This is a genomic window from Bacteroidales bacterium (genome assembly GCA_014860585.1).
Classification (GTDB): Bacteria; Bacteroidota; Bacteroidia; order Bacteroidales; family 4484-276; genus RZYY01.
Map to the genome: position 1 here is coordinate 1 of JACZJL010000093.1, position 55,650 is coordinate 55,650.

65 protein-coding genes, 1 tRNA gene, 1 other RNA gene and 2 pseudogenes (1 of these 69 only partly in view) are annotated in these 55,650 nt (G+C 43.2%); 32 read left to right on the top strand and 37 right to left on the bottom strand.

Annotated elements, in window-relative coordinates; translation table 11 throughout:
* Positions 1–539 (top strand): FAD:protein FMN transferase (locus IH598_09175; GenBank protein MBE0638681.1); only part of this gene is annotated, 539 nt, incomplete at its 5' end.
* Between the two features lie 103 nt (positions 540–642).
* Here the strand turns inward: IH598_09175 and IH598_09180 are convergent.
* Both IH598_09180 and IH598_09185 read right to left on the bottom strand, forming a co-directional pair.
* A complete protein-coding gene (locus IH598_09180) occupies positions 643–882 on the bottom strand; it encodes a membrane or secreted protein (GenBank protein ID MBE0638682.1) in 240 nt (79 codons plus the stop codon).
* 72 nt (positions 883–954) lie between these two features.
* On the bottom strand, positions 955–1,719 hold the full coding sequence (locus IH598_09185; GenBank protein MBE0638683.1) for an RNA methyltransferase: 765 nt from the start codon (positions 1,717–1,719) through the stop codon (positions 955–957).
* 150 nt (positions 1,720–1,869) lie between these two features.
* Here IH598_09185 and tpx point away from each other — a divergent pair, with 150 nt between their 5' ends.
* Entirely contained in the window at positions 1,870–2,367 is a 498-nt protein-coding gene (gene tpx, locus IH598_09190) for a thiol peroxidase (GenBank protein MBE0638684.1), read from the top strand.
* A 93-nt stretch (positions 2,368–2,460) separates the two neighbouring features.
* Here the strand turns inward: tpx and IH598_09195 are convergent, their stop codons facing one another.
* The 6 genes and pseudogenes from IH598_09195 to IH598_09220 form a co-directional block, all read right to left on the bottom strand.
* Positions 2,461–2,907, bottom strand: a complete 447-nt coding sequence (locus IH598_09195; protein MBE0638685.1) for a 50S ribosomal protein L9 — start codon at positions 2,905–2,907, stop codon at positions 2,461–2,463.
* 12 nt (positions 2,908–2,919) lie between these two features.
* Positions 2,920–3,189, bottom strand: coding sequence for a 30S ribosomal protein S18 (locus IH598_09200; protein MBE0638686.1), 270 nt, complete (start codon positions 3,187–3,189; stop codon positions 2,920–2,922).
* 27 nt (positions 3,190–3,216) lie between these two features.
* Positions 3,217–3,573: a 30S ribosomal protein S6 gene (locus tag IH598_09205; protein MBE0638687.1), complete on the bottom strand. Its 357-nt coding sequence runs from the start codon at positions 3,571–3,573 to the stop codon at positions 3,217–3,219.
* Positions 3,574–3,681: 108 nt separating this feature from the next.
* Complete coding sequence (locus tag IH598_09210) at positions 3,682–3,867, bottom strand: hypothetical protein (protein ID MBE0638688.1); 186 nt, start codon at positions 3,865–3,867, stop codon at positions 3,682–3,684.
* A gap of 36 nt (positions 3,868–3,903) precedes the next feature.
* Positions 3,904–4,143 (bottom strand): annotated as a pseudogene (locus IH598_09215) (DUF4342 domain-containing protein).
* A gap of 13 nt (positions 4,144–4,156) precedes the next feature.
* Positions 4,157–4,327, bottom strand: coding sequence for a type II toxin-antitoxin system HicB family antitoxin (locus IH598_09220; GenBank protein MBE0638689.1), 171 nt, complete (start codon positions 4,325–4,327; stop codon positions 4,157–4,159).
* Between the two features lie 223 nt (positions 4,328–4,550).
* On the opposite strand from IH598_09220, the gene IH598_09225 reads away from it, so the two are divergent.
* Positions 4,551–5,192, top strand: a complete 642-nt coding sequence (locus tag IH598_09225; protein ID MBE0638690.1) for a SagB/ThcOx family dehydrogenase — start codon at positions 4,551–4,553, stop codon at positions 5,190–5,192.
* A gap of 214 nt (positions 5,193–5,406) precedes the next feature.
* Here the strand turns inward: IH598_09225 and IH598_09230 are convergent, their stop codons facing one another.
* A complete protein-coding gene (locus tag IH598_09230) occupies positions 5,407–5,877 on the bottom strand; it encodes an aspartate carbamoyltransferase regulatory subunit (protein ID MBE0638691.1) in 471 nt (156 codons plus the stop codon).
* 31 nt (positions 5,878–5,908) lie between these two features.
* Complete coding sequence (gene pyrB, locus IH598_09235) at positions 5,909–6,820, bottom strand: aspartate carbamoyltransferase (protein ID MBE0638692.1); 912 nt, start codon at positions 6,818–6,820, stop codon at positions 5,909–5,911.
* A 272-nt stretch (positions 6,821–7,092) separates the two neighbouring features.
* Between pyrB and IH598_09240 the strand changes: the two genes are divergently transcribed.
* Positions 7,093–7,668 (top strand): DUF3109 family protein, encoded by a 576-nt coding sequence (locus IH598_09240; protein MBE0638693.1) that lies wholly within the window; start codon positions 7,093–7,095, stop codon positions 7,666–7,668.
* A gap of 286 nt (positions 7,669–7,954) precedes the next feature.
* Here the strand turns inward: IH598_09240 and IH598_09245 are convergent, their stop codons facing one another.
* The gene (locus IH598_09245) at positions 7,955–9,193 is read right to left on the bottom strand and encodes a M48 family metallopeptidase (protein MBE0638694.1); all 1,239 of its coding nucleotides are present in this window, start codon (positions 9,191–9,193) and stop codon (positions 7,955–7,957) included.
* Positions 9,194–9,344: 151 nt separating this feature from the next.
* Here IH598_09245 and IH598_09250 point away from each other — a divergent pair, with 151 nt between their 5' ends.
* Positions 9,345–10,133: a UDP-2,3-diacylglucosamine diphosphatase gene (locus IH598_09250; protein MBE0638695.1), complete on the top strand. Its 789-nt coding sequence runs from the start codon at positions 9,345–9,347 to the stop codon at positions 10,131–10,133.
* On the opposite strand, the gene IH598_09255 is transcribed toward IH598_09250, so the two are convergent.
* The 3 genes from IH598_09255 to IH598_09265 form a co-directional block, all read right to left on the bottom strand.
* Positions 10,127–10,915, bottom strand: coding sequence for an SDR family NAD(P)-dependent oxidoreductase (locus IH598_09255; protein MBE0638696.1), 789 nt, complete (start codon positions 10,913–10,915; stop codon positions 10,127–10,129). The two genes, IH598_09250 and IH598_09255, sit on opposite strands and share 7 nt — an antisense overlap.
* A gap of 122 nt (positions 10,916–11,037) precedes the next feature.
* Positions 11,038–13,206 carry a choice-of-anchor J domain-containing protein gene (locus tag IH598_09260; GenBank protein MBE0638697.1) on the bottom strand — a complete coding sequence of 723 codons (2,169 nt, stop codon included), beginning with the start codon at positions 13,204–13,206 and terminating at the stop codon, positions 11,038–11,040.
* 216 nt (positions 13,207–13,422) lie between these two features.
* Positions 13,423–14,523 carry a DUF2027 domain-containing protein gene (locus IH598_09265; protein MBE0638698.1) on the bottom strand — a complete coding sequence of 367 codons (1,101 nt, stop codon included), beginning with the start codon at positions 14,521–14,523 and terminating at the stop codon, positions 13,423–13,425.
* Positions 14,524–14,672: 149 nt separating this feature from the next.
* Here IH598_09265 and IH598_09270 point away from each other — a divergent pair, with 149 nt between their 5' ends.
* On the top strand, positions 14,673–17,039 hold the full coding sequence (locus IH598_09270; protein MBE0638699.1) for a TonB-dependent receptor: 2,367 nt from the start codon (positions 14,673–14,675) through the stop codon (positions 17,037–17,039).
* A 2-nt stretch (positions 17,040–17,041) separates the two neighbouring features.
* Positions 17,042–17,401, top strand: coding sequence for a hypothetical protein (locus IH598_09275; protein ID MBE0638700.1), 360 nt, complete (start codon positions 17,042–17,044; stop codon positions 17,399–17,401).
* A 142-nt stretch (positions 17,402–17,543) separates the two neighbouring features.
* Here the strand turns inward: IH598_09275 and IH598_09280 are convergent, their stop codons facing one another.
* Positions 17,544–17,792, bottom strand: a complete 249-nt coding sequence (locus IH598_09280) for a zf-TFIIB domain-containing protein (GenBank protein ID MBE0638701.1) — start codon at positions 17,790–17,792, stop codon at positions 17,544–17,546.
* 13 nt (positions 17,793–17,805) lie between these two features.
* Positions 17,806–18,108 (bottom strand): hypothetical protein, encoded by a 303-nt coding sequence (locus IH598_09285; protein ID MBE0638702.1) that lies wholly within the window; start codon positions 18,106–18,108, stop codon positions 17,806–17,808.
* 505 nt (positions 18,109–18,613) lie between these two features.
* Here IH598_09285 and IH598_09290 point away from each other — a divergent pair.
* The 4 genes from IH598_09290 (at position 18,614) to fusA (ending at position 25,025) form a co-directional block, all read left to right on the top strand.
* The gene (locus IH598_09290; GenBank protein MBE0638703.1) at positions 18,614–20,047 is read left to right on the top strand and encodes an aspartate aminotransferase family protein; all 1,434 of its coding nucleotides are present in this window, start codon (positions 18,614–18,616) and stop codon (positions 20,045–20,047) included.
* A gap of 556 nt (positions 20,048–20,603) precedes the next feature.
* Entirely contained in the window at positions 20,604–21,818 is a 1,215-nt protein-coding gene (locus tag IH598_09295; protein MBE0638704.1) for an FprA family A-type flavoprotein, read from the top strand.
* A gap of 115 nt (positions 21,819–21,933) precedes the next feature.
* Complete coding sequence (locus IH598_09300) at positions 21,934–22,773, top strand: hypothetical protein (protein ID MBE0638705.1); 840 nt, start codon at positions 21,934–21,936, stop codon at positions 22,771–22,773.
* Between the two features lie 170 nt (positions 22,774–22,943).
* Positions 22,944–25,025 (top strand): elongation factor G, encoded by a 2,082-nt coding sequence (gene fusA, locus IH598_09305; protein ID MBE0638706.1) that lies wholly within the window; start codon positions 22,944–22,946, stop codon positions 25,023–25,025.
* A gap of 42 nt (positions 25,026–25,067) precedes the next feature.
* Here fusA and IH598_09310 read toward each other — a convergent pair whose 3' ends face one another.
* Complete coding sequence (locus IH598_09310; GenBank protein MBE0638707.1) at positions 25,068–26,417, bottom strand: MATE family efflux transporter; 1,350 nt, start codon at positions 26,415–26,417, stop codon at positions 25,068–25,070.
* 65 nt (positions 26,418–26,482) lie between these two features.
* Here IH598_09310 and IH598_09315 point away from each other — a divergent pair, with 65 nt between their 5' ends.
* Positions 26,483–26,809 carry a hypothetical protein gene (locus IH598_09315; protein MBE0638708.1) on the top strand — a complete coding sequence of 109 codons (327 nt, stop codon included), beginning with the start codon at positions 26,483–26,485 and terminating at the stop codon, positions 26,807–26,809.
* Between the two features lie 8 nt (positions 26,810–26,817).
* Here the strand turns inward: IH598_09315 and IH598_09320 are convergent, their stop codons facing one another.
* The 4 genes from IH598_09320 to gnd are packed head-to-tail and all read right to left on the bottom strand — an operon-like array spanning position 26,818 to position 30,214.
* Entirely contained in the window at positions 26,818–27,039 is a 222-nt protein-coding gene (locus IH598_09320) for a hypothetical protein (protein ID MBE0638709.1), read from the bottom strand.
* A gap of 3 nt (positions 27,040–27,042) precedes the next feature.
* Positions 27,043–27,783: a 6-phosphogluconolactonase gene (gene pgl / locus IH598_09325; protein ID MBE0638710.1), complete on the bottom strand. Its 741-nt coding sequence runs from the start codon at positions 27,781–27,783 to the stop codon at positions 27,043–27,045.
* Entirely contained in the window at positions 27,780–29,315 is a 1,536-nt protein-coding gene (gene zwf / locus IH598_09330) for a glucose-6-phosphate dehydrogenase (protein ID MBE0638711.1), read from the bottom strand. Before zwf ends, pgl begins: the two co-directional genes overlap by 4 nt.
* Complete coding sequence (gnd, locus tag IH598_09335; GenBank protein MBE0638712.1) at positions 29,315–30,214, bottom strand: decarboxylating 6-phosphogluconate dehydrogenase; 900 nt, start codon at positions 30,212–30,214, stop codon at positions 29,315–29,317. Before gnd ends, zwf begins: the two co-directional genes overlap by 1 nt.
* Before the next feature lie 268 nt (positions 30,215–30,482).
* Here gnd and IH598_09340 point away from each other — a divergent pair, with 268 nt between their 5' ends.
* The 3 genes from IH598_09340 to IH598_09350 all read left to right on the top strand — a co-directional run bounded on the left by IH598_09340 (position 30,483) and on the right by IH598_09350 (position 31,430).
* Positions 30,483–30,842: a type II toxin-antitoxin system RelE/ParE family toxin gene (locus tag IH598_09340; GenBank protein ID MBE0638713.1), complete on the top strand. Its 360-nt coding sequence runs from the start codon at positions 30,483–30,485 to the stop codon at positions 30,840–30,842.
* Positions 30,839–31,153 (top strand): helix-turn-helix transcriptional regulator, encoded by a 315-nt coding sequence (locus IH598_09345; protein MBE0638714.1) that lies wholly within the window; start codon positions 30,839–30,841, stop codon positions 31,151–31,153. The genes IH598_09340 and IH598_09345 overlap by 4 nt, the downstream gene beginning before the upstream one ends.
* A gap of 73 nt (positions 31,154–31,226) precedes the next feature.
* Positions 31,227–31,430, top strand: coding sequence for an EamA family transporter (locus IH598_09350; protein MBE0638715.1), 204 nt, complete (start codon positions 31,227–31,229; stop codon positions 31,428–31,430).
* Here IH598_09350 and IH598_09355 read toward each other — a convergent pair.
* The 9 genes from IH598_09355 to IH598_09395 form a co-directional block, all read right to left on the bottom strand.
* Complete coding sequence (locus tag IH598_09355) at positions 31,419–31,607, bottom strand: hypothetical protein (GenBank protein ID MBE0638716.1); 189 nt, start codon at positions 31,605–31,607, stop codon at positions 31,419–31,421. The two genes, IH598_09350 and IH598_09355, sit on opposite strands and share 12 nt — an antisense overlap.
* A 13-nt stretch (positions 31,608–31,620) precedes the next feature.
* Complete coding sequence (locus IH598_09360) at positions 31,621–32,580, bottom strand: hypothetical protein (GenBank protein ID MBE0638717.1); 960 nt, start codon at positions 32,578–32,580, stop codon at positions 31,621–31,623.
* A complete protein-coding gene (locus tag IH598_09365) occupies positions 32,567–33,994 on the bottom strand; it encodes a glutamate decarboxylase (GenBank protein ID MBE0638718.1) in 1,428 nt (475 codons plus the stop codon). The genes IH598_09360 and IH598_09365 overlap by 14 nt, the downstream gene beginning before the upstream one ends.
* A 10-nt stretch (positions 33,995–34,004) precedes the next feature.
* Positions 34,005–34,712 carry a cysteine dioxygenase family protein gene (locus IH598_09370; protein MBE0638719.1) on the bottom strand — a complete coding sequence of 236 codons (708 nt, stop codon included), beginning with the start codon at positions 34,710–34,712 and terminating at the stop codon, positions 34,005–34,007.
* Positions 34,713–34,727: 15 nt separating this feature from the next.
* Positions 34,728–35,240 (bottom strand): DUF4833 domain-containing protein, encoded by a 513-nt coding sequence (locus IH598_09375; protein MBE0638720.1) that lies wholly within the window; start codon positions 35,238–35,240, stop codon positions 34,728–34,730.
* A gap of 3 nt (positions 35,241–35,243) precedes the next feature.
* Positions 35,244–35,804, bottom strand: coding sequence for a peroxidase-related enzyme (locus IH598_09380; protein ID MBE0638721.1), 561 nt, complete (start codon positions 35,802–35,804; stop codon positions 35,244–35,246).
* A 113-nt stretch (positions 35,805–35,917) separates the two neighbouring features.
* Positions 35,918–36,355, bottom strand: a complete 438-nt coding sequence (locus IH598_09385; protein ID MBE0638722.1) for a thioredoxin family protein — start codon at positions 36,353–36,355, stop codon at positions 35,918–35,920.
* Between the two features lie 9 nt (positions 36,356–36,364).
* Complete coding sequence (locus IH598_09390; protein ID MBE0638723.1) at positions 36,365–36,931, bottom strand: YceI family protein; 567 nt, start codon at positions 36,929–36,931, stop codon at positions 36,365–36,367.
* Between the two features lie 122 nt (positions 36,932–37,053).
* The gene (locus tag IH598_09395; GenBank protein MBE0638724.1) at positions 37,054–37,536 is read right to left on the bottom strand and encodes a hypothetical protein; all 483 of its coding nucleotides are present in this window, start codon (positions 37,534–37,536) and stop codon (positions 37,054–37,056) included.
* Positions 37,537–37,580: 44 nt separating this feature from the next.
* Here IH598_09395 and IH598_09400 point away from each other — a divergent pair, with 44 nt between their 5' ends.
* The 3 genes from IH598_09400 (at position 37,581) to IH598_09410 (ending at position 38,797) form a co-directional block, all read left to right on the top strand.
* Entirely contained in the window at positions 37,581–37,856 is a 276-nt protein-coding gene (locus IH598_09400) for a hypothetical protein (protein ID MBE0638725.1), read from the top strand.
* A 182-nt stretch (positions 37,857–38,038) separates the two neighbouring features.
* On the top strand, positions 38,039–38,266 hold the full coding sequence (locus tag IH598_09405) for a DUF433 domain-containing protein (protein ID MBE0638726.1): 228 nt from the start codon (positions 38,039–38,041) through the stop codon (positions 38,264–38,266).
* Between the two features lie 237 nt (positions 38,267–38,503).
* Positions 38,504–38,797, top strand: a complete 294-nt coding sequence (locus tag IH598_09410; protein MBE0638727.1) for a DUF5615 family PIN-like protein — start codon at positions 38,504–38,506, stop codon at positions 38,795–38,797.
* A 279-nt stretch (positions 38,798–39,076) separates the two neighbouring features.
* On the opposite strand, the gene IH598_09415 is transcribed toward IH598_09410, so the two are convergent.
* From IH598_09415 to IH598_09430, 4 genes are all read right to left on the bottom strand, one after another.
* Positions 39,077–40,396: a hypothetical protein gene (locus IH598_09415; GenBank protein MBE0638728.1), complete on the bottom strand. Its 1,320-nt coding sequence runs from the start codon at positions 40,394–40,396 to the stop codon at positions 39,077–39,079.
* Positions 40,393–41,139, bottom strand: coding sequence for a thioredoxin fold domain-containing protein (locus tag IH598_09420; GenBank protein ID MBE0638729.1), 747 nt, complete (start codon positions 41,137–41,139; stop codon positions 40,393–40,395). Before IH598_09420 ends, IH598_09415 begins: the two co-directional genes overlap by 4 nt.
* A gap of 126 nt (positions 41,140–41,265) precedes the next feature.
* On the bottom strand, positions 41,266–41,532 hold the full coding sequence (locus IH598_09425; GenBank protein MBE0638730.1) for a hypothetical protein: 267 nt from the start codon (positions 41,530–41,532) through the stop codon (positions 41,266–41,268).
* A 5-nt stretch (positions 41,533–41,537) separates the two neighbouring features.
* Positions 41,538–42,086: a sigma-70 family RNA polymerase sigma factor gene (locus IH598_09430; protein ID MBE0638731.1), complete on the bottom strand. Its 549-nt coding sequence runs from the start codon at positions 42,084–42,086 to the stop codon at positions 41,538–41,540.
* A gap of 314 nt (positions 42,087–42,400) precedes the next feature.
* Between IH598_09430 and IH598_09435 the strand changes: the two genes are divergently transcribed.
* The 11 genes and pseudogenes from IH598_09435 (at position 42,401) to IH598_09485 (ending at position 49,790) form a co-directional block, all read left to right on the top strand.
* Entirely contained in the window at positions 42,401–43,282 is an 882-nt protein-coding gene (locus IH598_09435; protein ID MBE0638732.1) for a hypothetical protein, read from the top strand.
* 370 nt (positions 43,283–43,652) lie between these two features.
* A pseudogene (locus tag IH598_09440) lies at positions 43,653–43,888 on the top strand (DUF4160 domain-containing protein).
* A complete protein-coding gene (locus IH598_09445) occupies positions 43,869–44,132 on the top strand; it encodes a DUF2442 domain-containing protein (GenBank protein ID MBE0638733.1) in 264 nt (87 codons plus the stop codon). Before IH598_09440 ends, IH598_09445 begins: the two are co-directional and overlap by 20 nt.
* 295 nt (positions 44,133–44,427) lie before the next feature.
* On the top strand, positions 44,428–45,372 hold the full coding sequence (locus IH598_09450) for a DMT family transporter (protein ID MBE0638734.1): 945 nt from the start codon (positions 44,428–44,430) through the stop codon (positions 45,370–45,372).
* Between the two features lie 13 nt (positions 45,373–45,385).
* Positions 45,386–45,798, top strand: an RNA gene (rnpB, locus tag IH598_09455) — RNase P RNA component class A.
* A gap of 341 nt (positions 45,799–46,139) precedes the next feature.
* On the top strand, positions 46,140–46,475 hold the full coding sequence (locus tag IH598_09460; protein ID MBE0638735.1) for a winged helix-turn-helix transcriptional regulator: 336 nt from the start codon (positions 46,140–46,142) through the stop codon (positions 46,473–46,475).
* Positions 46,476–46,586: 111 nt separating this feature from the next.
* Positions 46,587–46,820 (top strand): TM0996/MTH895 family glutaredoxin-like protein, encoded by a 234-nt coding sequence (locus IH598_09465; GenBank protein ID MBE0638736.1) that lies wholly within the window; start codon positions 46,587–46,589, stop codon positions 46,818–46,820.
* Positions 46,821–46,831: 11 nt separating this feature from the next.
* Positions 46,832–47,242: a hypothetical protein gene (locus IH598_09470; GenBank protein ID MBE0638737.1), complete on the top strand. Its 411-nt coding sequence runs from the start codon at positions 46,832–46,834 to the stop codon at positions 47,240–47,242.
* Positions 47,243–47,256: 14 nt separating this feature from the next.
* Positions 47,257–47,967: a sulfite exporter TauE/SafE family protein gene (locus tag IH598_09475; GenBank protein MBE0638738.1), complete on the top strand. Its 711-nt coding sequence runs from the start codon at positions 47,257–47,259 to the stop codon at positions 47,965–47,967.
* A 20-nt stretch (positions 47,968–47,987) separates the two neighbouring features.
* Positions 47,988–49,304, top strand: coding sequence for a permease (locus IH598_09480; GenBank protein MBE0638739.1), 1,317 nt, complete (start codon positions 47,988–47,990; stop codon positions 49,302–49,304).
* Positions 49,305–49,385: 81 nt separating this feature from the next.
* The gene (locus IH598_09485; GenBank protein MBE0638740.1) at positions 49,386–49,790 is read left to right on the top strand and encodes a hypothetical protein; all 405 of its coding nucleotides are present in this window, start codon (positions 49,386–49,388) and stop codon (positions 49,788–49,790) included.
* Between the two features lie 178 nt (positions 49,791–49,968).
* Here IH598_09485 and IH598_09490 read toward each other — a convergent pair.
* Both IH598_09490 and IH598_09495 read right to left on the bottom strand, forming a co-directional pair.
* A tRNA-Gly gene (locus IH598_09490) sits at positions 49,969–50,041 on the bottom strand.
* Positions 50,042–50,082: 41 nt separating this feature from the next.
* Positions 50,083–50,844, bottom strand: a complete 762-nt coding sequence (locus IH598_09495; protein MBE0638741.1) for an NAD-dependent deacylase — start codon at positions 50,842–50,844, stop codon at positions 50,083–50,085.
* A 436-nt stretch (positions 50,845–51,280) separates the two neighbouring features.
* On the opposite strand from IH598_09495, the gene IH598_09500 reads away from it, so the two are divergent.
* The 3 genes from IH598_09500 to IH598_09510 all read left to right on the top strand — a co-directional run bounded on the left by IH598_09500 (position 51,281) and on the right by IH598_09510 (position 54,844).
* On the top strand, positions 51,281–51,700 hold the full coding sequence (locus IH598_09500; protein MBE0638742.1) for a GxxExxY protein: 420 nt from the start codon (positions 51,281–51,283) through the stop codon (positions 51,698–51,700).
* Between the two features lie 363 nt (positions 51,701–52,063).
* A complete protein-coding gene (locus tag IH598_09505) occupies positions 52,064–53,092 on the top strand; it encodes an aldehyde reductase (GenBank protein ID MBE0638743.1) in 1,029 nt (342 codons plus the stop codon).
* Between the two features lie 546 nt (positions 53,093–53,638).
* Positions 53,639–54,844 carry an ATP-binding protein gene (locus tag IH598_09510; protein MBE0638744.1) on the top strand — a complete coding sequence of 402 codons (1,206 nt, stop codon included), beginning with the start codon at positions 53,639–53,641 and terminating at the stop codon, positions 54,842–54,844.
* Positions 54,845–54,896: 52 nt separating this feature from the next.
* On the opposite strand, the gene IH598_09515 is transcribed toward IH598_09510, so the two are convergent.
* Positions 54,897–55,650: the 3' portion of a T9SS type A sorting domain-containing protein gene (locus tag IH598_09515; protein MBE0638745.1), read on the bottom strand. The gene runs 3,857 nt beyond the window's last position; 754 of the gene's 4,611 nt are visible here — the last part of the coding sequence; its start codon lies off the right edge, out of view; it ends in the stop codon at positions 54,897–54,899.

Genomic DNA, 55,650 nt, shown 5'->3' on the forward strand with positions numbered 1-55,650 from the left:
ATCCCAACATGCAGATCGACTTTAACGCCATCGCCAAAGGGTATTCCATAGATGTCATCGGAGGATTCCTTGAATCATTTGGAATCAGGAATTACCTTGTGGATATCGGCGGCGAGGTGTTGGCCAGGGGGTCGAAACCAGATGGAGAAAAGTGGGTGATCGGGATCGAAAAACCCACAGATGAAGCCACAGCAGAACGAACGCTGAAAGCAACCATCAAAGTTGATGACATTGCTGTGGCTACTTCGGGTAATTACCGTAAATTTTACGTGGAGGATGGAATTAAGTATGCCCACACCATCGACCCTGCCACCGGTTATCCTGTAATCCATTCTTTACTTTCGGCTACGGTATTTTCCGACAGTACGGCCAGGGCCGATGCTTACGCCACTGCTTTTATGGTGATGGGATTGGAAAAAACCAAATCATTTCTCGAACAAAACAGCCACATCGACGCTTACCTGATTTTTTCGGATGAGACGGGGAAAATTCAAACTTTTGGTACAGATGGAGTGAAAAAAATGCTCAATGAGCTTTAATACCGATTGGAATACTGTAATAGTCCAATCTTCGCTGCACTTGATTGTCCAAAACAGTATTATCCTTCGGTATTAACCGCACTAAACTTCAAATAGTTTTGTACTATTTTGAAGTTAACTTTGGTAAAATCTCCTCGAATTCAACTTCATCGTGTCTGTGCTTGTTCTCGCAGCGCTCCTCTTCCGGTTTTCCGCAGGTGCAGGCTACCCGTTGTCCGGATGACGGATCAACACTTCCGCAGGATTTCTGAAACTCACCGCCTTTTTTGAAAAACATTTTTACAGCAATGCCGGCAACTGCCAGACCGATAAGAACAACTGTGATAACTAATAATTGAAGCATTTTTTTATGTGAAGTTTGTGAAAGGAACAAATGAAAATGGGGTTTGTTTATGGTAAAATATCAGAATTACTTCTATTTTAATCTCAATTCTTTTCGCCTGAACTCTGAACAAATCACTGCCGCAGCCACTGAAGCATTCAGCGATTCGGCGCCGTTAGCCATTGCAGGGATCATCAAAGGGTGATCAACCAATGACCTTACTTCCTGCGAAATGCCATGCGATTCATTGCCAATGATGATTACCGCTTTTCCCGGCAACGCTTTGGCATAAATGTTTTCACCATCCAGCAATGCTCCATATTTTGGTATGGTTTGGGCAAACGTTGAAAGTACTTTGGAAATATCTTCGTACACTACCTTTACTCTGAAGAGTGAACCCATGGTGGCCTGAACTACCTTGGGATTGTATAGCTCAACGGTGTCCTGCGAGCAGACCATGGTTTTTATTCCAAACCAGTCGGCAATCCGGAGAATGGTTCCCAGGTTCCCCGGGTCCGAAATCCGGTCGAGCATCAGAACCAGGTCATCGAAATCAGTCTTTTTTATAGTGTATTCAGCCATTTTTACAACAGCCAGCGCTTCATTGGGCGTCTTCAGGGTGCTGATCCGCCCCAGTTCAGATGGTGAAACAATGCTGAGATGTGGCGAACGGGCAAATTGCTTGCCCGGCATTTCCTTTAACCATGATTCGTAACCATAAATGCCATGAACCTGAAAATCAGATTTGAGCAACTCATTCACCATTTTTACCCCTTCCACCAAAAATAAACCTTTCTCATTCCGGTATTTTTGAAGATGAAGCGATCGGATTTCCTTAATTTGCGATGCTGAAAGCATGTAAATATTTTTTTAATCAATGGCAAAAGTAACCCAAGTTTACAGAATGAAAATTATCAGTTTCGGAATTATTATCCATATTGCTGAACACTTTAAAGCGAGTGGTGTTTTTTTACCAAATTTAGATTTATTCATTCAAAAAATTAAAGCATGGCAAAAATTACATTGCAGGGTAATCCTTGCAGTACTGTGGGTAATCTACCTGCACTTGGGACAAAATCACCGGCATTCAGCCTGGTAAAATCTGACCTCAGTTCACTTAGTCTTGAAGATTTGAAGGGGAAGAAAGTTGTTCTCAACATATTCCCAAGTCTTGAAACTGGCGTTTGCGCCGCTTCGATTCGCAGATTCAACGCTGAAGCAGCAAAATTGAAAAATACAGTAGTTGTTTGCGTTTCTAAAGATCTGCCATTTGCTCACAAACGTTTTTGTACCACCGAGGGCATCGAAAACGTGGTTACAGCCTCCAATTTCAGAGATGGTAGCTTTGGTAACGATTATGGCGTGACTATCCTTGATGGCCCGTTTGAAGGACTGAATGCAAGATCGGTCGTTGTTTTAGATGAAGAAGGCATAGTGAAATACACCGAACAAGTTCCTGAAATAGCCCAGGAGCCAGATTACGAAGCTGCATTGAAGGCAGTTTAAGAAAGTATTCAGTCGGCAGTTCCCAGTCGGCAGTAAAAAAAATGCCACCCGGTTTTTCCTGGTGGCATTTTTAATTTTTGATGGACAGAGGGACTATTCGGCAAGTACCTCAAAATTTACGATTGCTTTGATCTCTCTGAAGAGGTGAACTTTAGCAGTGTAGGTACCGGTCTCTTTAATGTTGTCGCCGTCAACGTCAATCTTTTTGCGGTCAATGTCATAGCCTTTTTCTTTGAGGGCTTCGGCAATCTGAATCGAGTTGACCGATCCGAAGATCTTTCCTGATGTTCCGGCTTTTGCTCCAATTTTCAACTCGAGTTTTTCGAGCAGCTTCTGTGTGGTTTCGGCATCTTTACGCAGCTTTTGTTCTTTGAACGATTTCTGACGCTGCACTTCGGCCAGTACTTTGCGGTTGGTTTCGGTGGCCAGAATTGCTAAACCCTGAGGAATAAGGTAATTCCTGGCGTAACCGTTTTTCACTTTTACGATCTCGTTTTGGTAGCCGAGATTATCTACATCTTGTTTCAAAATTACTTCCATGATTTTACCCTCCTATTTAAGTAAGTCAGCAACATAAGGCATTAAAGCAAGGTGGCGGGCACGTTTGATGGCCTGCGACACTTTTTTCTGGTACTTGGTGGATGTACCGGTAAGGCGGCGTGGCAAAATTTTGCCCTGCTCGTTAACAAATTTCAGCAGAAAGTCTGCGTCTTTGTAGTCAATGTATTTGATCCCTGATTTTTTGAAGCGGCAGTATTTTTTCTTTTTTACATCTACTGCAATCGGGGTTAAAAATTTAATATCTGAATTCGGTTGTGCCATGTGATTTAATGTTTAAAGGTTACTGATTTAGTTTGCTTCTTCCTTAACGGCTTCTTTTGATTTTGCCCGCTTCTTGTCGTTGTAGACAACAGCGTGTTTGTCAAGTCTAACGGTAAGGAAACGGATCACACGTTCATCGCGTTTGAGCGCCAGTTCTACTTCGGCGATCAACTCGCCGCCGGCTCTGTACTCGATAAGGTGATAAAATCCGGTGGACTTTTTCTGGATCGGGTAGGCCAGCTTGCGCATACCCCAGTGTTCCTCATGAACAACCTCAGCACCCTTGGATCTCAACATGTCCTGGTACTTCTTTACCGCTTCCTTCATCTGTTCTTCAGACAAAACGGGAGTTAAAATGAAAACGGTTTCATACTGGTTTAACATCTTGTTTTTGTTTAAGTTAGTAAAATGATCATTAAATTTTAAAAGTGGGCGCAAAATTAGTATTCTTTTTCTTATCTACCATATTGATGGTGTTTTTTTTACAAAAAATCATCCCCATTCCTTTTCCGCTTCACCCTGATATTTAATCCGGATGCTGGAATAACTGGTTAAAGCTGCGTTAATTAGATTGCAGGTATTGAGGATTTTGGCTGAAAAAATGGTGTTGAGATCATGTGAAGCGATGGGCAAAATATTCACCTGGCTTGCAAATCGGTGTGAGATTGAATTTGCCATTTAACGAAAAATATGACTTTGCCAAATCAATTTCTCTTACTCTTTCCTCACCACCTCCATCGTGTAGTTGGCTGCCATTGCTGACAGCGCTCCAATGGCTGCCAGCACGGGTAAAGTATTGTGCCAATTACTCCGATTGCAACCGGAATTTCAAGGTAGGTCTTGCTTTCCTCGCTTTTGATGATGATACGATTTACATTGCCCTCGTGAATGATTTCTTTGATTATTTTTCAGCAGGTCTTCGCCCTTTACGCTGAGTGTGGTGTTTTTGCTCATGTCAATTTTCTGTTTAATTCAATTCGCCATTTTCCATTAAATACAATTCAATTGCTTCCTTGACTCTATCCTGTAGTTTGTCAAAAGATTTTGCCTGAGTATGGCAACCAGGCAGTTCTGAAACACTTGCAACCAGGTAACCCTCCGAATCCTTTTCAATTATCACTTTGAACTCTCTTTTCATGGGTAATGTGAATTAATAATTCCATCGACAAATTATGCAATATTGATTAGATCAGCCAATTCGAATATCGAAAATCAATACTTCTCAGCCTTTTGCTCAAAGGACTATCTATCATTATCTCCTGAAGAACACCTTTTTTAAATTCTCAAACGTAATTTTCAATTAAATTTGCCGGATAAGAATCGAACATTAAAAGCAAATCTAATCATCAATTTTAATTTTTATGAACAAGATTACTTTACCTCTAATTGCATTTTTTATGGCATTTCAAACCATTTCGGCACAGCCTGCAGGCGAAATTCAACTTCCTCAGCCAAAAAAATCGGGGGGTATGCCTCTCTTTGAAGCATTAAACAACAGACATTCGTCAAGAGAATTTTCGGAAAAAGAACTTGACTTACAAACCCTTTCCACCCTTTTATGGTCGGCGCATGGATTTAACCGCATGGAAGATAAAAAGCGCACCACGCCAACATCGCGCAACAAGCAGGAAATGGAAGTTTATGTGGCCATGAAAAGCGGGCTATATCTCTATAATGCCTGGGAAAACAAGTTAGTGCTTAAAGTGGCTGAGGATATCCGCGCTGCAACCGGGTTGCAGGATTATGTGGCTTCTGCACCGGTCAACCTGATCTTCGTTGCCAACATGGAAAAGGTGGAAGACCCTGCATCAGAGCGGCAATTGATGGCGTCGCACATCAATACCGGATACATTGCCCAAAATGTTTACCTCTTTTGCGCTTCCGAAGGGCTGGTCACTGTTTCGCGCGCCTGGTTCGATTATGATACGCTGTCCGGCGCCATGAAAATCAATCCGCTGCAGAAAATTATTCTTTGCCAGACTGTCGGGTATGCCGCAGAATAAATTGTTGATTTCAACCATTTAACTGAATGTTTGCCTGACCTGAAAATGAAAGGATTACATATAACCACAATAGGCACAGTAGGTCACATTAGTATCCTTTGGTTGTGAAATCAATTTTTCAGATATTCTAATGTGTCCTAATGTGTCTAATGTGGTGATAAACAAACAGAAAAAGAAGGAAGCATTATTGATATTAACGTTTAAGATAAAAAGGCTACAGGAAAACCATATCCTCCTTTGAAGTGGTCTTTTCGCAATAGTGGCAGCTCAGTTTTAAGCCGCCTTCCTCTTCAATCACATCAAATTTTGTTACGACGCTTTCGTGGTTAGTGATGCAATTGGGATTGAAACACTTGACGATTTTTTCGACATATTTCGGAATTTCCACCTGCGTTTTGGTAACCACTTTGTAATCTTTGATGACGATAAGTGTAGCTGTAGGGGCAACAAGAGCTATCTTGTTGATTTCTTCACTTTTGAAGAAAATATTGCTCACTTTGATGATCCCTTTTTTGCCATATTTTTTACTGTCGAGGTTGGTACCAAACAGGATTTGCTCTTCCATCCGGTCAAGCCCCAAAATTCTGATCACCCGGAATAAACTTTTGGCAGGAATATGATCTATCACTGTGCCGTTTTCGATGGCTGATACTTTCAGCTCTTTTCTTTGGTCTGTATTTTCCATGATTTTTTACCCTTTTTAGTTTTAAAACAAATCACTCTTTTACCCCCAGAATTGTTGCTAACAGCGCCTGGCGAACATATACCCCGTTGAGCGCCTGCTGAAAATAATAGGCTTTGGGGTTGCTGTCCACGTCCTCGGCAATTTCGTTCACACGTGGCAGGGGATGTAAAATCCGCATATTTTCGCGTGCATTGGCAAGCATGGAGTTATCGAGGTTGTAAGCATTTTTCACTTTTTCATATTCGATAGGATCGCTGAATCGCTCGCGCTGAATGCGGGTCATATAAATGATATCAGCCTGGGGGATCACTTCCATCAGGTCGGTGTATTGATGATAAACCAATTTTTTTTCTTTGATGTGTCTTTTGACGTAGCTTGGCAATTTCAGCTCAATCGGCGAAACCAGGTGAAAGGTAGTGTTGAACTGGGTGAGCGCCATGGTGAGCGAGTGGACGGTACGCCCGTATTTCAGGTCGCCGATGAAGGCGATGTTCAGGTTGTCGAGTGTTCCCTGGGTTTTTTTGATCGAGTACATGTCGAGCAGGGTCTGGGTTGGATGCTGATTTGCGCCGTCGCCTGCATTGATAACCGGAACCGGGGACACTTCAGCTGCCCAGCGGGCGCTCCCTTCACGCGGATGACGCATCACAATGATGTCCGAATAACTGCTCACCGTAAGGATGGTGTCCTTGAGCGTTTCGCCTTTGGAAACGCTGGTTGATGCAGCAGAGGAAAACCCGATAACTTTGGCGCCAAGACGCGAAGCTGCACTTTCGAAACTTAGGCGTGTCCGGGTGGAAGGCTCGAAGAAAAGGGTGGCAACGACATAATCCTCAAGGATTTTTTGGGTGGGATTTTCCTCAAATTCGGCAGCAAGCTCGAGAATGCGAAGTTGCTCTTCTTTTGAAAAATCATTGATCGAGATCAGGTTTCTGTTTTTCATCGCAATGGATTTTTATGTTAGACTTTGGATTTTTTCGGGCAAAAAAAAGAAGTATCCCACAGGAGATACTTCTGAATCTTTATTGGTTACAAACTCTATCTTGAAAAAGATCATTTGTTTTTTTAGGCAGCAAAATTAACTGAAAAGGTGGCTTTGGCAACATTGATTTTTAAGTTTTTATTAACAACTAATCCAAACCTTTGAATGCGCCTGCTTTTTGTGATCAACGCTGATATCATTTGCAATGCTCAGTTTTTCCCTATTTTTGCCGGATGATCATAATAGACAACACCACGATTTCGGACGACCTGGAGAGCATTCAGTTTGTCTGCAATGTGAAAAAATGCAAAGGCGCCTGCTGCGTGGCCGGAGATGCCGGCGCGCCGCTGCTCGAGGAGGAGATCGGGCAACTGGAGGACGGATTGGAAGAAATCAGGAAATATATGACCGAAGCCGGAATCAGGGTAGTTGACGCGAATGGCGTGATTGATTATGATGTGGCCGGTGAATTTGTAACTCCGTTGATTAATGGTCGTGAATGTGCCTTTGCCAATTTCACCGACGGCGTTGCCTGGTGTGCCATCGAAAAGGCTTTCGAAGAGGGAAAGATCAAATTCAGGAAACCGGTTTCTTGTCATCTTTATCCTGTAAGGATCACAAAATACGCTGCTTATGATGCAGTGAACTATCATGCCTGGGAGATTTGCCGTCCGGCGCTGGTGCATGGAAAGCGGTTGGGCGTGCCACTCTATGTCTTCCTTAAAGATTCACTGATCCGCCGTTATGGGAAAACCTGGTACAGCAAGTTGGAGAAAGAGGTTGCACAGATTAAAAAGAACCGAAAATAATCCTAACCTGGATAAACCAGAAACTACTCCGTAGGAGTCCTGTGGACAACATGCAATAAAAAAATCTCTCCATAGCAGTCCTATGGACAAATAAAACTCTCCATAGGAGTCCTTTGGACAATGCACAAAGGTTCAAAAATCCAAACAGTGAAGCAAGGAATGTGGAGCAGTTTGGGTTATTGAATTTTTTAATTTCGTATTTGTTTGTCTTTTGTCTTTTGACATTTTCCTATGGATGCCTTCGGCAGAATATTATGCCAAAAACAGACACAAAGTAGAAAAGTAATTACTTACATGCCCGGTTGATTGCCTCAAGCCGTTGCAGTAGCGGAGGATGCGAATAACTCACGAACACCACGGCAGGATGTGGTCGCAGGTTACTCAGGTTTTTTACAGACAACTTTTTCAGTGCCTCCATCATGCTGTTTTTATCAAAATTCATTGCCGCAAAACGGTCCGCAGCATATTCGTTTTTCCTCGAAATCAGATTCATGATGATTCCAAGCACCATTGAAATTGGGCTGTAAAGGATTCCAAAAGCGAGAACCCCCATGTGAAAACTTCCATTTTCTGCTCCAAGTGCCTGAGAAAGGAGGGGGTTACCAATGAATTGTTGAAGAATGTAGAGTAAAATTCCAGTCTGAGCCATCCCGAGCAGCATTCCGGTAAGGGTATGTTTTTTTTTGTAATGACCGATTTCATGGGCAAGCACAGCCACCAACTCGTTTACCGTGTGATTTTCGATCAGCGTGTCGTAAAGAACAATTCTTTTTTTCGGACCAATACCGGTAAAATAAGCATTGGCTTTGGCCGAACGTTTTGAGCCGTCAATTACATAAATGTCTTTCAACTTAAATCCCACTTTTTTCGAAAAAGCCTCAATGGCCATCCGCAGGTCACCCTCTTCCAATGGTTTTTGTTTATTGAAAAGCGGCACAATGAGGTTGGAGTAAAACATTGTCATAAAAATACCGAAAAGTGCGATCGCTCCCCATGCAATCAGCCAGAACCACTGTCCGGTAGATTGATAAATCCAGATAATCAGCGCCAGCAGTCCACCCCCGATAATTCCTCCAATTAACCAGCCCTTTAATTTATCGAGGATAAAGGTTTTGGTTGTCGTTTTATTAAAGCCGAATTTTTCCTCAATGACAAAGGTGTCATACACCGAAAAGGGTGTAGAAAGGATATCTGACGTCAGGCCGAGGATTCCGAAAAACAGCAATGCCTGCCAGATTTCATGACTGCTCCAGCCAGTTACGAGTTGGTTAATCCAGGCAAAACCACCGAGCAGGAGCATGAGCATCATGGCTGCAAAAGAAACTGTAGCTGTTAACCTGCCAAAGTTATGATTTGCTTTGAGGTATTGCTGCGACCGGCTATATTCTGCTTCATCGTAAATGCCCTTCAACTCCTTGGGCAGTAGCTCACTAAAGCGTGTAGCGTTGAGATACGCTAGAAATTGCTCCACAGCAAAATCAAGAACTACAAAAGTGAAGATCAGTAAGAAAATTGTTTCAACCATAAGGAAGCTACACTTGATATTGGGCGGCAAAAATACTTTTTAATTGGCTAAAGGACTTAAGGGCAACATTGGGATATTCAATTTGAAGATGAAACATATTTTTACCTTTGCTGCTCTTTAGTAAAGATAGTGCTCATCAATAACCATCAGATTGAAGACTGAGAAAAAGATATACTTCGCTTCCGACTTCCATTTCGGTATTCCCGACCGGCAAACGAGCTTACAGCGTGAAGAGAAATTTATCCGGTGGCTTGACCTTGTGAAAAATGATGCAGGGGAGGTTTTCCTGATGGGCGATCTGTTTGATTTCTGGTTCGAATACAAAACAGTAGTGCCCAAGGGTTATGTCAGATTACTTGGAAAACTTGCTGAGATCACCGATTCAGGCATTCCAGTGCATCTTTTCAGGGGAAATCACGACATGTGGGCATTCGATTATCTGGAGGAAGAAATTGGGTTGAAACTTTACCGTAAACCTGTGGTCAGGGAATTTGGCGGGAAGCAGTTTTTTCTGGCTCACGGCGATGGTTTAGGTCCTGGTGACAGAGGATACAAATTCATCAAATACGTTTTTGAGCGGAAAATCAACCGGTTTTTGTTTCGCTGGTTACACCCGGACATTGGCACGTGGCTGGGTCTTTACTGGTCGCGGCGCAGCCGCTATTCAAACCTGATCAAAGAAACCAGAGAGGCTGATGAAGAAATCAGGCCGGATTTTCAGGAAGCCAGGCTGGCAAAATTTTCCAGACAGACGCTTGATCAGGGACAACCCATTGATTATTTCATATTCGGCCACTGGCACATTCCCAATATTGAACCCCTTTCCGGTGGTAGCCAATACGTCCACCTGGGCGACTGGATCACCCATTTTACTTATGGGGTATTTGACGGAGAAAAATTTGAGTTGAAAAAGTTTGAAGATAAGCTTCAAAATCAGTAGCTTTCGCAAATTCTAAAGAGCCTTTCCATCAATTTTTTATCTCTTGTAAACGGACACGCCATTTCACGACGACGCTCAAAATATTTACCTGTAACCCCATCCAACTCTTTTACAATAGCAGCCCAAACAGGAGTGTCAGCGCCCTGGTCGGGTGTTTCGCTGCCACCATACCCGAGGTTGTTGCTCAATTTTGAGTTTACATCGCCGGGATGAACTGCATTCACAGTAATGTCAGATGACTTCAGTTTTTCAGCAAAAACCGCAGTAAGCATCCGGTCAGCCTGCTTGCTCTGGCGGTAAACCAGGTCGTTGTTGTATCGACGCTGTTTACACTCCAGGTCGTTAATGTCCAGATCTCCGGCCCAGTAACTGGCTACATTTACTACACGAGATGGCGCTACCTGTTTGAGATAGGGGGTGAAATAATTGATCATCCAGAAATAGCCCAGCACATTGGTGGCGAACTGCATTTCAATTCCTTCCGGGGTTTCTTCCCTGTGGCGTGGTGTCGCAGCCGCATTGTTGATGAGAATATGTAGAGGGCGGTTCCAGTTACCTGATATTCTCTCAATTTCTGATTTCCGTGAAAGATCGGCCAAAAGCCAGTCAACATTGCTGTTCCCGGTTGCCCTGGTTATTTCTTCCATCGTATGCAGGGCTTTTACCTCATCTTTTGCAACGATGGTCACATTGTATTTACTCTCAGCCAATTGTCTTGCAATGGCTTTGCCGATTGCTCCGGTAGCGCCGGTCACCATTGCGTTTTTTAATGCATTATTCATTCTTGAAAAGTGTTGAAAAAATCCTGGAATCTGAACGCAGGGATATCCCTCAGAATTGTAATAAAAAAGGCCGAAATCCTGAAACTGAACCAGAATTTCGGCCTGAATTGAATGATAGACGATTAGTTGATAATCAGTTTTTCAACTGATGTGCCTTCGTTGGTTTTCACCTTAATAAAGTACAATCCGGATGGGATTTTAGCAACATCAATCACAGTGCTGAAATCTTTCAACTGTTCGTGGTAAACCACCAGGCCAGCCTGATTCAGAATCTGAATTTCCTGCAAACCAGCGCCGGTGATGGTAAAGGCGCCCGAAGCCGGATTTGGATAAAGATCGAACCTGCTTTGATCATTCGTTGAAATTCCTGTCAGTTGATCAACCGGTAAAGGTTGCAGGTAGAAAGTATAGCCTTTGTTAACGTTTTCGATGACCAGCAGGTTTTCGGCGGTAAAAGGTTCGTAGCCATCTGCAGTGCAGGTGACATCATATGTGCCTGCAGGCAATAGTAAAGAATAGTAGGCGCCGAAAGGAGTCATGATTGTCAGCGCGCCATTATCAGCATTTGAGGCGGTGACGGTTGCAGCATCGATGGTGTAATTGGTGACTGCATCCCTCACAAAGCCATGGATTTTTCCAACGCCACCCTCGATGAGTACCTGCACCGGACCGGCTTTTTCTGATTCGCCACTGTTGTAAACTGCCGAAACGCCGTATATATGTGTCCCGGGCAATACACTTACATCAAGATACGTGGTTTGAGTTACAGGAGCTGGTGTGATCAATACTTCATCGCGATAAACTTTGTAACCCAGCAATTCTTTGGAGGCTGGCGCATCCCATGTAAGGGTTACGTCATTTACAGCGACAGTTGCCTGCAAATTGGACGGCGGGTCAAGTACCGGCGCCGAACCATCAACCATCACATCGTCGAGATGCCAGGCATGGGCGTCATCACCTTCATAGCGGAAAGCGATATAGACAGCGTTTCCGGCATAGTTGCTGAGGTCAATTTCGGTTTGCTCCCATTCAGAAGTCACCGCTGTGGCGGCCCATACTTCTATAAAATCTCCATCTGCCGGATTCCCGCTACCCGTCGAAACCAACACACTGTTCTTGAAATAATAGGTTGGCCATAAATTGTATGACCAGAATGAAAGTTGAACGGAATAAAATTCGGGTAGATTGATTGCCGGTGTTACCATCCAGCCATCTTCCATATAACCGGACAGGCCAAAATCATGAAATGCTGAAGTTGTTCCACCCGGTGTGTGATTCTGAGCGGTTGATGGTCCCCACTCTTCACCGCCACCATCAACATTGTAAGCTTCCCATCCTTCCGGTGGCAAAGATTCGAAGTTTTCTGAGAATGGAAGTTCAACAGCTCCTCCGCCAAAAGTTATTTTTTCGACAAATTGAAACGATCCGGCGTAAACCACCTGACTTGTACCAGAGGTGACATCAGCAATATGAATTCCTGCTCCGTTTGTCCACATAATGTTGCCGTTACCCAGTTCCCAACAACCTCTCGGGCCAGTGCCTGAAGTCCCTCCGATAACCTGCAGATAAGCGCCCTGAGCATTATAACGATGGACGCCGTTAGCATACCCACCTGTAGCGTTTGAAAATGCTGAAGCCAAAAAATCACCATTTTGTGTTTCACTAATCTGCTGTATAAAATTCAATTCGCCCGGCAGATTAAATGGAGCGATCAACGTTCCGCTTTGATCAAAAATGGCAATTTGACTTAGAAAGCCTGTGACTGATGAAAAGCTGATCAGGATGTTGTCATTAGTAAATGGCCAAAAAGCCCAGGGGCTTCCACCCACCGGGAAATTTCCCAGTATTTGCCCATCCAAACCTATCCTGACAATAGCATATCCCGGAGCTCCGTTTTGCGTACCCGCATTGGCAAGCCAAACTTCATTACCAAGTTGCCTTAAACCACGAAGATTATCCAGCCCGCCACCGGCCCCTCCGCCGATAGTAGAGATGTAGGTGCCTTCGAGATCAAACCGGTAAACACAATCTTTGGTTTGATCGGATACCCATAATTCATCTTCAACCCGAACTACCTGCTTCACCGTTCCAACATCAAGTGGCGTCAGGTCAAGAAAAAGGTCATCAGCCAATGTCCCGTCTTCAAAATTAAACAGGACAATTCTTTTTACATCTCCGGCCGAGCCGATAACGGCCAGAAAATCACCCTCTGGCTGAGCATAGGTCATGCTGTTTAAAAGAACAGCAAGAAGCATAATAAAAATGCTTCGAATGGTAATTGATCTCTTCATAACTGCAAATTTTTGATGGTTAATTATTAAAAGTTGAAATAACAATTTTGCTTTGAAAGTTCAAAGGTAAAAAAGTCTTTTCAAAAATTGCAGGAAAAGAACAGATTTTTTTGAAGTTTTTAAATTAAAAACGCAATAATCACACTATAATTATCTAAAATACAGATAGATAATCACTTTTTATTTTTTAATCATTGTAAGCAGCGATGTGAAGTGTTATACTGCGCTGCTATGCCAAATCAGCACTTCGGTGGCGCCATAACCAAACTGCTGCATTGAGGCATCTTTCATCCGCACATTTTCGTATTGGTTCAGAATTTCGATCATCTTCGACTTAAGAATGCCCTCTCCAACACCATGAATGAAAGTAATCTTGGTAAGGTAATTTTTGAGTCCGCTCTCGAGGCACCTTACGAAATAATTGAGTTGGTAATTAAGGATTTCAACAGGGCTCATTTTCGCGTGATTGTCAAGCAGTTCTTCAATATGCAGGTCAACAACAGCTTCGCGCGGGCTGGTTTTGTGCTTGTTGATGAACTCCTCCGGCTGCCTGGGTTTGGCCGCCTGCTGCTGTACTTCTTCATCAAATTTCTCATCCAGCTGTGAAACAGCCACTGTGGGCTGGATAGCAATTTCGGTAACAATCAGCAAAAAAGCCTTCCCACTGATAAAAGTAGAATCCTGGTAAACATTTTCGCGGTAAAGTTTTGACGGTTTAAAACTGAAAACACTACTAACCGGGCTTAACACCTTTGATGACAGGTCTTTGTGAAAAAGGACCTGAAGAATACCGTAGCTCCATTTTTCGATTTGCTCCCGATCGATGGAATCAAGCAGGATTTTACTGTTTGGTTTTACTACATCATAATCCTCGCCCTGCCAGGCGCCGTTGGGTTTGCGCAAAAAAAGACTGAAAAGTATTTCATATTCTGTGAAGTTGACCAGGTAAACATCGAGCAGACCTGTCAGCAACCATTTTTGATCGTGCGGAACGTAGGCCAGGTAAATGCCTTTCTTGTCGTCGCCTTTTGCCCTGAAAATCTCGAGCGCGCTTGTGCGGTTGTCGAAGTCCACCTCACCGGTTTGTTGCTGGTCTGCAGGCGCTGGTGGCTGCGGTCTTACTATCGTTTGATCCATGAACATTTGCCGGTGGGTCTGCTGTGTTTCTTCCACCTTTAGCAATTCACTCACCACGGTGGGAATCTCAAATCCATCTTCTATCTGCACACTTACCAGGCTGCTGCTGATGATTTTTGTAATTATCCCCCCTCCATGATCGTTCAGAAATTTTACTTTATCGCCTACTTTGAAGTTCATAACATTTGGTTTTGAATAGAAGTAACGATAATCAGAAGCGATTGTTTGCTGTCTTATTCATTTGTCTTCTGATGAAGGGTTATTTTGACGATTTCCGTCTGGGAAAAAAGCTATAGCTTTGTGGAGCCCAATCTCTAAAAGAATTTGAAATGAAATGTATTTCCGGTTTAAAATCAGTTCTCCTGATCTTATTATGCTTAAACACACTGTTATTTAACTCATTGCAGGCACAGGACCTGGTCAGACTTTCCGGAACAGTTACCTCTGTGGCTACGGGCATAACACTTTCAAATGCTGAAGTGGTATTAAAACCATTGAATTTGATCACTACCACTGACCAAAAAGGTTTTTTTGTTTTTTCGAACCTCAAAAAAGGAAAATACCAGATTTCCATCTCCCACCTTGGGTTTAATAAATTAACCGAAACGATTGTGATTGAAGGTAACCATGATGTTTTTGTTGAGCTGAAATTGACCGAAGAAATCAAAACAATCGAAGGCATTGAGATAGTTGGTGACAAGACAGATCATCAGCCTTATCAGCGGACGAGCATTGAAAGTGAAGAAATAGAGCGGGTTCCGGCACGCGATATCGGTGAGTTGCTGCGCTCGTCACCCAATGTATCCGGGGTAAGAAAAGGCGCCACCAATATTGATCCGGTGATCAGGGGGATGAAAGCCGCACAGTTAAATGTGCAGTCGAACACCGGGCAGAAAATTGAAGGCGGCTGCCCAAACCGGATGGATCCCGCTTCTTCGCACATCGATGTAAACGATATATCGAGAATAGAAATCCTCAAGGGCCCGTATGCACTTAGGTTTGGACCGGTTTTTGGCGGCGTACTCAACCTGATCACAGAAAAAGCAGTTCCATCTGATGTTTTTCAAGTCAGGGCTAAGGCAATTGTCGGTTGGGAAAGTAACTGGGGCGGGAACAGGGAACATGTTTCTATTTTGGGGGGTAACCGAAAGGTTTATTTTGCCCTTTCGGGAAATAACCAGAATTATGGCAATTACAACGACGGAAACGGTAAGGAGGTTAAATCATCTTTCAGAAAATATAATTACTCTGCTGAGATGGGTATCAACCCGGCCGATCATCATGAAATCAGGTTTTCTTACAAGGGATCGCATGGACGGGATATCCGGTTTCCTGCACTGGCAATGGATGAACGTGAAGACAATACTCAACTGATGTCGGCCAGTTACCACTATCAAAATGCTTCTGAATTTTTCCGATCATTGGATGTAAAAATCTACCAATCTGATGTTTACCATGAAATGGACAACAAATGGAGACCTGTTTCTGATACAGTGGTGGCCATTTCAACGGTTGATGCGCTGAACCGTGGCGGACGTGTTGACTTTGAATTCAGGAAAAACCAGGCTTCAATTCATGCAGGTTTGGATTATGAACATATTTTCAAGGACGGGCAAAGGGTAAAAAACCTGATCCTCCAACCTGGCCTTCCGGTGAAAACAGAAGACTTGTGGCAAAATGCAGTCATTCAGAACATGGGCTTGTTTGGAGAATATCGGCAGAAGCAATCGGTAAATCTTGAATACATCTTTGCTGCAAGGATAGACATGAACCATGCAACTTCCGACCCTATGCTGCTCGAAAATATGATGGGGAAACCCGTTTATTACAACGACACAGTGGATTCCGATTTTCTGAACTTCAGTATCAGTGCGGGTTTAAGTTACAACGTGAATAGAAATATGGCCATCGACTTTGCTCTTGGTCGTGGTGTGCGCAGTCCTGATATGGTGGAGCGCTTTATCATTCTTTTACCCGTTGGTTACGACAATTACGATTACCTCGGGAATCCCGGTCTGAAGCCTGAAAACAACCACCAGGCCGATCTCACCTTAACCAAAACCAGCAAAGCCGGCTGCAAGATCACCGCCAACACATTTTTCTCTTACATCACCAATTACATCACCGGGGTAAAAGTTCCACCAACGGAACTGATGCCTCAAACCACAGGCGTGCTGGGAGTAAAACGATTTATTAACCTTGACAAAGCCTACATGTATGGTTTTGAACTCACCTGGGCTTCACCGGTACAGAAGTTTTGGAGCTCTTCGATATCAATGGCTTACACTACCGGTTTCAACCCGGAAGCCACCCGCTATATCTACGAAAATGGAAACGCTACCGGCTCCGAAATGGTGAAAAATGACCCTTTACCGGAAATTCCACCATTGGAAGCCAACATTAAATTTGATTACAAATTCTTCGAAAACAGGTTGGTTCCTGAATTGAACCTACGCCTGGTTGCTCCTCAAAACAGGGTTTCTGCGGCTTACGACGAAAGAACCACACCTGGTTTTATAATTGCCGGCTTAAGACTGTTTTACAGTTACAACCCGCAACTCTCGCTGGCTGCTGGCGTGAACAACCTTTTGGATAAAGGGTACTACGAGCATTTGAATCGTCGTGTGATCGGTTCAAAAATGTCTTTGTACGAACCGGGGAGAATTTTTTACTTAAATGTAATTTTGAACATTTGACCATGAAAAACCTAACATTGATAGCAATTCTGATCGCTTTTTTAGCATCGGGATGCGAAAAACGCGAAGAGAAGCTGGTGAAATATATCGCCACGGATGCCGTATCAACATACACCATCAGTTACAGAGACCAGTCGGGTTCGGTTATTAAGAAAGACATTGAAGCACAGAGTGCAATTGACCGGTGGGAATATTCATTTGTCGCAGGTCAGGGGGAAATCGTTTATGTTTCGGGCAACTACAAAGACATTGGTTCTGCGCTCAAGGTGATGATCCTCATTGACGGGAAAGTTTATAAACAGGCTGCGACAAGGGGAGATACGGTAAGGTATGTCACCGTTTCGGGGGTAATTCCGTATTAAGGTGACTTCACGAATGGGGATAATACATTCATTTGCTTGCCGCAATATGCTTGAATTTAAATTGCCGAATAACGGCTATGCGCATGAAACGCCGGCGAGTGCGAACTTAGTCGCAAAAAAGATAACAAATCAATTAATTGAATTAAAAATCAAACAATTCTCCAAGTAATCCTTTTTTCTTTTTGTAACGATAGTCACTATTTGATGGATAGCGTTGTTTTTCAGAGTAACTATCATGTTGAATATTTCTAACGTTTTGTGAAGAACGCTCAATAATTTTATCAAGTTCTCCCCGGTCAAGCCAAACGCCCCGGCAATCCGGGCAATAGTCAACCTCTATGCCACTGCGATCTGTCATTACCAAGTTTACATTACAATTTGGACATTTCATAATATGCTCTTTTTCAGTTAATGATTTTTTCTAAAATTTTGACTTTATCCTTTGCGATAGAATCAAGTTTTGAAGAGGATATATTAATTAAAGAATCAAGTTTTTTTACTTTGTCACTTTCAATAGTAATGAGTGAGTCAAGGGCTAAAACTTTATCAACTTCTTTATTTATCAAAGAATCTAAAGACTCGGTTTTATTCTCTAATTCATTAAGTCGCTTTTCAGCTTCTTTGCTTAAATCGCTACAAGAGGATAGAAAAAATACGGCCATGATCAATAGAAAATAATTTAAAAAAAAATGCTTCATAACTTCCATTGCACGATTTTATTCATTTTTATTTGTCAACGCTTTCAAGATGAAACCCGACTTGTTTTTTCCTACCAAATCTGCAGAGAAATAACAAAATGTTGTGAATTTTGTTCGGATCGGATATATATTATTTCAGCATCTTTTACCATGATTTTCACATCATTTAAGCCTCTAAGATAGCATTTTCGGTTTTTGTCGGAATATTCAGCATAAAAGTATGCCATGCAATTGGGAATCGTTTGATCATGAGGCGGAAGTACACTATGATTTTTCTTTCGTGCCACACTCAGTAGTATTCAGGCGTTAACCTGGACGTTTTGGAATATCAAAAAGTGCTTTAAATTTAAAAATTCGAAATGGGTCTTTATTTGGGATTTATTTTTTGTCCACAGAATTCTTTGTAGGAGTTCTATGGATGATCTTTGGAAATGCTATTACTTTTTTCTTCAGAAAGGCTTTTCTTGCGGGGGGAGAAAAATAGCTACTTTTAACCCATTAAAAAATCTAACTAATGGATGTAAATGAATTTCGTAAACACGGCCACGAATTGATTGACTGGATGGCTGATTACGCTGAAAACATTGAAACATTGCCGGTTAAATCTGGTGTAAAACCGGGAGAAATTATCAGTCAGCTTCCTGCTGACCCGCCTTCTAACCCGGAGGATTTTGACCTGTTGATGGATGATTTTAACAAGATTATACTGCCCGGGATCACCCACTGGCAGCACCCCGGGTGGCACGCTTATTTTACTGCCAACAACAGTTATCCCTCAATTCTGGCTGAAATGCTCACTGCCACGTTGGGTGCGCAGTGTATGAGCTGGCAGACTTCCCCGGCAGCAACTGAGCTCGAAGAACGTGTGATGCAATGGCTGGGAAAAATGACCGGTTTACCCGGAAAGTTCACAGGTGTGATACAGGACACAGCTTCTACAGCTACTTTGGTTTCACTGCTTACTGCCCGTGAAAAAGTGACCAGTTTCCAGGTCAACAAAAATGGATTCGAGCAGCAAAAATTGTTCACTGTTTATTGCTCAACCGAAGCCCATTCATCCATTGAGCGGGCAGTAAAAATTGCAGGTTTTGGCAGCGGAAATTTGAGAAAGATTGAAGTTGATCATGTTTTTGCTATGAAACCGGAGAAATTGAGGGCTGCAATTATAAAAGATATTGCTGATGGTTTTACCCCCCTGGCGGCAGTGGCTGCCATCGGGACAACCGGATCAACGGCTATTGATCCATTGAGGGCGATAGGCGAAATTTGTGCTGAATTCAATATCTGGCTGCATGTGGATGCAGCCTGGGCGGGAACAGCATTGCTACTCCCCGAAATGCGCTATATGACCAACGGTATCGAATACGCAGACTCGCTGGTTTTTAATCCCCATAAATGGATGTTCACCAATTTCGATTGCAGCGCCTACTTTGTTAAAGACAAGGCAGCCCTGATACAGACTTTTGAAATTCTACCCGAATATTTGAAAACACCTGAGGGCGAACGAGTGAATAACTATCGCGACTGGGGGATCCCGCTTGGCAGGCGATTCAGGGCGCTCAAGTTGTGGTTCGTGATCAGGAGCTATGGGGTTGAGGGTTTGCAGGAAAAAATCCGGAATCACATTGCTTGGGCTAAACAGTTTGCCAATTGGATTCAGAATGAACCTGGCTTTGAACTGCTGGCGCCGGCGCCGCTCGCAACGGTCTGTTTCAGAATAAAGCCATCTCACCTTGAGAATGAAAATCAACTCAACGAATTGAACGCCACCTTTCTTGACCGGATCAACGCGTCGGGAGAGGTTTTTCTTACCCATACAAAACTCAACGGGAAATATACCATCCGACTGGTGGTTGGTCAAACCAATACGGAATTACGGCACATCGAAAAAGCATGGGCACAGATTAAGCGAGCGTCAGAAGAATTTTTAATTGGTGAAACCTCCTGATGATGTCAACAACAATAAATGAACATGTTATCAACAAATTTGCTTACTTTAAAAATGAAGTTGACCTTTTTACTATTTATTAAGAACTTTATCGGTGAGCAATAAGGTAATAAGGTAAGATCAAATGTGTCGCTTTTCTACTAAGGTTATTTTGTTGAAAATAAGGTTTTTATATTTTTAATAAACCTTATTTTTTTCATCAAACCTTAGTAGAATGCAAGCACAGGGGAAAAGTAACCTTATTACCTTATTTATCTTGAAAAGCACAGCCATAGTTAATTTGACTAAAATCTTATTAACCAATTCTTATTGAGTTATTTAACGTAATAAAATGTAACCCAAAAAAAATCGCTTTACCTACGGGATTGTGTCTTCCTGGCGCCTCTCTGCGCAATAGCTATAACACAAAGTTGCGCAAAGAATCACAGAGCTGCACCAAGAGATAATGGCTTCAGAAACAATCCTCAGCACATCAAAATAATATTTGGCCGGCAAATCTCAGCCGCTCTCAACTTTTCAGATTATTTTTGCAGCGCAATAAATTTCAGGAAAAACTATGAACAGCAAGATTTTGGATGTAACAAATGACGTGAAATGGATCGGTGTGTTCGACTCCGACCTGGTTACTTTTGATGTGGTGATGGAAACCAAATACGGCACTACCTACAACTCCTATTTTATCAATGCCCAAAAGAAAACCATTGTAGAAACTACAAAAGAAAAATTTTGGGATGAATATTTGAAGAAAATCGAACAGGTTTGCCGTCCCGAAGAGATTGAATACATTATCATGAACCACACCGAGCCGGATCATTCGGGCAACCTGAAGAACCTGCTGCGAATAGCCCCAAACGCAACCGTGGTTGGAACCGGCAATGCCATTCGTTATCTCAAAGACCTGATGGGAATTGACTTTCGGAACCTTGTTGTGAAAGACGGTCATACGCTCGATCTCGGTAACAAAACCATTCAATTCATCAGCGCTCCCAACCTGCACTGGCCCGACACCATGTACAGCTATCTGCGGGAGGATAAGGTGCTTTTTACCTGCGACTCTTTCGGGGCGCACTTCTGCGACGATAATATGTTCGAAGAGAACATTCAGCGACGTGAAGAGTACGATTATTCCTTTAAATACTACTTCGATGTGATCCTGAAGCCTTACAGTAAATTCATGCTTAAGGCCATTGACAAAATTGAGGGACTTGAAATCGAAACCATTGCCACAGGCCATGGCCCGATTTTGAGGGAGAACTGGAAAAAATATGTCGGAATCTCGCGGAAGTACTCCGAAGAGGCGCTTACAATTCCTGAAAGGCCAATGGTTTACATTCCCTACGTGAGCGCCTACCAGAAAACCGGCGCTGTGGCTCATCTGATTGCCGATGGAATACGGCAGGCAGGCGATATTGACGTGGAAGTAAGCGACATTGAAATGGTACCGATGGGTGAACTTGAGGAAAAGATCGCGCACGCCTCGGCTTATGTGATTGGCTCGCCAACAATCAATCAAAATATTCTTTTACCCATTTACAAATGCTTTGCACTCATTAATCCAATCCGGGATAAGGGGAAACTGGCCGGGGCTTTTGGTTCATATGGCTGGAGTGGCGAGGCAAAGGAGTTGATCAAAAGTAACCTTGAAAACCTGAAACTAAAGGTTTTTGATGAAGGCGTCTTTGTTAAATTCACACCCAACACCGGGGAGAGCGAGATGGCTATCGCTTTTGGTAAAGCGTTTGGTGAAGAACTTCTCGCCATCACCAACTGAACCTCATCCGTGTTGACAGGCAACATTACTGATTTTTAAAAATACCTGCTGGTATAGTCCATTCAGGCGGCAGATTTTTGATTTAACCATTTATAATATCAACCAATTTAAGATTTTGACAAAAACATTCCGGCATACCCTTTTAGTTGCAATCGCAGTGCTGGTATCGGTATCGTGCAGTCTTGAGCGCAAATTGGCTAAAGAATTCATTGAAACAAGGGATAGTGTTGCCATGATGCTTTTTATGCCCGGTTATGTTTTTAAAACCAATAATAAAGTGTGGGAGATTAAAAATATAGACCAATTAGATGATCAGCAAAGAGATTCAGCTTTGTATCACAGCAGTCTGTTTCTAAAAGAGATTGATGATTTTTTTCTGATTTCCCGTTATGAGAGTGGATTACAAACAGGTCTGAGAAAGCTTGGAATTGAAGTTTTTACGGAAGAACAACTACCCGAGTTTATGAATGTTGAGCATAAGTCCTATAAAGTAATGGTTGCACAAATGGAGCTGGAGGAGGACATTTACCCTTATCGCGCTGAAGAGGTTTTCTTCGACTCCGTGTTGTTTTTTGAAGATTTTGACCTTAATGTGGTCAATTTAAACTCATGGTTTGAAATAGCAAAATTAAATGATCCCGAAGCAGACGATCATTTGTTGTATGCAAGTCATTACGCGATGGACGGGCTTGAAGGCCGGTTTATCAGTAATCTTTTCACCGATGAAGTGAAGTTTCACTACAACCTTTTTCCGATGAAAACAGAGGATGTATATACACTTGCGGCTATGCTTGGCGAAAAGTATGCCGGGTACATTTACGATTACCTGCTCAACGAATACATTTACCGCAATTTTCCAGCCGGTCAACGACCAAAGACCTATTACACTTATAACCCCCAAACCCGCGTCATCTCACCGGCAAAAGACAACCGGTTCATTTTTATGCCAAGATGACGATACGGACTTATTGAACCATTGAAAATTCATGTCGCTCAACCGTTTAACATTAGATTTAACTTTCATTAAACTTAATTTAATCTGTGGCATGTTAATTAAGGTTACTTTTGCCGCCATTTTCCTTTCAAGGAAATTTCAGTAATTAAACAACTAATAATCAAACAGAAATGACATTATCAAAACTCAGAAATATGGGTATTGCCGCACATATTGACGCAGGCAAGACCACTCTTTCGGAACGCATACTTTTTTACACCGGCACCACCCGCAAACTTGGCGAGGTGCACGACGGGCAAGCCACGATGGACTTTATGAAACAGGAGCAGGAACGTGGAATTACCATTGCTTCGGCGGCCATCACCTGCCAGTGGAAAGACACCCAGATTAACCTGATTGACACACCCGGCCACGTGGATTTTACCCTTGAAGTTGAACGCTCGCTGCGCGTTCTCGATGGGATGATCGCAGTTTTTTGCGCTGTTGGCGGGGTTGAACCCCAAAGTGAAACCGTGTGGAACCAGGCCGACCGTTACCGGGTACCCCGCATTGCTTTCATCAATAAAATGGACAGAACCGGCGCCGACTTTGGCGAGGTGGTTGGTCAGATGAATGAATATCTTGATGCCAACGCCGTTCCATTTCAGTTGCCGATTGGCGTCGAAGATGACTTCATCGGAATGGTTGACCTGATTCAGAACAAAGCTTTTCAGTTTGAAAAAGGCGACCCACTGGAAATTCCTATTCCAGCCAACCTTAAAGATGACATAGAAAAAGCCCGTCAGCAGTTAATCGAAAAGCTGGCCGATTTTGATGAGCAGGTGCTTGAACTTTTCCTCGAAGAGCAGCCCGTTCCGACGGAACTCCTGAAAAAAGCTGCCCGTGACGCTACGTTGAAACTTCTGATCACACCTGTGTTCTGCGGTGCTGCTTACAAAAATAAAGGGGTACAAAATCTTCTCGATGCCGTTATTGACTACCTGCCTTCACCCCTTGATATTGGAGCCGTCGTTGGTCTTGATGTGAACGATCCCGAAAAGACCCACACTCGCTGTCCTGCCGCAAAAGATCCTTTTTCAGGACTGGCTTTCAAACTGATCAATGATCCTTATGTGGGTCAGCAAACCTTCGTCCGTATTTTTTCAGGAACAATCAAAAGTGGGATTCAAATTTACAATCCCACCAAATTGAAGCATGAACGCGTTGGTCGTATTTTCCGGATCAAGGCAAAAGAACGTGTGGAGATTTCTGAAGCTGGTCCTGGCGACATTGTTGCGCTTGTCGGAATGAAGTTTACCAAAACGGGAGATACCCTTTGCGACAACGAGCATCCATTGCTCCTTGAAAACATTCACATTCCGCCCTCGGTGATTGAGCTGAAAATTAATCCGGCCAACCGGAAAGACCAGAGCAAACTGGGTGAGGCACTCTCTAAGCTCGCCAACGAAGACCCTTCATTCAACGTGCGGTTCAATGAAGAAACTGAAGAAACCATCGTATCGGGCATGGGCGAATTGCATCTCGAGATTCTGATCGACCGGTTAAAGGAAGAATTTGCTGTGGCTGTGGAAGTTGGCGAACCTTCGGTTGCTTATCGTGAAACCATCACTTCGGAAGTTGAGTACAACTATAAACACTCAAAGCAAACCGGTGGACGTGGTCAGTACGCTCATACCGTGATGCGTCTCGAACCTAATGATGGCAATGGTTTTGAGTTTGTTGACAAGATAAAGGGTGGTGTAATCCCTGCCGAGTTCGTCAGTTCGGTGAATAAGGGTATTATGAAAACTCTGCATGGTGGCGTGCTGGCCGGTTTCCCTGTGGTGGACGTTAAAGTGGTGCTGCTCGATGGCAGTTTCCACCCGGTTGACTCCTCGGATATGGCTTTCCAGACCTGTGCTTCGATCTGCTTCAAAAGCGGTTTTTTAAAAGGTTCTCCTATCCTCCTTGAGCCCATCATGAAAATCGAGATCAATACTCCCGATGATTATATTGGCAACGTGGTTGGCGATCTGAACAAGCGCAGGGGGAAAATCGACTCCATGCGCCGTTTCCGAAAAGGCGCCCAGAAAGTGAACGGTACGGTTCCTCTGATGGAAATGTTCGGATATGCTACTGCCCTTAGAAATGTTTCAAGTGGCAGGGCAAATTACTCCATGGAATTCTTCAAATATATGCCGGTTACACAAGCCATTCAGGAGCAGGTGATTAAAAAAGTAGAAGCACAGAGGCTGGCCAAAGAAAGCAGATAACCATCATTAGAAGAAATTTTTAGTAAAAAGGTGGTTCTTAGATCAGGCCACCTTTTTTTCATGCTTTATCAGCCCTTTAGTCTTCCATTTCCCCGAAAGATAATAAATGAAAGTGAGGATCATCCCGACTCCCCAGCCGATGGGTACTGCCCACCAGATACCGCTAACGCCGATTTGCCCGGCAAGAATATATGAAACCGGAACCCTTATGAGCCACAGCGCAATCAGGGTAATAAACATCGGGATCAAGGTATCGCCGGCGCCACGCATCACTGCATTTACGACAAAAAGCGAGGAAAAGAGGATGTAAAACGATCCGACGATTACCAGGTAATCGTTTCCAATATCTTTTACCAAAGGATCAGGGGTGAAAAATCCCATCAGGTTTTTTCCAAAAAGTATAACGATGACACTGAATAACAGCGAGATGGCCGAAGTAATCAGCCAGGTTGCCTTTAAGCCGGCACGAACCCGTTCATGCTTATTGGCGCCAATGTTTTGGCCAACAAAGGATGATAGCGCTGCGGCAAAATTCATCGCCAGCAGCGATGCAAACGAGTCGATTCGGTTGGCTACACTATAGGCCGCAATGGTTGCGGTTCCGAATTTATTCACAATTCCGTACAGGGCAATCAAACCGGCGGCTACAAACATTTGCTGCATTCCAGTTGGCAGTCCGATGCGAAGGCTCGTCTTAAATATTTCACGATTAAAGTGGTATTTTCTAAAGGAGACATTCATGATGGGATGCCGCTTATTGAGATAAATAATGGCAGTAACGAATGCGCCAGCCTGCGAAAAGACAGTGGCCCATGCGGCCCCGGCAATTCCCCATCCGAATTCGACCACAAACAGCAGATCGAGCAATACGTTGGTGATCGTGGAGATAATAAGGAAGATCAAGGGTGTTTTGGAGTCGCCAAGTCCGCGCAAAATAGCTGTAGTACCATTGAAACCAAAGAAAAAAACCGAGCCGGCAAAGTAAATGGTCAGATAGATTTTTGCCTGTGGAAGAACGTCTCCAGGTAAACCGGTCAGGCTGAAAATCGGACCACTCAGGGTCATGCCAACAACCGTGGCAATGAGTGAAGCAAAAAACAGGATGATGTAGGTGGTGTCAATTGTTTGCTTTACTTTTTCGATGTCCTTGGCGCCAAAGTACTGCGAAATGATGATGGTGAATCCCATGCCCAGGCCAATGACCAGCGACACAAGAAGAAAAATAATCGGGAAGGATGCACCTACTGCGGCAAGTGCCTCCTTGCCAATGTAGTGACCAATCACAATGCTATCGACAACATTGTAAAGTTGCTGAAAAACATTGCCATATACCATCGGCATGGCGAATTGCATGATCAGTTTTCCCTCTTTTCCTACGGTCAGGTCTTTCATCGGCAGCGGACGTCATTGCGTTTTACTCAATGAGGCTGCAAATGTAACTAAAAGATGATGGTGCAATGGATGGCTTTTACCCGATCCTTTTCAACTCGATCAACTGGTTGTTCTGGTCGATCATCACGCGGTGGCAATGGCTCAAATACCCTATGCTGAATGTGCCCGCGAGGTCAAAATATGATCCGTTTTGGGTTGAAAATTTCCCGTCACATTCCAGTTCACCTTCAGGGCTAAAGCGCGATATTTGGAAATGGCGTCCTTCCGGTTCAATATGGAACCAGGAGCCGGCGCCTTCACCACAGAGCCATTGCGCTGCACCCGGAATGTTGGCATGTCTGGCAGGTGCAAGCAGCGTGGTTTTAAGGGTTTTTTTATCAGGGATGGGTTGATGTGAAAACTAAAGCAGCATAGATGCATATCTAGCAGACAAAATGAAGCGATAGCGATTGATCCAGTTTGGGTTTTTTGGATTAAACTTCATTTTCCGGTCGTAGAGGGTGAAGGTGACTGGCGCCGGCGCCATGGGTGTTCCGGGATGCCCTGAATTGGCCTGCTGCAAGGCATCCATTGAAAGGGTACGTATTGTGTTTATGATAATTTTATCGGTACTATTGATCATGTGTTAGTGTTTAAGATTCGTTAATTGTCCGGCCGCTTTTTCGTCCAAAAGCCAGATATTTTCTCCATTTATTGGTTGTACCATTGCAGCAGGAAGTTGCTTCCAGTTATTTTTTCTTTTTAATATTCGGCCAACCATTTTTGCCTTGGATTCTCCGGTAACAAGAAAAAAGATGGTCTTTGCATTATTAATCAGCTTAAGAGTAGCTGTTATCCTTTTTTGGCCGGTAACAGGATGCTCAGTGGCTTCAAACAATTGATGGCTTTGAAGAAGCTCAGTACTGCCGGGAAACAATGATGCAGTGTGTCCATCTTCACCCAGGCCAAGCAAGATGATATCGAACTGAGGTACCTGGTTCTGCTGAGGAACAAGTTTTACCACCGTTTCAGCATATCGTTGTGCTTCCGCAACTGGCGCTTCTTCCCCTTTTATTCTAAAAATATTTGAAGTGGATAAGGGAATATGTTTGAGCAAATGCTCCTTTGCCATCCTATAATTACTTTCAGTTGACTCCGGGCTGACGCAGCGTTCATCTCCCCAGAATAATTGTATTTTGTTCCATGGGATTCCAGTGTCATTGTTGGCTATGTATTCAAAGATCGCCTTCGGTGTTGATCCTCCTGATAAAGCAACAGAAATAGGTACAGTATTGCCTGATTGTGAGAGGATTTCTTTAAGTTTGGCAGTAAAATAGGCTGCGAGTTCTTCAACAGAAGAAAAGACTTGTAAGCAAGTTTTTGTCATAATGTGCAAAAGTTTTCGTCACCGGTTAACGCTGCACATGGGTGTCTCCAGGTCACCTCCTTTCCTTCAATCAGGTTGTCGGCCACATCAGGTCCCCACGAACCTGCAGGATACCCGTAAACAGGGATATCCGGATCATTTTTCCATGCATCGAGAATAGGTGTGATAAACTTCCATGCAGCCATTACGGCGTCTATTCTTGCATAAAGGGTAGAATCGCCGATCATGCAGTCGAGCAGCAATCGCTCATAAGCATCGGGGATTCGCAGATGGGATAAGTCGGAATAATGGAAATCCATACTTACACTCTGCACATTAAATCCAGCTCCGGGAGTTTTCATTCCAAACTTAAGTAAAATGCCCTCATCAGGCTGGATTCGTATGATGAGCTGGTTGGATAGATCAGAACTTCCTTTTTGTGCGAAAATATGATGAGGAGTGGGTTTAAAGTGAATCACAGCCTCGGTTACGCGTGTAGGTAAATATTTCCCTGTCCGGATATAAAAAGGAACGCCGCCCCAGCGCCAGTTATCAATGTAAAACTTGAGTGCAGCAAAGGTTTCGGTTTTGGAGCCTGGTTTTACACCCTCCTCTTCACGATAGCCTTTCACGGATGCTCCCCGGATCATCGAAGCTAAATATTGTCCCCGGATGGTATTATTTTTAACTTCTTCCCATTTGATAGGGCGCAGGGATTGTAAAACCTTGACTGTTTCGTTTCTTATAGCATCAGCATTCATTGATGCCGGGGGTTCCATCGCGATTAAGCCTGCCACTTGCAGTAAGTGGTTCTGAACCATATCGCGTAAAGCGCCTGACCCTTCATAATAACCTCCGCGTTTCCCAACCCCTATGTTCTCAGCGGAAGTGATCTCCACATGATGGATATAGTTCCGGTTCCATAATGGCTCGAAAATGCCATTTGAAAATCGGGTAACCAATACATTCTGAACCGTTTCTTTTCCCAGGTAATGATCAATCCTGTAAATCTGGTGTTCCTTCCAGTCTTTTTGCAGGGCAAGGTTCAGCGCCATAGCACTTTCGATATCATAACCGAAAGGTTTTTCAATGATCAGCCTTTTCCACCCGTTGGCTTCATTGTTCAGTCCGGAAGCCGAAAGCCCTTTTGGAATAATTTCGTACATGCTTGGTGGAGTTGACAGGTAGAAAATGATGTTTCCATTATCCATTCCTGTCTGGAATTGCAGTGCTTTCAGCCGCCAATGCAGTTCCGCAAACGAATCGAGATTATCGGGTTCTACCTGCTGGTAAAAAAGCTTGCTGATAAAAGAGGGCAAGTTGCTTTTATCCTCCTCCGGTGAGAATTTATTTAACGCTTCACCCATGGCCTCGCGGAACGTTTCATCGCTCATGGGTGAACGTCCAGCACCAACAATGGCAAATTTATCAGGGAGTAAATCAAGATTTTCAAGGGCAAAGAGCGAGGGCATCAATTTACGTTTGCTCAGGTCGCCTGTTGCGCCAAAAATGACAAGTATCTGGTCTTCGGGGCTGCTGCTATTCGGTCTCATCATGACTTGGTTTTTACAGCATGTCCGCCAAATTGATTTCTGAGTGCTGCAAGCATTTTCATCGCGAATGACTCTTCCTGCCGGGATTGAAAGCGATTGAAAAGCGACGCGGTAATTACATGGGCAGGCACATCAAAATCAATGGCGGTTTGCACTGTCCACCTTCCTTCGCCACTGTCGGAAACATAATCCTTCAATTGCTCCAGTTTCGGGTCATCTTTCAGAGCGTTTACAGCCAGTTCCAGCAGCCACGAACGGACAACGCTTCCATATTGCCATGCATCGGCAATTTTGGTCAGGTTGAGGTCATAAGGAGATTTTTCAAGGATTTCAAACCCCTCGGCATAGGCTTGCATCATCCCGTATTCGATGCCATTATGAACCATTTTTACCATGTGGCCGGTACCTGAAGGCCCGCAATAGACATAGCCATTTTTGGGCGCCAGCGATTTAAAAACCGGTTCAACATAATCGGCTGGCTCTTTGTCGCCGCCATACATCAGGCAATAACCATTTTGCAATCCCCAAACACCGCCACTGGTGCCGCAATCGAGGAAGTGAACGCCATATTCAGCGGCTTTTTTAGCACGCACCTGGGTTTCACGCCAAAACGAATTTCCTCCGTCAACGACAATATCATTTTTCTTCAGAAGATGAAGTAAGGTCTCCAGGTTATCATCCACCGGTTTGCCGGCTGGCACCATGAGCCAAACCACCTTCCGTGGGGGAAGTTTTTCCACCAGGTCTTCAAAAGAATTTGCCCCCTCTGCGCCTAACTTTTCAATTTCTCTGATCGCTTCCGATGATCTGTTCCATGCAACCACCTCGTGTCCGCTATTCAACAGGCGATGGACCATGTTAAAGCCCATTTTGCCCAATCCGATAAATCCTATTTTCATGTTAAATTGGTTAATTTGTTTTCTTTCGTTGATGGTTTTGATTGCAGCATTAACTGCCAAAACCCCTGCAATAGTAAACAAAAAGGTTGAAATGCAACCTTGTAAAAATTCCAAAACCCTGCGTAACTCAGCGGTAAAAAGAAGTTGAACCGCAGAGAACCGCAGAGTTTTTACGCAGAGAGCGGCAAAGCAGCAGCTTGATAATCTGTACATAGTTTCTATTTAATGAAACATTAAGTGTATCTTTGCGCTATCATTAATCAAATGAATGGACAAACATTTTGACATTATATTTTTAGACGAGGCATTTGAGTTTCTCAGCAGTCTTGAGAAGAAGCACTACGAGAAAATACTTTTTACTATTCGTAAAGCTCAGATAAGAAATTCTCCTGAATTATTCAAAAAGCTGAAAGACGAAATCTGGGAATTCAGAACGCTTTATCAAGGGTTGTATTACAGACTTTTTGCATTTTGGGACAAGACAAATTCTGAAAATACACTTGTTATTTCAACGCATGGAATAGTGAAAAAGACTGGCAAAACCCCTGACAGCGAAATCCAAAAGGCAAAGAAAGTACGTTCAAAATATTTTAAAGACAAAGAAACTACTATTAATACCAAGATATGAAAACACACACATTAGATGAAGTTCAAGACCAACTTATTGGAAAAATTGGCACTCCAAACCGTGACAGATTTGAGTATGAATTACAAATGGACTTAATTGGGCAAGCCATAAAACAGACAAGGCAGGAGCGAAAATTAACCCAGGAAGAACTCGGCAAAATGATTGGCGTGCAAAAAGCTCAAATTTCGAGAATTGAAAATAACGCAAGTAATGTCACAATTGAGACGCTTATGCGAGTATTTGAAGCTTTGCAGGCGAAAGTGAGGTTACAAGTTGAATTGCCGCACTTTAAAATCAGCCTTGGACAATAACTAAGGTGCCTGATTAAAAACCTTTTGCATTAATTTGCCTTCTTTTGGTAAAATTTTTCCCAATAGTTTCCTGATGTCCATTTCCAAATCGCTCACTTTCAACATGCTATTTTTGCTCACGGTGATCATCCGCGGATTTGCTTTCGTAGAGCAGCGCACCGGGATGGAGCATTTCGGGCCGTTCACTTTTAATGGAATCAGGTTTTTGCTGGGGAGCCTGACGCTGCTTCCGTTGCTTGCATTGCAGAATAAAAGCCGCGGTAAATCAGGAATATAAACAACAGGATGGAGTAGCAATGATCTTATCGGAGGGCTTTCTGCCGGTGTAGTCATGTTCATCGCTGTGAGTCTGCAGCAAATCGGGATAGTTCTTACAACCGCGGGCAAGGCTGGTTTTATCACCGGGTTTAATGTACTCAATAAGCTTCGGCTTACCCGCTAATTCTGAAATCAAGGCTGAAAATTTGTTACCCAATCCTTTTCAACTCAATCAACTGGTTGTTCTGGTTGATCACCACCCGGTGGCAATGGCTCAGATACCCTATGCTGAATGTGCTCGCGAGGTTAAAATATGATCCGTTTTGGGGTGTAAATTTCCCGTCACATTCCAGTTCACCTTCAGGGCTAAAGCGCGATATTTGGAAATGGCTTCCTTCCGGTTCAATATGGAACCAGGAGCCGGCGCCTTCACCACTGAGCCATTGCGCTGCACCAGGAATTTTGGCATGTCTGGCAGGCGCAAACAGTGTGGTTTTCAGTATTTTTTTATCAGGGATGGGTTGAGGTGAAAAAGGAAGATTGATCAGCATTTTTGGTAAAACAACCTTGTTTGTAAGTGAATTGACATTGTTAAGCGGGGTGGGGGTTAGGGGAACCAGGTATTTTAACCATAAGACATGCTTCCAGGTTGGATCGCCGGCAACAATCACATCGTTTACAAATCTTGAGCAATTGCTCCCCTTGTATTGAAAAGGTCCGTAAGGGATTGGGCTGATATGCTGAAGATGAGTTGCTTTTTTAAAGGCTTTTGCAAAATTGACCGGACAATAAGATGCATACAAATTTCCCTCGCCATGACATTCAGCATTGGTTTGGAGTTCGGTGAGGATTTCCATGAAGTTTTCGATGATTTGGCCATCACCGGAGATTGTTGGTAAGGTGCGAACCTCCAGGCCATGATCGCTCACTGCACTGCGTACGCGGCCAAAATTAAACGGAGCATGGTACCTGCCGAAATCGAAATAATGGCATTTTTTATTTTGGCTATCCACCAAAACCAGCGCTGCATGGCCGGCCATATAATAATGATGCTTACTGATCCCAAAGAGATTTGCCAATGGATCGTACCAGCCGTTTGGTCGGCGACAATAGGTTGCAGGCCAGGCAAGCGCAATGGCAAATCCTGTGAAACGACTATCCTTCGGCATTTTCCTTCTCAAATTTCGTTTCTAAAACAGCGGCTTCCTGAAGCAGGTAATCAAAAAATAAATCAATATCAGATTTGGCAAGTTCTCCGTTTGCTGTGATCAGCCGAATGGTAAGTGTTTCACCGATATAGCCGTAATTAACAATGGTTTTGCCGCTTTTCCGCAGCGATTCGCGCAGTTCAAGGTTGAATCTGTTCAGATTGGTTGACTTTTGGGATAAGTACCTGAAGCACACCGAGAAGGACTGACGTGGTGCAAGGAGTTCAAGTTGGGGGTGGCTGTTTACTTTTTCCTCTGCATATTTGGCCACTTCGATCAGGTTGTCAATCCGGTCGCGGTAACCTTCCAACCCAAAATATTTCCATGCAAACCAAAGCTTTACTGCGTCAACCCTCCGTCCGCACTGGATGGATTTTTTACCCAGATCTTCCACTTCGTCAATGTCGTGAAAAATGTAATCGGTATTGATGTCGGTGATGTTGAACTGGAGAGTTCCGCGACTTTTTACCAGCAGCACTGAGCAGATCAGCGGTATATTCATCAGCTTGTGCGGGTTCCATGCAAAAGAATCGGTTTTTTCGATCCCTTTCATCAGGTGGCGGTGCTTGTCGCTCAAAATTACCGAGCCGCCAAAAGAACCATCAGCATGAAGCCAAAGGCTGTACTTTTCACAGATTTCGGCCATTTCATCAATCGGATCATATGCGCCAAGCAGGGTGGTGGCACAGGTTGCTGTTACAAAAAACGGTTTTTCTCCTTTAGCCAATGAATCCTGAATTGCTTTTTCCAACTCCGACGGAATCATTCTTCCCAGATGATCAGCTTTCACTTTGATCACATTCTTCGCACCAATGCCCAAAACATTGGCGGCAGTTTCGAGTGAATAATGCGCCTGCTCATTCACAAAGGCTTTGAGCTTTTGTGTACAATCGAATCCATGAAATCTACCCTCAGGGAAAATGCGGTTGCGCGCCGAAAACATGGCCACAAGGTTGGCATTACTGCCACCGCTCAGGAAAATGCCATCGCCACCGGAATAACCGGTATAGCTGTTCATCAGCCTGATCATCTCGGTTTCGATCATTGAGGCAACCGGCGCCACTTCGTAGGTGTACATCGAAGTATTGGCTAATACAGTTAACACTTCACCGATGAATGCCGGGAAGTTGAATCCCTGGTACAGTTGATTGAGGAATTGTTTGTTGCCCGTACGCACCGAAAACTCAAGGTATTTGTCCATCAAACCTAAAAACTCATGCTCCGAAACTCCTTTTAGGGCGATGGGAAACTCAATCTCTTTACCTAAGTCGGCAGGCAGCCTGTGTTTGACTACAGGAAGGGTGTTGTCATCATTTTCCTGCAGGTAATTTTTTATTTTTTCAAAAGCTCCTGATAAAATCTCCAAATCGTTCATTTTCATCTTTTTAATTGGCATCTTTTCCCGAAAGGATATGCTCCATATTCCTGATCATCTCCAGCCGGTTGTTCCGTTCGTAAAATGGTTTTATCAAGTCGAAGTAATCCGTAAGGGTTTCTTCATTTATCCCGGTAAATGGTTTTTCGCTCATCATCAGGCTTTTATCCAGATTCAGGTAGGCCGAGCCCATGGTAGTGGCCATTTTACCGAATTCCGGCAGAAAAACTGTTGATCCTTCTGAAACATCGCTTTCCTTATTGTTCGAACCATAAATATGCAAGGTAGTGAAACCGGTTTTTCCCGAATTACCCATGATATGGATCAGGTCACCGCAAACCGGAGCAGTGTAACCCTCACTGAAAGTATCCTTTTGTTTGAGCTTTAGATTGCTCCCATCAAAATCATACATCCTGTGAGTGGCCTCGCCAAAAAAGAACACGCAACCCCATTCGGTGTAACCATGATTGTGGATTGCAGTAAAATCGCCCGGCGCCCATGACATCAACATTACTTTAAAATTGCCATGATCGTAAATCACCCGACGACCATAGCTCTCCGTGCACGGATGATCGAATGTAGTAAAAGGCATAAATTCATTGTCACAAAGATTCTGAGAACGGATAATCTCTCTGATCAGGTTATTGTCCATTGTACCGGCATTTGCAATGTCTAAAATCAATGCTCTGACCGGTGCTTTAAGTTCGCTTAACTTCATCTATCAAAATATGAATTATGGATTAATGATTTCTGCAATTTCGGTGAGACATTCTGTTTTCCTGGCATGCAATTCAACCCTAGAAACTTTTGGAAACCAGAAACTACCTCCGTCAATTTGAACGAAAATCTTATCAACCTCAATTTCCGTTTCGCCGGCAAAAGTAAAAACCCTAAAGTTCCCATCTTTATTTTTACGCAAATAAAAACTTCTTTTGCTGTACGAAACAAATTGAAATTCAGCTTCTGTTGGGGTAATGGACAAGAAATGCAGTCCGTAAGCATATTTATTCTGGATCCATGTGAGCGACTCTGTTTTGTTGCCTTCCGTACGTTTCAGCCAATAAATGGTTATGGGATTTTCAGTGTTAAGGAAACCGTTCTTATCGGGATTTACTGTGTAAAAGATTTCGTTGGCATCCCTGCTGCGGGTAATCCTGAAGAGCACTTCTTCGTCTCGGGATGGCGACAATCCTGATGTCATCAGTCCGGATAACAGAAAAGCTGATAGGATATAAATTCTTTTCATTTTCTAATACTTGTAACCTGTTCCTTTATTTTTTTCCAATTCAAGACCCAATGCCAAAACGATCCGGTTGACAAAGTTGAAATAAGCAACCACAAGAGTGGCGTCAAGGATGGCGATATCCCCAAGGCCTGCATGACGAAGTTTTTGTGTAAAATCGTTTTTGTGCGACATCTTTGGCTCAGTGGTAAGTTCGTGTGCGTACAAACAAAGTGCAAGCTCTCTGTCAATCAGATTCACTTTTCGAAAATCAACTTTCATTAATTCCACTTTTGCAGTGTTCTTCCAATAATGCAGCAGCGCCTGGGCATGATGGGTGATGCAATACTCACATCCGTTAGCTGCCGAAACCACCACAGCCATCATCTCCCTTTCGGCACGCGAGAGCTCCGACTTTGAGAACATAATTTCCATGTAAAGGTCAATGTGCTTCACAATGCTCTCCGGCCGCAGGCTTTGGATGGTATGCACACCGGCCAGCTGGCCACGTTTCGAAATCAACCCGTCATAAATCTCCTTCAGCCTGCCGTCGGCTTCATCGTAAGAAATGACTTTGATCCTGCTCATTGAATGTTCGGTTAAAGATGCGTAATGGGTTGAATTTCAATCATGCTTTAAAGAGGGCAAAGGTATAATTATTGTTCTATCCCTTTGTCCTCTTCATTCCTTAAATGATATTTTCAGTTCATGCTTTTGGCTAAATCAAGAAATTCGTCTGGTTTATGGTAACCGGATGTTTGCTTTGCCAGGGTTCCGTCAGGCATGATAAAAACAAAGGTTGGATACCCCCTGACTCCGTATTTTTTAGCCAATGCTATTCCTTCACCTTTTTCAGCGTCAAATGACACATTCACAAAATTGGCGTTGTAATATTGACCTACATCCGGATCGGTGTAAACTTTGGATTTCATCCGTTTACAGTAGCCGCACCAGGCGGTGGAAAGATCGAGGAAAATGGGTTTGTTCTCAGCTTTAGCCAAAGCCTGTGCTTCTTCCCAATTTCCTTCAAAGAACTGAATTCCGGTGTTGCTTTCATTCGGCGAATCGCCGCCGGGAAACCGGGCAGCAGTGAGGATGACCATCACTGCTGCAAAAAGGATTACTGTTATCTTTTTCATTTGCCCGTTTTATTCTGGTTGGTATTCAGCCTTTAAAGTCACTTCAACGGTTTTGGCAATGTTGGAAGATGGTTTTCCCTTTACGAAGGTTACCCCATAATCTGCCAGCGTAATGCTGAATTTGCTTTCCACTTCTATCGTGTTTCCTTTTACCGTGATCGTCCCCTGCTCTTTGATGGGCCTGGTTACTCCTTTTATGGTCAGTTCGCCCTCAACAGTTGCCTGATAAGCACCGTCACCGTCGAAATTGATGTCCTGAAGGTTAGTGATTTTTCCTTTCAGGCTGGCTTTTGGAAACTGTTTGGTATCGAGGAAATCCTCCTGGTTGAAATGTTTCTGCATCAACGATTTTTCAAATTCAAAACCTTGCATGGGCACAGCGAAAATTACATCCCCGGTTGCAGGATTGAGGTTGCTCACTGCAGCATAGTTGTTTGCTTCGATATCCTCAACCGGAGTGGTAGAGTAGAATTTGATATGTGTATTGGAGCTGACGAATTTGCCCGCCGGAGGCGTAAAAGCAGAAAGTGTAAAAACCAATGCGGTGATACTTAATAAAATGCTTGCTTTTTTCATGATTTTAATGTTTAATGATTTACTAATAAATGAATTATAATTTGATTATTTGATAAAATTCTTTGATCTTGATACCCCATCCCCAACTCAATCCAACAATGCCGAACGTGCGGCAACAACCCTTACCTACCGACCACATCGCATTGTTCAAGGACAACATTTTCATACAGGTCGAAATCTGAATCGTAACTGGCGCCTGAGCGGATAACCCCCTTAATACTTGCTTTTTGACCGATGGCCAGTTTGGCTGCTCGCTCGCCGGCTTCAGGCAGAAAAGCGCAATGCACGCCGGCTTTGTCGCTTTCCGATTTTAACAGCAGCACTTTTCGCCCGCTGAAATCCTCGGTGATTTTTGCTACAATTCCGGTAACTTCAAGGATCTTTGAGTTTCCATCGGCAGCGAGGTACTTTTCGTTGGCCATGGCTGCATCGGTGAGGTACTCGTTCACAATTTGAGATGCATTGACAGCAAAATCTGTTTTCTCCGATTGTACGTTTCTGTGCGGCATATTGAACATATAATAAACCACTCCCGATCCGATCAGCACTCCGGCAATTGCCACGATTGCGGCTATCTTGATGATTTTTTTCTTATTGAATGACATGATTTTTAGTCTTCGTTGATTAAAGTAAATTTGATTTCGGATAAATGGTCGCAGGAAATTGGATTCCTGACAGCAGAGCAAAAATTATTTCGGAAGGATTTGTTGACCGACTCAAAATCGTCAGAAAGTCACCCGGTGAATTCTTTCAAACACCCACCAAACTTGCAGTTTCCGTAGCACGTTGGTTTGATTCACCGGGTGACTGGCAAACCTGGGAGACACCCGGTGAATTCTTTCAATCACCCACCAGACTTTCAATTTTCGTGGCTCTTTGGTTTGATTCACCGGGTGACTGGCAAACCTGGGAGTCACCTGGGTGAATTGCTTCAATCACCCACCAGACTTTCAATTTTCGTGGCTCTTTGTTTTGATTCACCGGATGATTATAAATGATTGTGTTTTAACTGGTAATAGTTTGCTTAAAAAAGAAATGGCCCAATGAAGCAGAAAACCATTTTATCCAAATTTTCGATGTAGTTTTGGAAAGTCAAAAAAAATAATCATGAACAGAATTGTTTCGAATTCGGAAATTTTAGGTGGGAAACCGGTTATCAGGGGAACGAGATTATCGGTTGATTTCATTCTCAATATGCTGGCATCAGGTGTTTCAGAAAAAGAAATACTGGATGACTATCAACATATTACTATTGAAGATATCCATGCCTGCCTTGCATTTGCAGCGAATGCCCTAAGAAATGACATCTACCTGGAACTTGAAAAAGTAAAATGAAAGCCTCTGCCATCCAAATACTTACCGATGAAAACATTTCCCCTAAGGTTGTGAAATTTCTCAGGAGTCTCGGAATTGATGTATTGGCCCAATTAATTCCAAAATTTACGTCAAATTATCTGTGTTCAAATTTCGACTAAGAAAAGCTAAGGTTTTGCTTCACTTCGTTCCCAAAACCTAATCTTTTCTAAGTCGGGGTTAACCTGCATGACATCACACATTTACAAAAAGACTTGAATATGCAGGTTAAACACCAAAGAGGAGAAATGGCATGGAGCAGAAGATCGGTTTCTACTTGAAAAAGCATTGGGATTAAAAAGATTTGTTTTGACTCATGATTCCGATTTTGGAAATTTGATCATAAATGCGGGCCAGAAATTTTATGGTATTATCTATCTCCGTTTAAAATCTCAGCATGTGAAAAATGTGATTGAAGTACTGGAGAAGTTTTTTAGAATCGAATTGGATATCAAAGACAGTCAAATTATTGTTGTGACAGAAGATAAAATTAGGGTAAGAAATGTCACATGAGGTTAGTGTACAGCCAGCCAGTAAAGTTTATCATGTAATGATTTTAGGTTCAGCCCGCTAAGTTAAGGAAATCGGAAAGTCACCCGGTGAATTCGCTCAACCGCTCATTAAAATTGCTACTTCAGTGGCACGTTGGTTTGATATACCGGGTGACTGGAAAACCCGAGAAGTCACCCGGTGAATTCTTTCTACCATCCACCAAACTTGCAATTTCCGTAACACGTTGGTTTGATTCACCGGGTGACTGGAGAAGGGTGACTCAGGCAGCGCATTCATCCACTAAAACAACATCGCCGACCCTACATAAAGCCCGCCGGCGCCATCCTGAGGATTGAGGGGGAAGCCATAATTGACGGTAATGATATTGTTTTTATTGAAGACGATATAAAGTCCGGCGCCAATCGTGTGATGGGGGCGCTGTTTCTCAGTATTGAAAAAGAAACTATAAGATTCACCGGGTACACCTGAGAGGTCGGTTTTATGGGTTTGGGTGATGTAGGCCATGTCGTAAAACCCTGAAATGCTGGTAAAAAATTCTTGTTTGAGCAGGCTGAAATTCCAGATATTGAACTTTGTCTCGAAATTTCCAAGCAAAAATCCATCGGCTACTACCCGGTTACGCATGGCGCCGCGAAGGTTGTATGCCCCGCCTATTCCATCCTGGCTCAGACGACCGTCAAAATGAGTGGGTAGCATGTAAAAGGGGATATCCCCCCAAAGTTTCGACTGGCTGCTGGCTCTGAACGAAAAAGTAATATTGTCGTTCATCACGCTTTTATGTTGCCGGTAAGTAAGCACCAGCTTTGCAAAAGCATGATCGCTCATCATACCGGGAGAAATCACCATAAAGCTCTCAGCCCAGATTCCGTTGGTGCAAAAGCAATGTTCATTGCGCGTGTCGTAGATCAAACCCAGGGTAAACAAATTGATATTTCCTCCTGATTGTTCCTCTTCGGGCAGGATTCCCCAAGTGGTGTATTGCTCAAACAGCGTCGGAACTTCAATTTCAGGGGAGGGATTATCGGAAGAGGTATCTATCTCAACATCTTTGGCATTGATGTCAAATTGGTTGAAAGAGAAGCCTGTGAGCAACCGCAGTTGATTTCCTGCAAGATTTCGCTGAAGATCGAGCCTGATACGAAGCAGTTTTCGTTCATGGGCATAATAAAAACGATTGACAAAAGAACTGCTTTCCGGGTCGGTTAATGCTTTATGATAAACCGCATTTTGCCCGTTGAATCCGAAAAAGTCCATCTTTTCATCCCGCAGGTAACTGGCCTCAAACATCACTCTGGTATTTCGGAGCAGTGAAGTGCTTTCGAGCAACGCCTGGGCGTTGAGTGTTCCTTTGGTAGTATTGGTGAGTTTGATATACAGATACTGGTCAAAGTCAGGGGATTGTTTTGTTTTACCGTAATCAAACAGGTTGATCACAGCGCCATATTTTATCCCCAGATCGGAGTCGTACGAAAGTACCGGAATAGCGCCAAAGCCATACTGCCGGTGCTTTTTTTCGGACGAATTGGGTGAAATGGAATCAGCTTGCCCCATCAGTAATGAAGTAGCCAAAGTCAAAAATATGACGATTACCCATTTCATTTTTCGCTGCTTACATTGTTGTTGGTCATGTACGATTTAAAAACATTTTCCAGCTCATTTCTGTCAGTCAGCCCCTCCTTCGAAAAGATAATCTCGCTGTTTTGCAGCAGCACAAAGTAAGGAACACTTGCAATTTTGAGCGCCTTCACCAATTTTTTACTAGCGTCAGCATTAATTTTCACGATTTGAATGTGTTCGTGGTACTCAATTGCAAGGCTGTCAATCATTGGCATCATCTGGCGGCAGGGGGCGCACCATGGGGCGTAAAAGTCAATAAACACCGGTTTGTCCGAATTTAGCAGGGCGGCATACTCATCAGGTTCCATTTTGTTTTCACCATCAGCAAGGGCGCCGGGTTCAACGATAACCGGATAATCAAGAAGATTCCATTCCATGATGCCGCGTTCGAGGTTGTAAACTTCGGTGTATCCGTTCGAAACAAGAATTTCTGCGGCTCTTTTGCTGCGCCATCCGGTGTTACAATAAAGATAAACCGGTTGATTTTTTGGCAGGAGTAAAAGTTTTTGCCTGAAATCCATCGCGTAATAATTCAGTTGGCCTGAGCCTTCAATATGTCCGTTTGAAAATTCTGACGTTGTGCGCACATCGAGGAGTGAGCCATTTTGTTTGTTGATCAGTTTCCGGAAGTCTGGTGAATTTACATGCGTAACATCGGTGTTTTGTGCCTCGCATGACACAAATACCAACATGAGCAGCAGCGCTAAAAGGGTGTTTCTAAACATGAAAATTAATTTTGTTGAGACATTAGTATGGTAAATCGGCGTAACCTGACAAATGGACGGTCAATTTGTACCAAACCATTTTTACAAAAGTCCAAAAACGTTTTAAAAATCAAATACAGATTGGGTTTATTTAGAACTACCGGAAAACTGATGAATAATTTTTTCTTTAGCTTCTTTCAGTTCTGAATCAATCAGCTCTTTGTGAAGACTGGCGGCTATTGCTTTTTCGAGGAAAGCGCTTTGGTTTTCATAACACTTGCAGGCATCACACATTATAGTGTGTATTCTGAGCTGCATTTTTTCCTTGCGCGATAGTTTGAAATGAAAGTTTTTCTCAATCAATTCAGTTGCTTTAATGCAGGAAAGAAATAAAATGTGTATCAACTTTTTCATGCGCTCTAATTTTTAAACCATTTATTATCAATGCAATCTCTAAGCTGAAGTTTAGCCCGGTGTACGATTTGCCAGAAATTGGTCGGGGTGATACCCACTTCCTGACAAATTTCTTCGCCGCTTTTTCCTGAGAGGTATTTCAGCTTTACGCATAAGTTCCATGTTTCGGGCAAAGCATCGAGGCATAGCTTTAACACTCCGGCGAAATCATCCTGGTCGAGGAGGTGGCTGTCTTCGTGCCAGTTCTGAGGAGCGCGTTCTTTTTTCCACGAACTGTCGTCCTCGAAAAATGTTGAAAAAGAGCTGCTTTCAGTGAGAACGGGCTGGTGCACCTTTTTGCGGTAATAGTCAATGATTTTATGATTCAGGATGGAGAAAAGCCACGTTTTGGCTGAACTCTCACCCTTGAACGTTTCATGCTTTTCCACCGCAACCAGGAAAGTCTCCTGCACCAGGTCTTCGGCTATTTGTGTTGATGAAGTCTTGTGGTAAGCCCACTTCAGCATTTCGTCAGTGTATAGGGCAACCCAATCCTTCAAAAGTTTTTTATCCATGAGGTTGTTAGATTTTTGGCAAACTTAACAATTCTTCTTTTGTTTGGTTTTGATTTATAAAGCACTGATTTGTTATTTTGTGTCGGCAATAAAACAACTTAATTTGATTTTCAACGATTTTTTTACCCCACCCTTCCCATAGGGATCCCTTCGGGAAAAGGGAGTAAATCGTTGAAAATCATTGCTCCCTTCAGGGTTGGGGTAAACAATGATTTTCAACAAATAGAGTCTTCTTGTCGATACTATTTAGTATATTGAATCTCGGTATTGCTTTTCTTTGCAAAATGTTATCAATATAATTTCAACCCGGATAAATGCACTTCATTAACAAATATCGTAAGGGAATGCCACTCCCAAAGAAGATGCTCGAGGATACAATGTATCGTATCTATTGGCTGATCAATTATTTCAAAAATGGAAAGCAAATCAAAACGGCGTTGTTTTATCCCCAGTTTCCGAGTAAAAGTACTGTGCTGCACAAAGCCTTTCGCTATTTGAACTTCAATATTACCAACAATCCGGAAAAGATTCATTCTGTAGCGATTTTCTGGTACGACTGGACTTTCAGTGAGCCGGACGGCAAAGTTTTAGAATTAGCTAAAACAAAAAAAGTGGTGAACCTTCATTGCAACGACATCTCCAAAAGTTATGTGGATGAAGTATTCAATAAAATATTTGGGTATTCCAGCCTGGTTGATTGCACAAACTACACTGGCCTGATGGTTAAAAAGAACGAGATCAATGCCGTGCACGATGGGGAAATTGTTCAGGGGCCGGTTGCCAGGGAGCAAGGTTTTGTTTATCAGAAATTGATCAATAATGTTGTCGGGGGCAAATTTGTGGCCGACATGCGGGTTCCGGTCATTGGCGGGAAAATCCCACTGGTATTTGTCAAGTACAAAACCCTTGAAACCCGCTTTGGGTTGTTTAAAAGATTTCATCACCGCTTGAAGAATGCTGAAGTGCATCCTCCGGACAAGCTTTTTTCGGCAGATGAGATCGAAAAAATCATCCTTTTCTGTAACGAATTCGGTCTTGATTATGGCGAAGTGGATGTGCTGCGCGATCTGGACGATGGCAGGATTTACCTGATTGATGTCAACAACACCCCAACCGGGCCGCCATACCTGGATAAGAAGGCAAAAAAAGAAGCATTGCAGGCAATGGCCAGTGCGTTTGCGGAGGCTTTTATTTAGTGCCAGCAAGAAAACTCTTAATGTAGAAAATCATTGTTTACCCCAACCCTCCCGAAGTCTCGGGATAAATTCCGGGAGCAATGATTTTCAACGATTTACTCCCTTTAGGGTGGGGAAAGGAAATCGTTGAAAATTTATTTTAAGGAGTTTTCTTGCTGGCACTATTTAACCAAATCATCAACAATTTCATGGCTAAATTTGTGTTGTTTGTCCAGGAAATGAATCTGCATTTGCCATGAGCCCATTTTCTTTTGGTTCGGAAAAGAGCTTGAAAATTCAGACTATTGGCTTGTTTGTGAACTGATCAACTGAATAATTTGTTGATGTACAAAAACTTTTAAAACGTATTTTTGCAGAAAAACTATTAATAATGCCGGAAGTTTTCAGAAAGCTTGGTTTTGTCTTTTAATTTTTTTCCAATGAGGGGCAAGAACCTATGCATATTCATGTAAGGAAGGCGGAGGTTTTGCGAAGTTTTGGGTCGAGCCTGTTGAACTTGATTTTGCTCAGGGGTTGAAAATAAAAGACCTGAAGATTGCCGAAGAGTTAGTTATAGAAAATATCGAATTGATTAAAGAAAAATGGTATGAAGTACATGGTAGCTGAATTGATTTTCATTGCGAAAAAGGCATGGTATGAAAATGGAATGATCTGTATCTTACTTGAAGATTCAAGAGAAATTCGTTTTCCTGTACGATTGAATGAACGTTTAAAAAATGCTACTCCTGAGGCACTAAACAATATCGAAATTATTTGTGCTGGCGCCGGATTGCACTGGCCTGAGCTTGACGAAGATCTGTCTTTAATTGGAATCATGGAAGGGCGTTACGGGATAAAAGCGAAGGAGTGATTTTCTTCTTCATAGTATTAGTAATCATTTCATTATTATTCCAATCACAACTCTTTTTCCGCCCAAAACCCCTAAGTGAAACTTCTTTTTCTATCTGCTATGATTTTGCTGTTCAATATTTCACCCCGCAGAACCATCACAAAACTTTGGGTATGGCGGGGAATAAAATTCAAAAAGAAGGATTTCTGGCCATTGCTAATAACTGAATAAGAATTTGCACGATCAACTATTTCTATCGTAGTCTTTTGTCTTAAATGACCTGTAGTTCAATTAATTTTTAATCAACATTTTCAAGATGCCTGTTTCCAAATCGCTCACTTCCAACCTGCTATTGCTGCTAACTGCGATTATTTGGGGATTTGCCTTTGTGGCGCAGCGCGCTGGCATGGAGCATGTCGGGCCGTTTACTTTTAATGGAATCAGGTTTTTGCTGGGATGTGTCACCTTATTGCCACTGCTGTATTTTCAGGGGAAAACTGTAAATCGCAAAGGTTTAGCAGAAGGAAAATGGAGTCGGGATGATGTTGCCGGTGGGTTATTGGCCGGATTGGTCATGTTTATGGCTGTAAGTTTGCAGCAAATAGGGATAGTCCATACAACAGCGGGCAAGGCTGGTTTTATCACAGGATTGTATGTAATTTTGGTTCCGGTTGTTGGGATTTTCATCAGGCAAAAAACATCCATCACTGTTTGGGCTGGCGCTGTGGTTGCAGCCATTGGTCTTTATTTCCTGAGTATTACAGAAAATTTTACCCTTGCCATGGGTGATTCATTTGTTCTGATCAGTGGGTTGTTTTTCACCTTTCACATCCTGATAATCGGAAAATTTTCGGCCAGAGCAAACATTATCAGGTTGTCGGTATTACAGTTTTTCGTCTGTGCGGTGTTGAGCCTTGTTGCTGCCTTTGCTACTGAAACCATTGAGCTTTCAGGAGTTACTGATGCTGTCATTCCCATACTCTATGGGGGAATCTTTTCCGTTGGAATAGCTTACACCCTGCAGGTTGCCGGACAAAAACACGCCCATCCGTCAGCAGCCTCCATCATCCTAAGCCTTGAATCGTTGTTTGCAGTTATCGGAGGCTGGCTCATTTTGAATGAGCTGATGACTGCCAGGAACCTTTTCGGTTGCGCACTGATGCTTTCGGGGATGATTATGGCGCAGTTGCGCTTTGGTAGTAAAGCATCAGCAATTGGTTTACCCGCCAGTCAGGAAATCCAGTCTGATAATTTGCAGTAACTTTGCCGCATAAGCAGCAGCCTGTTCTGTCGCTGCTTTTGCTTTCGGGCAAAAGGAGAGGAAAGTCGGGACAACGCAGAGCGCCATACTTCCTAACGGGAAGGTCCCGCTCATACGGGAACAGCCAGTGCCACAGAAAATTACCGCTGATGTCGGTTCTTCCGGCAGGCAAGGGTGAAAACGTGAGGTAAGAGCTCACGCGTTGCGTTGGCGACATCGCACCGGGGTAAACCTTATGGGTTGAAAGGCCATGTATATCGCGGCTCCACTACAGTGGAATACAGGCTGCTCGTCGAAATGCCGGAACTCCGGCATGCCGTGAGGGGTAGGTCGTTAGAGCCATGCTGCAAAGCCTGGCCCAGATAAATGACAGAAACTCCCGCTTCGGCGGGATGACAGAATCCCGCTTACAGGGCTGCTGCTTTTTTTTATTGGGAAAATGGGGGAATGGAAAAATGGAGTGATGGACTGGTGGAATAATGGAATGATGGAGTGATGCTTGCCCGACCCCGACGAAGGAGGGGGCGGGGAGTGATGTGAAGAAAGCCCCGAGGCACGAGGGGATTGCAGCCCTTTACCGGTTGATTGGCGATAATGATGGATCCAAAACCTGTCAGTGTGCAATCCCGCACGTACGGGACTGACAGGGTTTTGTGATAACAAGAAAAAACAGGAAATTACAAAGTACACAACAACAATGACAACCCGATGCCGCAAGCGCGGCAGCAACCTGACAACAATGACAACATTTAATTATCCGCGAACCCATGACCAAACAGACTGAACAAATTTTTACCCCAACCCAGGATGAACTTTCCAAATTGGCCAAAGCTATGAGCCATCCGGTTCGAATTTATGTTCTCGAACTTTTATCCAAACAATCCTGCTGCTACAGCGGCGATCTTTCAGAGGAACTTCCAATTGCCAAATCCACATTATCGCAGCATTTGAAAGAATTGAAAAAGGCAAATCTTATTCAGGGAGAAATCGAGCCTCCAAAAATCAAGTATTGCCTTAACCGGGAGACCTGGGAGCAGGCGCATCAGCTTTTTCACGGACTTTTTGGGAGCCAAGTGAATTCATCATCCTGTGAACCTGAATAGAATTTCTGTTGGTAGATTCGGATAAAAAATCCTCCAAAAATTTGCTTTTACAAAATATTCGTTACTTTTGTTCGTAAATTAACGAACAATAATTTTTAAAACTTAAGCAAAATGGATATTAAAGTATTGGGCACCGGTTGCACAAAGTGTAAAAACCTTGAAAAAGTTGTGCGCGATATGGTCGAAACCATGGGAATTGAAGCCCGGGTGTCAAAAGTTGAAGATATCATGGATATTATGGCTTATGGCATAGCCACCACACCAGCACTTGTGATTGACGGAAAAGTAGTCATGAAGGGGCGCGTTCCGTCGAATGATGAAATCAGGAAATTATTAACCCAATAAATAACAGAACGATGAATAAATTTTTCTTTATTCCGGTTATGCTACTGATGTTGATGCCGGATTTGTACCTACAGGCTCAGGTAACTATCAGCCAGTCAAAAGACAAAGATATTGTTGAGGTTTATTATTTCCATCTTACCCGGCGCTGTATGAGTTGCAAAACGGTTGAAGCTGAGACTGAAAAGGCCATTAATGAATATTTCCCCGAAAAGGTCAAAGATGGGACAATTATTTACAAAGTGCTTAACCTTGAAGAGGGTGACAATGAAAAGGTGGCTGAGAGCCTGGGAGTTTCGGGGCAGACATTGCTGGTAAAACATGGGGATAAACAGGCTGACATTACCAACAAAGCCTTCATGAACACAAGCAATCCCGAACGGCTGAGGAAGCAGGTGAAAGCGGGAATTGAAAGCGTCCTTTAGAAAAATCAATCTTCATGCAGGAGTTCCTTTATAACCTTTACGACAGCGCGCAGTTGCCGTTCATCTCCGCTTTGGCGCTCGGCCTCATGACAGCCATCAGTCCATGCCCGTTGGCCACCAATTTAACAGCCATTGGTTTTATCAGCAAAGACCTTGAAGATCGCCGGAAGGTATTTCTGAACGGCATCATTTACACGCTTGGCCGGGCGATTTCATATACATTCATCGGTTTGCTTTTTTACTTCTTCGCCGATCAGCTAAATTTCCTGCAAACAGGAATTGTTATTTGGGGTGAGAAGATTGTCGGCCCTTTGCTGGTGTTAATCGGCATTTTTATGCTCGATGTAATTAAAATAAATTTTCCGGGCATGGGCAAATTCAGCGAAAAGATGGAGGAAAGAAGCCGGTCAGGGTGGTGGGGAGTGCTGCTGCTTGGGATTGTATTTGCCTTGGCTTTTTGTCCTTACAGCGGTGTGCTTTACTTTGGCGCATTAATCCCGCTTACCATCAGCAGTCCGGGAGGAATGTACCTCCCTGTTGTTTTTGCCCTCGCAACCGGTATTCCGGTGATCATCTTTGCATGGTTCCTCGCCTTCTCAATCGGTAAGGTAGGCGCGATGTATAACAAGATCAGGACTTTTGAAAAAGGGTTCCGGAAGGTGATAGCTGTGCTGTTCATCCTGGCCGGAATTTACCTGATCTACATGACCTATTTTGGAAGTTAACTTTTAAAATCAAATCACTGATGGAGCTAAACAAAGAGTTGAAATTCCTGTTCTGGATCATTTTTTTCTTTCTGCTGGCTTTTTTTATGCCATTGGAAAATGTCAATTTCAGACAGGCGGTTGATGCCACGCTCGACCTTACCCGATGGTATGCGCAGGAGCATGTGATATTGTGTTTATTGCCGGCTTTTTTTATTGCCGGGGTGATTTCTATCTTTGTGAGCCAGGCGGCAGTGCTGAAGTATTTTGGAGCAAAAGCCAAAAAGTGGGTAGCCTATTCAGTGGCTTCGGTTTCAGGTACCATTCTGGCCGTTTGCAGTTGCACGATTTTGCCGCTGTTTTCAAGTATTTATAAACGCGGTGCAGGATTAGGGCCTGCCATTGCTTTTCTGTATTCAGGTCCGGCGATAAATATTTTAGCCATCATTCTTACTGCCCGCATTTTGGGGTTTGAAATGGGATTGGCCAGGGTGATTGGCGCCGTGGTATTCGCAGTGGTTATAGGATCTGCCATGGCACTTATTTACCGGAAAGAAGAAAAAGCCAAGGCAGCAGAACAAGTCAACTTTCCGGATGTACCGGAAAAAAGACCATTTTGGCAAACCTCGCTGCACTTCTTCACCCTCGTACTGATCCTGGTTTTTGCCAACTGGGGCAAGCCTGGTGAAGGGGTCACTGATGGCGCCTGGTACTTGATATGGTCAAACAAATGGCTGATCACCGCTGCCTTTGGGTTGGTGTTGATGTATTCATTGATTTTTATCCTGAGAATAAAATGGCAATGGGTAGCTATTGCAGCTCTCGCGACTGCAATTTCAGGGTTTCTAACTCCGAATCCATTGGTTCCAATGGTAGTTGCCATTACCGGATTGAGTGTGATTACCCTCTTTGACAAAAAGGATGATGACAATCGCGAGTGGACCATTTCTTCATGGGATTTTGCTAAGCAGATCATGCCGCTTCTCGCTCTGGGTGTGATTGTCGCAGGGTTTCTGCTTGGGTCAACCCACGATGAAACCCAGATTCCGGGCATTATTCCGGGTCAATGGATTTCGAGGCTTGTAGGCGGAAATTCAGTCTTTTCCAATTTCTTCGCTTCGGTGGTAGGAGCGTTTATGTATTTTGCCACACTCACCGAAGTACCTATTCTGCAGGGGCTGTTAGCATCGGGGATGGGGAAAGGCCCTGCCCTGGCTTTACTTTTAGCCGGTCCTTCGTTATCACTTCCAAATATTCTTGTCATCCAATCAGTGATAGGTACACAAAAGACAACAGTTTATGTATCACTTGTTATTGTTATGGCAACTATTTCCGGATTGATTTTTGGTGCAATTTGATTAATCATGTTATTAAAATGGTAATTTCCAACCTACAATCGCTTTGTTTTGATACTTTTGTCACACTAAAATCTTATTCCAATGAAAAAAATCCTTTTTCCATTCCTCTTTGTAGCCCTTGCGTTTCAATTGAATTCATGTATTGACGATGAAACCAACCCTGATGGAGATCCCCGGGAAGCATTCCTTGGTACCTGGGTGGTTGATGAATCCTGTGTGCGGCTCAATTACGAGGTAGAAATCGAAGCCGCTGCTGGTAACGATACAAAGGTACTGCTCTACAATTTTGCATTGACAGGAGAAGACTACCCCCCTGCTGAGGGATATGTAACTGGTAGCACGATAAATATTCCTGAGCAAACGATTGGCGATAATTGGAAGATCGACGGTTACGGAACCCTGCAGTCAAACGGTAAAATACTTTGGTCCTACTCACTTGAAATTGCTGGCGACTCTTCCAATTGTGAAGCTGAATATTCGAAATAACAACAGAATGCTTTTTTGTGGAGTAAATGAACCCAATTTGCGAAATGAAATGAGGCTGTCTCACAAGGTCAGCCTCTTTTTTTTGTTGCTTATTTTTTTGCAAAATTTGTTTACACCATGTTTACACCAAAAAGAAACAGGGAGTTAACTGTTTTAGATAACTCCCTGATTTACTTCGAGCGGTAAATGGGGTTCGAACCCACGACCCTCAGCTTGGGAAGCTGATGCTCTACCAACTGAGCTACTACCGCGTGTAACTGCCGGCAAAATTAATCGAAATTTAGTTTCACTGTCATTGTGATTTGATTTTTTCCACTTTTTCAAGGATAATTTTCATCACTTCACCAGCCTTGCCTTCCAGATGGATGTCGGTGATGTGGTTTGTGTAACGCGAGGTTTCAGGATTTACTTCGATGACAACGGCATCGTTGCGTTTGGCGATACCCGGAATCTGATTGGCTGGAGAAACCTCACCCGTTGAGCCGATGATCAGGAACACATCGCAACTTTCGGCAGCTTCGATGGAAGCGTTGTAAGCATCCATCGGAATCCTTTCGCCGAAGAAAATGAAATCGGGCTTTAATAGATTTCCACATTTCTGACAGGATGGCGGTAGTGTTTCTAGCGAAACCTCAAAGGCGTGATAATGCGCGCTGCATCGGGTGCAGACAAGTCGCTGCGAGTTCCCGTGAAACTCATGGACAATAGTATTTCCGGCAGCCTGGTGCAGGTTGTCAATGTTTTGAGTGATCACTGATTTTAACAAACCCAATTTTTCAAACCGCACCAAAGCCTGATGGGCAATGTTGGGCTGCGCTTTCCCGAAGAAGTCATAGAAAATCTCCTTGATCACTTTCCATGAATCGAGTGGATTCCGGAAAAAATAATCCAGCTCAAGTACTTCAGGATTATACCTACTCCAAAGTCCGTCGGCGCCACGAAACGGTGGAATACCACTTTCGACCGAAATTCCTGCACCGGTAAAAGCTACCAGGTGATTTGCATTCGCAATATGAATAGCTGCTTCAGCTATTTTTTTATCCAGGTTTACCATATTCTTAAATATATCCATTCGACGGGCAAAGATAGATTTTTCCGGAGCGAAGCTATTACCTGCCAGAAAATTCCTGAAATTCTTTATTATTTTGATTCTTAGAGTCTTGGTGGCAAAAAGAAAAAGTTGCCACTCACCAAGTGATGCCTTTGGCAAAAGGCTCAATGACACAAAGATTCACTAAGTTTATGAAGGAAGAAGGTTAAATGGGCAGTGCAAGACAAAATTTCATGTAAATTTGTTTTCTTTACAAAATTTCGAAATTTTTTCAAAATGATAGTTATGGATACCGTCAAGAAAACTTGGAGCCTTTGTGCCTTCTGCCACAGGCATCACCTTGTGAGTGGCAAAATGGAATGGCCACAAAGACTCTAAGACACAAAGTTGAAAACATAGGGCTTAAGTTCCTTTGAAAGCTAACTATAAAACACAATCAATGGAAAACAAGAAAAGTCAAAGAGCATATTTACCGCTAACTCCGGAGGAGGAGGCTGTTGGAAAAGCCGTCGTAAATGCCGCTTATGTGGTACACAAAGAGCTTGGACCCGGACTGCTTGAGAAAGTTTATGAGGTTTGTTTTTGTCACGAACTGCGAAAGGCGGGGTTTGAAGTAAAAAGACAACTTGATATTCCAATCACTTTTGATGGGATAATATTTGATGAAGGATTGAGATTGGATGTACTTGTCAATAATCTGGTAATTTGCGAGTTGAAAGCTCTGGATAATGTGAATCCGGTTTGGGAGGCACAACTGCTCAGCCATTTAAAACTTACTGGGAAAAGGTTGGGCTACTTGATCAATTTCAATGTGCCTCTGATCAAAAACGGCATTAAGAGAAGGATTTCAAAATATTAGCCCTATTTAGTGGTTTTAATAGCCACAAAGACGCAAAGGCACAAAGAAAAAACTTAGTGTCTTCGTGCCTTCGTGCCTTCGTGGCATAAATTAAATGGCCACAAAGACGCAAAGGCACAAAGAGGAAAACTTAGTGTCTTCGTGCCTTCGTGGCAAAAATAAAAATTCAAGAATTTACAGAAAATAAACAGAATCATGCAAATATTTTTGGTTACCGGTTTAGATTTTTCAGTTTGATGAACCAAGTTAGATTTTTCCGGTTCGAAGTTGTATTTGTAATCATGTTTTCTCTATGAACTATTAATCGGATATTGATGTTATTACTACTGCTTAAATCAATTAATCTAACATTCATAAATAATCATGCAAACATATTTGGTTACCGGCGCTTCAGGATACATCGCATCATGGATAGTGAAATTCCTACTGGAACAGGGAGAGAAGGTTCACGGAACAATAAGAAGTCTTAAAAACAAAGAAAAGATCATCCATCTGATCGAATTGCAACAAAAGTACCCCGGGCAATTGTCCCTTTTTGAAGCCGATTTGCTCAACATGGGGAGTTTCCGCGAAGCAATGAAAGGATGCAACATTATCCTCCACACGGCTTCTCCATTCGTAATTGCAAAAATTAAAGATGCTCAGCGGGAGCTGATCCAGCCAGCACTGGAGGGAACACGCAATGTGCTCACTCTGGCCAATGAATTTCCGGAAGTAAGAAGGATCGTCGTCACCAGCAGTGTAGCCGCAATTTACAGCGATGCAGCCGACATCAACAAAACGAAAAACAACATGTTTACAGAAGAGCACTGGAACACCAAAAGCAATGCGAAGCATAATCCCTACCAATATTCCAAAACCATTGCGGAGCGTGAAGCCTGGAAGATTGCCGGAGAACAGCAGCAATGGAAATTGACCACCATCAACCCCGGTTTTGTGATGGGGCCTTCGCTGTCGCAAAGAGTTGACTCGACCAGCGTGGATATGATGCGCTCGATTATCAACGGCAAGTACAAAAGCGGCGTACCCGATCTCTACTTTGGTGTGGTGGATGTCAGGGACGTGGCAAAAGCCCATATCCTTGCTGCGACCAATGCAAACGCAACCGGCCGCCATATCTGTGTAAGCACCACTTTGTCGCTGCTGGAAATGGCCAAAATCCTGAGGGAAAAGTATCCCAACCTGCCCATTCCAAAATCGGCAGCACCCAAAATTCTCCTTTATATCGCCGGGCCGTTGATGGGTTTCTCCTGGAAATTTATCAACCTGAATGTCGGGATAAAATACAGTTTCGATAATTCAAAGAGCATCGGTTTGGGAGTAAAATACACGCCCATTCAAAAAACCCTTACCGATCATGCAATGCAGCTGGTGGAAGATGGGTTGGTGTAACTCGATTTTCAAATTTGACTCATTTTCCTAAAATTACTTCCCATGATAAGGGTTGTCTATGATAGGTTTAAAATTTGTCGGATAAACCCGACATATTTATGATAATTTGTCAGATTCGAACTTCAATTTACAAATTCTTTGTGATGAATTTTCAACGCGATGGATTTCTCAAAATACAGAGTATCTAACCATTATCATTGAAAAGTCACGCTACCACGTAAATTGCAGCAGGTCTCAGTAACGGTAGTCCTTTTCAAAAAAAAACCCGCCCGTTTCGGGGCAGGGGTCGTTACCTAACGTTACGAGAATTTTTCAGGCACCATTTCTTTAACACTTGATTGGATAGTTTCAGCCAACGTAAGAGATTGAGTGGTTTGGCTAATTGTATAAAAATCAATACCTGTACAATAAAATGGCAGGGAAATATTCAACCAATGTTGATTTTGCAATTGCAATGATTTAATCCTGGTGTTTTTAATCGTATGTTCCCAGCTTTTCACTGGTAAGATAAAATATTTTATTTTTGTAAAATAAATTATCGCAACTATGTTAAAATCAACTATTCTGGAGGTAATTGATCTTCAAAAGGAGAGAAATGAGGTGGCCGAACCCGGAATTAGCCGTGAACTGCTGTCAGAAATTTCATTAACCGGCGGTCATATCAAAATCATCAGCGGGATAAGACGATGTGGCAAAAGCACGCTGATGCGCCAGCTTATTGGCGAAGACTCAAACTGCTTATTCCTCAACTTTGAAGACCCAAAACTTACAGGTTTCGATCTGAAAGACTTTAATCGTCTCGATGAAATAATTAAAGAACAAGGCCTGAGAAACATCTATTTTGATGAGATTCAGATCGTGCCCGAATGGGAGCGGTACATCAGGGCTTTGCATGATGAAGATTATGCGGTTTTTCTTACAGGTTCGAATGCATCCATGTTGAGCATCGAGTTGGGGACAAAGTTAACTGGAAGGTACATCCCAAAAGAATTGTTACCGTTTTCGTACCGTGAGTTTTTAACTTTCTCCAACCAGGTGGCCTCGGCAGATTCGGCAGTTGATTTCCTTTGCAGGGGCGGATTTCCTGAATATCTTAAATATGGAGATGAAGACATTTTGCATCAGATACTTTACGATATTATTTACCGGGATATTTCGGTAAGATATCAGGTTAAAAGACACGAAACCTTAAAGCAGTTGGCGATTTATCTGATTACCAATGTTTCAAAAACCTTGTCATACAATCAATTACGAAAGACATTTGAGCTGGGTTCAGCAACAACCGCAATTGATTTTTTATCCTATTTCCAAAACAGCTACCTCTTGTTTGCTATCCCCTTATTTGATTTTTCGCTGAAGAAGCAAATTTATAATCCAAAAAAAGTGTACGCTATTGATACCGGTTTGGCCGGCGCCAATTCACTTTCCTTTTCAAAAGATACGGGCCGGAAACTTGAAAATGCAGTGTTTTTGCATCTTCGCAGAGATCATGACAGGATATTTTACTTTGGCGCGTCAGGCGAGTGTGATTTTGTGGTTCAGGATGAGGGGCCGGTTTTCCGATGTTTTCAGGTTTGTTCCCGCCTGGATGAGGAAAATCTGACAAGAGAAATAAAAGGCATCACAGAAGCAATGAATTATACAGGAACAAGCTCAGGGAATATCATTACCCTCGATCAGGAAGATGAGTTTGAAAAGGATGGGCTGGTGATTCATGCAATTCCCTTCTGGAAATGGGCAGGGACGGAATAAAAAACCCCGCCCGTTTCGGGGCAGGGTTTTTACCTAACGTTTATGAGAAAATTTATTTGACAACCAGTTTCCTTGTTTCAGATAATTCGGTGGTGCGGATGTTTACAAAATAAACTCCGGGGGCAAGGTGGCTGATATTCAACGCGGTATTGTTGCTGAATGATTCTCTGGCAACAGCTACACCTTTGTTATCGTAGATTTCCACTGTGATGGTTTGATCATTAGCTCCGTTTATAGATAAGTTTAGAACATCACGGGCTGGGTTGGGAAACATCCGGACGGATGATGCTGAGAATTGATCAATTCCGGTTTGCAGCAGGGTTACATTGGTTACCGCTGAAACAGAATTGGTGAGGAATGTGCCGGATGCATTGTCCACAGATTGGTCGTATTCAACCTCTAAATCAATTACCTCTCCGGTTTCAGCGCGCAGCAATTTAAAGATGATGGATTCACCGGCTGCAAAGCCATTCTTTTCCAGGGTAGTAAAATCGTTACCAAACAAAGTGATGGTTTGGTTTTGGCTGTTGGAATTGATTTGCACATAGCCCCAAATCTTACCTGATTCATCAAAAGCGCCGATCATATCACCTGCATTGAAATCAACAAGCGAATTAGCAAGGAAAACGACTGACTGGGTGTAAGGGGTCATTTTGATTGTTCCCCATCCTGTTTCCATCGAATTGAATGATTGTGCAGGAGTGAAATTGCTTTTGAGTCCGCCACATTCCGGGAAGGTTACAGTTACCGCATTGGCTAACTTGATTTTGTAAGCTTTGCCCGGCTCAAAAGTTTCGAGCGTGTAA

Coding starts and splice junctions, on each gene's coding strand:
- IH598_09310 (MBE0638707.1), bottom strand. CDS start 26,417: ATGAAAGACCTGACCGTAGGAAAAGAGGGAAAACTGATCATGCAATTC.
- IH598_09220 (MBE0638689.1), bottom strand. CDS start 4,327: ATGAAAAGAGAGTTCAAAGTGATAATTGAAAAGGATTCGGAGGGTTAC.
- IH598_09365 (MBE0638718.1), bottom strand. CDS start 33,994: ATGAACGATTTGGAGATTTTATCAGGAGCTTTTGAAAAAATAAAAAAT.
- IH598_09385 (MBE0638722.1), bottom strand. CDS start 36,355: ATGAAAAAGATAACAGTAATCCTTTTTGCAGCAGTGATGGTCATCCTC.
- IH598_09210 (MBE0638688.1), bottom strand. CDS start 3,867: ATGGCAAATTCAATCTCACACCGATTTGCAAGCCAGGTGAATATTTTG.
- IH598_09485 (MBE0638740.1), top strand. CDS start 49,386: ATGAAAAAAATCCTTTTTCCATTCCTCTTTGTAGCCCTTGCGTTTCAA.
- IH598_09370 (MBE0638719.1), bottom strand. CDS start 34,712: ATGAAGTTAAGCGAACTTAAAGCACCGGTCAGAGCATTGATTTTAGAC.
- IH598_09500 (MBE0638742.1), top strand. CDS start 51,281: ATGGAAAACAAGAAAAGTCAAAGAGCATATTTACCGCTAACTCCGGAG.
- IH598_09275 (MBE0638700.1), top strand. CDS start 17,042: ATGAAAAACCTAACATTGATAGCAATTCTGATCGCTTTTTTAGCATCG.
- IH598_09465 (MBE0638736.1), top strand. CDS start 46,587: ATGGATATTAAAGTATTGGGCACCGGTTGCACAAAGTGTAAAAACCTT.
- tpx (MBE0638684.1), top strand. CDS start 1,870: ATGGCAAAAATTACATTGCAGGGTAATCCTTGCAGTACTGTGGGTAAT.
- IH598_09395 (MBE0638724.1), bottom strand. CDS start 37,536: ATGTCATTCAATAAGAAAAAAATCATCAAGATAGCCGCAATCGTGGCA.
- IH598_09205 (MBE0638687.1), bottom strand. CDS start 3,573: ATGTTAAACCAGTATGAAACCGTTTTCATTTTAACTCCCGTTTTGTCT.
- IH598_09450 (MBE0638734.1), top strand. CDS start 44,428: ATGCCTGTTTCCAAATCGCTCACTTCCAACCTGCTATTGCTGCTAACT.
- IH598_09345 (MBE0638714.1), top strand. CDS start 30,839: ATGAAAACACACACATTAGATGAAGTTCAAGACCAACTTATTGGAAAA.
- IH598_09415 (MBE0638728.1), bottom strand. CDS start 40,396: ATGAAATGGGTAATCGTCATATTTTTGACTTTGGCTACTTCATTACTG.
- IH598_09285 (MBE0638702.1), bottom strand. CDS start 18,108: ATGGAAGTTATGAAGCATTTTTTTTTAAATTATTTTCTATTGATCATG.
- zwf (MBE0638711.1), bottom strand. CDS start 29,315: ATGAGACCGAATAGCAGCAGCCCCGAAGACCAGATACTTGTCATTTTT.
- IH598_09475 (MBE0638738.1), top strand. CDS start 47,257: ATGCAGGAGTTCCTTTATAACCTTTACGACAGCGCGCAGTTGCCGTTC.
- IH598_09470 (MBE0638737.1), top strand. CDS start 46,832: ATGAATAAATTTTTCTTTATTCCGGTTATGCTACTGATGTTGATGCCG.
- IH598_09280 (MBE0638701.1), bottom strand. CDS start 17,792: ATGAAATGTCCAAATTGTAATGTAAACTTGGTAATGACAGATCGCAGT.
- IH598_09230 (MBE0638691.1), bottom strand. CDS start 5,877: ATGGAAAATACAGACCAAAGAAAAGAGCTGAAAGTATCAGCCATCGAA.
- IH598_09420 (MBE0638729.1), bottom strand. CDS start 41,139: ATGTTTAGAAACACCCTTTTAGCGCTGCTGCTCATGTTGGTATTTGTG.
- IH598_09185 (MBE0638683.1), bottom strand. CDS start 1,719: ATGCTTTCAGCATCGCAAATTAAGGAAATCCGATCGCTTCATCTTCAA.
- pyrB (MBE0638692.1), bottom strand. CDS start 6,820: ATGAAAAACAGAAACCTGATCTCGATCAATGATTTTTCAAAAGAAGAG.
- fusA (MBE0638706.1), top strand. CDS start 22,944: ATGACATTATCAAAACTCAGAAATATGGGTATTGCCGCACATATTGAC.
- IH598_09425 (MBE0638730.1), bottom strand. CDS start 41,532: ATGAAAAAGTTGATACACATTTTATTTCTTTCCTGCATTAAAGCAACT.
- IH598_09245 (MBE0638694.1), bottom strand. CDS start 9,193: ATGGTTGAAACAATTTTCTTACTGATCTTCACTTTTGTAGTTCTTGAT.
- IH598_09240 (MBE0638693.1), top strand. CDS start 7,093: ATGATCATAATAGACAACACCACGATTTCGGACGACCTGGAGAGCATT.
- IH598_09340 (MBE0638713.1), top strand. CDS start 30,483: ATGGACAAACATTTTGACATTATATTTTTAGACGAGGCATTTGAGTTT.
- IH598_09380 (MBE0638721.1), bottom strand. CDS start 35,804: ATGAGCAGGATCAAAGTCATTTCTTACGATGAAGCCGACGGCAGGCTG.
- IH598_09390 (MBE0638723.1), bottom strand. CDS start 36,931: ATGAAAAAAGCAAGCATTTTATTAAGTATCACCGCATTGGTTTTTACA.
- IH598_09445 (MBE0638733.1), top strand. CDS start 43,869: ATGAAGTACATGGTAGCTGAATTGATTTTCATTGCGAAAAAGGCATGG.
- IH598_09265 (MBE0638698.1), bottom strand. CDS start 14,523: ATGAACTTCAAAGTAGGCGATAAAGTAAAATTTCTGAACGATCATGGA.
- IH598_09255 (MBE0638696.1), bottom strand. CDS start 10,915: ATGAATAATGCATTAAAAAACGCAATGGTGACCGGCGCTACCGGAGCA.
- IH598_09480 (MBE0638739.1), top strand. CDS start 47,988: ATGGAGCTAAACAAAGAGTTGAAATTCCTGTTCTGGATCATTTTTTTC.
- IH598_09400 (MBE0638725.1), top strand. CDS start 37,581: ATGGTCGCAGGAAATTGGATTCCTGACAGCAGAGCAAAAATTATTTCG.
- IH598_09510 (MBE0638744.1), top strand. CDS start 53,639: ATGTTAAAATCAACTATTCTGGAGGTAATTGATCTTCAAAAGGAGAGA.
- pgl (MBE0638710.1), bottom strand. CDS start 27,783: ATGACAAAAACTTGCTTACAAGTCTTTTCTTCTGTTGAAGAACTCGCA.
- IH598_09430 (MBE0638731.1), bottom strand. CDS start 42,086: ATGGATAAAAAACTTTTGAAGGATTGGGTTGCCCTATACACTGACGAA.
- IH598_09180 (MBE0638682.1), bottom strand. CDS start 882: ATGCTTCAATTATTAGTTATCACAGTTGTTCTTATCGGTCTGGCAGTT.
- IH598_09195 (MBE0638685.1), bottom strand. CDS start 2,907: ATGGAAGTAATTTTGAAACAAGATGTAGATAATCTCGGCTACCAAAAC.
- IH598_09200 (MBE0638686.1), bottom strand. CDS start 3,189: ATGGCACAACCGAATTCAGATATTAAATTTTTAACCCCGATTGCAGTA.
- IH598_09315 (MBE0638708.1), top strand. CDS start 26,483: ATGGATGGCTTTTACCCGATCCTTTTCAACTCGATCAACTGGTTGTTC.
- IH598_09360 (MBE0638717.1), bottom strand. CDS start 32,580: ATGCCGAAGGATAGTCGTTTCACAGGATTTGCCATTGCGCTTGCCTGG.
- gnd (MBE0638712.1), bottom strand. CDS start 30,214: ATGAAAATAGGATTTATCGGATTGGGCAAAATGGGCTTTAACATGGTC.
- IH598_09260 (MBE0638697.1), bottom strand. CDS start 13,206: ATGAAGAGATCAATTACCATTCGAAGCATTTTTATTATGCTTCTTGCT.
- IH598_09350 (MBE0638715.1), top strand. CDS start 31,227: ATGTCCATTTCCAAATCGCTCACTTTCAACATGCTATTTTTGCTCACG.
- IH598_09460 (MBE0638735.1), top strand. CDS start 46,140: ATGACCAAACAGACTGAACAAATTTTTACCCCAACCCAGGATGAACTT.
- IH598_09295 (MBE0638704.1), top strand. CDS start 20,604: ATGAACAGCAAGATTTTGGATGTAACAAATGACGTGAAATGGATCGGT.
- IH598_09435 (MBE0638732.1), top strand. CDS start 42,401: ATGCACTTCATTAACAAATATCGTAAGGGAATGCCACTCCCAAAGAAG.
- IH598_09270 (MBE0638699.1), top strand. CDS start 14,673: ATGAAATGTATTTCCGGTTTAAAATCAGTTCTCCTGATCTTATTATGC.
- IH598_09320 (MBE0638709.1), bottom strand. CDS start 27,039: ATGATCAATAGTACCGATAAAATTATCATAAACACAATACGTACCCTT.
- IH598_09505 (MBE0638743.1), top strand. CDS start 52,064: ATGCAAACATATTTGGTTACCGGCGCTTCAGGATACATCGCATCATGG.
- IH598_09290 (MBE0638703.1), top strand. CDS start 18,614: ATGGATGTAAATGAATTTCGTAAACACGGCCACGAATTGATTGACTGG.
- IH598_09405 (MBE0638726.1), top strand. CDS start 38,039: ATGAACAGAATTGTTTCGAATTCGGAAATTTTAGGTGGGAAACCGGTT.
- IH598_09225 (MBE0638690.1), top strand. CDS start 4,551: ATGAACAAGATTACTTTACCTCTAATTGCATTTTTTATGGCATTTCAA.
- IH598_09375 (MBE0638720.1), bottom strand. CDS start 35,240: ATGAAAAGAATTTATATCCTATCAGCTTTTCTGTTATCCGGACTGATG.
- IH598_09495 (MBE0638741.1), bottom strand. CDS start 50,844: ATGGTAAACCTGGATAAAAAAATAGCTGAAGCAGCTATTCATATTGCG.